The sequence below is a fragment of the Ruegeria sp. CL5 genome (assembly GCF_056536485.1).
Window position 1 is genome coordinate 57,181 of sequence record NZ_JBQFPS010000011.1, and the last position, 57,671, is coordinate 114,851.

The 57,671-nt window shown below is 54.8% G+C and carries 53 protein-coding genes, 1 tRNA gene and 1 riboswitch (1 of these 55 running past the window's edge); of the genes, 34 read left to right on the forward strand and 20 right to left on the reverse strand.

The window, feature by feature from the left end; translation table 11 throughout:
- The 6 genes in view from ACR0IU_RS17330 to ACR0IU_RS17355 are tightly spaced (at most 58 nt apart) and all read left to right on the forward strand, a layout consistent with a single transcriptional unit that may run on beyond the window.
- Positions 1 to 455 carry the 3' portion of a DeoR/GlpR family DNA-binding transcription regulator gene (locus tag ACR0IU_RS17330; RefSeq protein WP_319545622.1) on the forward strand. It extends 373 nt beyond the left edge of the window, so only the last 455 of its 828 coding nucleotides appear in the window; its start codon lies off the left edge, out of view; it ends in the stop codon at positions 453 to 455.
- Between the two features lie 40 nt (positions 456 to 495).
- Positions 496 to 1,470 (forward strand): phosphate/phosphite/phosphonate ABC transporter substrate-binding protein, encoded by a 975-nt coding sequence (gene phnD, locus ACR0IU_RS17335; protein WP_170471462.1) that lies wholly within the window; start codon positions 496 to 498, stop codon positions 1,468 to 1,470.
- A gap of 58 nt (positions 1,471 to 1,528) precedes the next feature.
- On the forward strand, positions 1,529 to 2,323 hold the full coding sequence (gene phnC, locus ACR0IU_RS17340) for a phosphonate ABC transporter ATP-binding protein (RefSeq protein ID WP_170774565.1): 795 nt from the start codon (positions 1,529 to 1,531) through the stop codon (positions 2,321 to 2,323).
- Positions 2,320 to 3,135, forward strand: a complete 816-nt coding sequence (gene phnE, locus ACR0IU_RS17345; protein WP_480717118.1) for a phosphonate ABC transporter, permease protein PhnE — start codon at positions 2,320 to 2,322, stop codon at positions 3,133 to 3,135. The genes phnC and phnE (ACR0IU_RS17345) overlap by 4 nt, the downstream gene beginning before the upstream one ends.
- Positions 3,135 to 3,950 (forward strand): phosphonate ABC transporter, permease protein PhnE, encoded by an 816-nt coding sequence (phnE, locus tag ACR0IU_RS17350; protein ID WP_010438311.1) that lies wholly within the window; start codon positions 3,135 to 3,137, stop codon positions 3,948 to 3,950. Before phnE (ACR0IU_RS17345) ends, phnE (ACR0IU_RS17350) begins: the two co-directional genes overlap by 1 nt.
- Positions 3,947 to 4,852 (forward strand): TIGR01459 family HAD-type hydrolase, encoded by a 906-nt coding sequence (locus ACR0IU_RS17355; protein ID WP_480717119.1) that lies wholly within the window; start codon positions 3,947 to 3,949, stop codon positions 4,850 to 4,852. Before phnE (ACR0IU_RS17350) ends, ACR0IU_RS17355 begins: the two co-directional genes overlap by 4 nt.
- Before the next feature lie 168 nt (positions 4,853 to 5,020).
- Here the strand turns inward: ACR0IU_RS17355 and ACR0IU_RS17360 are convergent, their stop codons facing one another.
- The 4 genes from ACR0IU_RS17360 to ACR0IU_RS17375 form a co-directional block, all read right to left on the reverse strand.
- Positions 5,021 to 6,706 (reverse strand): tryptophan halogenase family protein, encoded by a 1,686-nt coding sequence (locus ACR0IU_RS17360; RefSeq protein ID WP_170471469.1) that lies wholly within the window; start codon positions 6,704 to 6,706, stop codon positions 5,021 to 5,023.
- 654 nt (positions 6,707 to 7,360) lie between these two features.
- On the reverse strand, positions 7,361 to 8,386 hold the full coding sequence (locus tag ACR0IU_RS17365) for an adenylate/guanylate cyclase domain-containing protein (RefSeq protein ID WP_480457037.1): 1,026 nt from the start codon (positions 8,384 to 8,386) through the stop codon (positions 7,361 to 7,363).
- Positions 8,379 to 8,720: an Hpt domain-containing protein gene (locus ACR0IU_RS17370; protein WP_480717120.1), complete on the reverse strand. Its 342-nt coding sequence runs from the start codon at positions 8,718 to 8,720 to the stop codon at positions 8,379 to 8,381. The genes ACR0IU_RS17365 and ACR0IU_RS17370 overlap by 8 nt, the downstream gene beginning before the upstream one ends.
- A gap of 3 nt (positions 8,721 to 8,723) precedes the next feature.
- Positions 8,724 to 15,713, reverse strand: a complete 6,990-nt coding sequence (locus tag ACR0IU_RS17375; protein WP_480717121.1) for a GAF domain-containing protein — start codon at positions 15,711 to 15,713, stop codon at positions 8,724 to 8,726.
- A 638-nt stretch (positions 15,714 to 16,351) separates the two neighbouring features.
- Here ACR0IU_RS17375 and ACR0IU_RS17380 point away from each other — a divergent pair.
- Entirely contained in the window at positions 16,352 to 16,654 is a 303-nt protein-coding gene (locus tag ACR0IU_RS17380; protein ID WP_480717122.1) for a M48 family metalloprotease, read from the forward strand.
- Between the two features lie 643 nt (positions 16,655 to 17,297).
- Here ACR0IU_RS17380 and ACR0IU_RS17385 read toward each other — a convergent pair.
- The 4 genes from ACR0IU_RS17385 to ACR0IU_RS17400 are packed head-to-tail and all read right to left on the reverse strand — an operon-like array spanning position 17,298 to position 22,415.
- Positions 17,298 to 18,242 (reverse strand): substrate-binding domain-containing protein, encoded by a 945-nt coding sequence (locus ACR0IU_RS17385; protein WP_480717123.1) that lies wholly within the window; start codon positions 18,240 to 18,242, stop codon positions 17,298 to 17,300.
- Positions 18,243 to 18,289: 47 nt separating this feature from the next.
- Complete coding sequence (locus ACR0IU_RS17390) at positions 18,290 to 19,297, reverse strand: ABC transporter permease (protein ID WP_170423121.1); 1,008 nt, start codon at positions 19,295 to 19,297, stop codon at positions 18,290 to 18,292.
- Positions 19,294 to 20,820, reverse strand: coding sequence for a sugar ABC transporter ATP-binding protein (locus ACR0IU_RS17395; RefSeq protein ID WP_480717124.1), 1,527 nt, complete (start codon positions 20,818 to 20,820; stop codon positions 19,294 to 19,296). Before ACR0IU_RS17395 ends, ACR0IU_RS17390 begins: the two co-directional genes overlap by 4 nt.
- 41 nt (positions 20,821 to 20,861) lie before the next feature.
- On the reverse strand, positions 20,862 to 22,415 hold the full coding sequence (locus ACR0IU_RS17400; RefSeq protein WP_480717125.1) for a UxaA family hydrolase: 1,554 nt from the start codon (positions 22,413 to 22,415) through the stop codon (positions 20,862 to 20,864).
- 84 nt (positions 22,416 to 22,499) lie between these two features.
- Here ACR0IU_RS17400 and ACR0IU_RS17405 point away from each other — a divergent pair, with 84 nt between their 5' ends.
- The 11 genes from ACR0IU_RS17405 to ACR0IU_RS17455 all read left to right on the forward strand — a co-directional run bounded on the left by ACR0IU_RS17405 (position 22,500) and on the right by ACR0IU_RS17455 (position 32,819).
- Positions 22,500 to 23,237, forward strand: a complete 738-nt coding sequence (locus tag ACR0IU_RS17405) for a GntR family transcriptional regulator (protein WP_480717126.1) — start codon at positions 22,500 to 22,502, stop codon at positions 23,235 to 23,237.
- Positions 23,234 to 24,286 carry an aldo/keto reductase gene (locus tag ACR0IU_RS17410; RefSeq protein WP_480717127.1) on the forward strand — a complete coding sequence of 351 codons (1,053 nt, stop codon included), beginning with the start codon at positions 23,234 to 23,236 and terminating at the stop codon, positions 24,284 to 24,286. Before ACR0IU_RS17405 ends, ACR0IU_RS17410 begins: the two co-directional genes overlap by 4 nt.
- A complete protein-coding gene (locus ACR0IU_RS17415) occupies positions 24,276 to 24,704 on the forward strand; it encodes an RbsD/FucU family protein (RefSeq protein ID WP_480717128.1) in 429 nt (142 codons plus the stop codon). Before ACR0IU_RS17410 ends, ACR0IU_RS17415 begins: the two co-directional genes overlap by 11 nt.
- The gene (locus ACR0IU_RS17420) at positions 24,701 to 25,531 is read left to right on the forward strand and encodes an amidohydrolase family protein (protein WP_480717129.1); all 831 of its coding nucleotides are present in this window, start codon (positions 24,701 to 24,703) and stop codon (positions 25,529 to 25,531) included. The genes ACR0IU_RS17415 and ACR0IU_RS17420 overlap by 4 nt, the downstream gene beginning before the upstream one ends.
- Position 25,532: 1 nt before the next feature.
- Entirely contained in the window at positions 25,533 to 26,645 is a 1,113-nt protein-coding gene (locus ACR0IU_RS17425; protein WP_480717130.1) for a fumarylacetoacetate hydrolase family protein, read from the forward strand.
- A gap of 12 nt (positions 26,646 to 26,657) precedes the next feature.
- On the forward strand, positions 26,658 to 28,160 hold the full coding sequence (locus ACR0IU_RS17430; RefSeq protein WP_480717131.1) for an aldehyde dehydrogenase (NADP(+)): 1,503 nt from the start codon (positions 26,658 to 26,660) through the stop codon (positions 28,158 to 28,160).
- Between the two features lie 8 nt (positions 28,161 to 28,168).
- Positions 28,169 to 28,924 (forward strand): SDR family oxidoreductase, encoded by a 756-nt coding sequence (locus ACR0IU_RS17435; protein WP_480717132.1) that lies wholly within the window; start codon positions 28,169 to 28,171, stop codon positions 28,922 to 28,924.
- Between the two features lie 17 nt (positions 28,925 to 28,941).
- Complete coding sequence (locus ACR0IU_RS17440) at positions 28,942 to 29,784, forward strand: fumarylacetoacetate hydrolase family protein (RefSeq protein ID WP_480717133.1); 843 nt, start codon at positions 28,942 to 28,944, stop codon at positions 29,782 to 29,784.
- Positions 29,785 to 30,877: 1,093 nt separating this feature from the next.
- Positions 30,878 to 31,810 carry a LuxR C-terminal-related transcriptional regulator gene (locus ACR0IU_RS17445; RefSeq protein WP_480717134.1) on the forward strand — a complete coding sequence of 311 codons (933 nt, stop codon included), beginning with the start codon at positions 30,878 to 30,880 and terminating at the stop codon, positions 31,808 to 31,810.
- 491 nt (positions 31,811 to 32,301) lie between these two features.
- On the forward strand, positions 32,302 to 32,577 hold the full coding sequence (locus ACR0IU_RS17450; RefSeq protein ID WP_480717135.1) for a hypothetical protein: 276 nt from the start codon (positions 32,302 to 32,304) through the stop codon (positions 32,575 to 32,577).
- Positions 32,578 to 32,588: 11 nt separating this feature from the next.
- Entirely contained in the window at positions 32,589 to 32,819 is a 231-nt protein-coding gene (locus ACR0IU_RS17455) for a hypothetical protein (protein WP_480717136.1), read from the forward strand.
- A 12-nt stretch (positions 32,820 to 32,831) separates the two neighbouring features.
- Here ACR0IU_RS17455 and ACR0IU_RS17460 read toward each other — a convergent pair whose 3' ends face one another.
- From ACR0IU_RS17460 to ACR0IU_RS17475, 4 genes are all read right to left on the reverse strand, one after another.
- The gene (locus tag ACR0IU_RS17460) at positions 32,832 to 33,170 is read right to left on the reverse strand and encodes a hypothetical protein (RefSeq protein ID WP_480717137.1); all 339 of its coding nucleotides are present in this window, start codon (positions 33,168 to 33,170) and stop codon (positions 32,832 to 32,834) included.
- On the reverse strand, positions 33,170 to 33,862 hold the full coding sequence (locus ACR0IU_RS17465) for an SOS response-associated peptidase (RefSeq protein ID WP_480717138.1): 693 nt from the start codon (positions 33,860 to 33,862) through the stop codon (positions 33,170 to 33,172). Before ACR0IU_RS17465 ends, ACR0IU_RS17460 begins: the two co-directional genes overlap by 1 nt.
- 148 nt (positions 33,863 to 34,010) lie before the next feature.
- A complete protein-coding gene (locus ACR0IU_RS17470) occupies positions 34,011 to 34,679 on the reverse strand; it encodes a hypothetical protein (RefSeq protein ID WP_480717139.1) in 669 nt (222 codons plus the stop codon).
- 3 nt (positions 34,680 to 34,682) lie between these two features.
- Entirely contained in the window at positions 34,683 to 36,083 is a 1,401-nt protein-coding gene (locus ACR0IU_RS17475; RefSeq protein WP_480717140.1) for a selenium-binding protein SBP56-related protein, read from the reverse strand.
- A gap of 554 nt (positions 36,084 to 36,637) precedes the next feature.
- Between ACR0IU_RS17475 and ACR0IU_RS17480 the strand changes: the two genes are divergently transcribed.
- Both ACR0IU_RS17480 and ACR0IU_RS17485 read left to right on the forward strand, forming a co-directional pair.
- Positions 36,638 to 37,267 (forward strand): hypothetical protein, encoded by a 630-nt coding sequence (locus ACR0IU_RS17480; protein WP_480717141.1) that lies wholly within the window; start codon positions 36,638 to 36,640, stop codon positions 37,265 to 37,267.
- Positions 37,268 to 37,956: 689 nt separating this feature from the next.
- Positions 37,957 to 38,622, forward strand: a complete 666-nt coding sequence (locus ACR0IU_RS17485) for a hypothetical protein (RefSeq protein ID WP_480717142.1) — start codon at positions 37,957 to 37,959, stop codon at positions 38,620 to 38,622.
- A gap of 41 nt (positions 38,623 to 38,663) precedes the next feature.
- On the opposite strand, the gene ACR0IU_RS17490 is transcribed toward ACR0IU_RS17485, so the two are convergent.
- Both ACR0IU_RS17490 and ACR0IU_RS17495 read right to left on the reverse strand, forming a co-directional pair.
- Complete coding sequence (locus ACR0IU_RS17490; protein ID WP_480717143.1) at positions 38,664 to 39,035, reverse strand: VOC family protein; 372 nt, start codon at positions 39,033 to 39,035, stop codon at positions 38,664 to 38,666.
- Between the two features lie 46 nt (positions 39,036 to 39,081).
- Positions 39,082 to 39,333 (reverse strand): helix-turn-helix domain-containing protein, encoded by a 252-nt coding sequence (locus ACR0IU_RS17495; protein ID WP_480717144.1) that lies wholly within the window; start codon positions 39,331 to 39,333, stop codon positions 39,082 to 39,084.
- Positions 39,334 to 39,389: 56 nt separating this feature from the next.
- Here ACR0IU_RS17495 and ACR0IU_RS17500 point away from each other — a divergent pair, with 56 nt between their 5' ends.
- Positions 39,390 to 39,653, forward strand: coding sequence for a hypothetical protein (locus ACR0IU_RS17500; protein ID WP_480717145.1), 264 nt, complete (start codon positions 39,390 to 39,392; stop codon positions 39,651 to 39,653).
- Positions 39,650 to 40,174 (forward strand): hypothetical protein, encoded by a 525-nt coding sequence (locus ACR0IU_RS17505; protein ID WP_480717146.1) that lies wholly within the window; start codon positions 39,650 to 39,652, stop codon positions 40,172 to 40,174. Before ACR0IU_RS17500 ends, ACR0IU_RS17505 begins: the two co-directional genes overlap by 4 nt.
- 171 nt (positions 40,175 to 40,345) lie before the next feature.
- Here the strand turns inward: ACR0IU_RS17505 and ACR0IU_RS17510 are convergent.
- Positions 40,346 to 40,421 (reverse strand) — tRNA-Lys (locus ACR0IU_RS17510).
- Between the two features lie 211 nt (positions 40,422 to 40,632).
- On the opposite strand from ACR0IU_RS17510, the gene dapF reads away from it, so the two are divergent.
- From dapF to ACR0IU_RS17540, 6 genes are all read left to right on the forward strand, one after another.
- On the forward strand, positions 40,633 to 41,475 hold the full coding sequence (dapF, locus tag ACR0IU_RS17515; protein WP_170780196.1) for a diaminopimelate epimerase: 843 nt from the start codon (positions 40,633 to 40,635) through the stop codon (positions 41,473 to 41,475).
- Entirely contained in the window at positions 41,472 to 42,743 is a 1,272-nt protein-coding gene (gene mtaB / locus ACR0IU_RS17520) for a tRNA (N(6)-L-threonylcarbamoyladenosine(37)-C(2))-methylthiotransferase MtaB (RefSeq protein ID WP_480717147.1), read from the forward strand. Before dapF ends, mtaB begins: the two co-directional genes overlap by 4 nt.
- A 512-nt stretch (positions 42,744 to 43,255) precedes the next feature.
- Complete coding sequence (locus ACR0IU_RS17525) at positions 43,256 to 44,449, forward strand: YcaO-like family protein (RefSeq protein WP_480717148.1); 1,194 nt, start codon at positions 43,256 to 43,258, stop codon at positions 44,447 to 44,449.
- The gene (locus ACR0IU_RS17530; protein ID WP_480717149.1) at positions 44,446 to 45,762 is read left to right on the forward strand and encodes a TfuA-like protein; all 1,317 of its coding nucleotides are present in this window, start codon (positions 44,446 to 44,448) and stop codon (positions 45,760 to 45,762) included. The genes ACR0IU_RS17525 and ACR0IU_RS17530 overlap by 4 nt, the downstream gene beginning before the upstream one ends.
- A gap of 12 nt (positions 45,763 to 45,774) precedes the next feature.
- Entirely contained in the window at positions 45,775 to 47,085 is a 1,311-nt protein-coding gene (locus tag ACR0IU_RS17535; RefSeq protein WP_480717150.1) for a gluzincin family metallopeptidase, read from the forward strand.
- A gap of 137 nt (positions 47,086 to 47,222) precedes the next feature.
- Entirely contained in the window at positions 47,223 to 48,152 is a 930-nt protein-coding gene (locus ACR0IU_RS17540; protein WP_480717151.1) for a hypothetical protein, read from the forward strand.
- A 560-nt stretch (positions 48,153 to 48,712) separates the two neighbouring features.
- Here ACR0IU_RS17540 and ACR0IU_RS17545 read toward each other — a convergent pair.
- Genes ACR0IU_RS17545 through petA form a run of 3 tightly spaced genes read right to left on the reverse strand, consistent with a single transcriptional unit; the run spans position 48,713 to position 51,449 of the window.
- Complete coding sequence (locus tag ACR0IU_RS17545) at positions 48,713 to 49,501, reverse strand: cytochrome c1 (RefSeq protein WP_480717152.1); 789 nt, start codon at positions 49,499 to 49,501, stop codon at positions 48,713 to 48,715.
- A gap of 17 nt (positions 49,502 to 49,518) precedes the next feature.
- Positions 49,519 to 50,850, reverse strand: a complete 1,332-nt coding sequence (petB, locus tag ACR0IU_RS17550; RefSeq protein WP_010443143.1) for a cytochrome b — start codon at positions 50,848 to 50,850, stop codon at positions 49,519 to 49,521.
- A 14-nt stretch (positions 50,851 to 50,864) separates the two neighbouring features.
- Complete coding sequence (petA, locus tag ACR0IU_RS17555; RefSeq protein WP_010443142.1) at positions 50,865 to 51,449, reverse strand: ubiquinol-cytochrome c reductase iron-sulfur subunit; 585 nt, start codon at positions 51,447 to 51,449, stop codon at positions 50,865 to 50,867.
- A gap of 487 nt (positions 51,450 to 51,936) precedes the next feature.
- Here petA and ACR0IU_RS17560 point away from each other — a divergent pair, with 487 nt between their 5' ends.
- On the forward strand, positions 51,937 to 52,383 hold the full coding sequence (locus tag ACR0IU_RS17560; protein WP_480717153.1) for a c-type cytochrome: 447 nt from the start codon (positions 51,937 to 51,939) through the stop codon (positions 52,381 to 52,383).
- A 12-nt stretch (positions 52,384 to 52,395) separates the two neighbouring features.
- Here the strand turns inward: ACR0IU_RS17560 and ACR0IU_RS17565 are convergent, their stop codons facing one another.
- Complete coding sequence (locus ACR0IU_RS17565; protein ID WP_480717154.1) at positions 52,396 to 53,016, reverse strand: FMN-binding negative transcriptional regulator; 621 nt, start codon at positions 53,014 to 53,016, stop codon at positions 52,396 to 52,398.
- Between the two features lie 55 nt (positions 53,017 to 53,071).
- A riboswitch (FMN riboswitch) is annotated at positions 53,072 to 53,218 on the forward strand.
- Between the two features lie 74 nt (positions 53,219 to 53,292).
- Between ACR0IU_RS17565 and ACR0IU_RS17570 the strand changes: the two genes are divergently transcribed.
- The 5 genes from ACR0IU_RS17570 to cobO all read left to right on the forward strand — a co-directional run bounded on the left by ACR0IU_RS17570 (position 53,293) and on the right by cobO (position 57,216).
- Positions 53,293 to 53,733 (forward strand): 6,7-dimethyl-8-ribityllumazine synthase, encoded by a 441-nt coding sequence (locus tag ACR0IU_RS17570; protein ID WP_480717155.1) that lies wholly within the window; start codon positions 53,293 to 53,295, stop codon positions 53,731 to 53,733.
- 90 nt (positions 53,734 to 53,823) lie between these two features.
- Positions 53,824 to 54,924, forward strand: coding sequence for a chorismate synthase (gene aroC, locus ACR0IU_RS17575; protein ID WP_480717156.1), 1,101 nt, complete (start codon positions 53,824 to 53,826; stop codon positions 54,922 to 54,924).
- Complete coding sequence (locus ACR0IU_RS17580; RefSeq protein WP_480717157.1) at positions 54,908 to 55,570, forward strand: HD domain-containing protein; 663 nt, start codon at positions 54,908 to 54,910, stop codon at positions 55,568 to 55,570. The genes aroC and ACR0IU_RS17580 overlap by 17 nt, the downstream gene beginning before the upstream one ends.
- 52 nt (positions 55,571 to 55,622) lie before the next feature.
- On the forward strand, positions 55,623 to 56,558 hold the full coding sequence (locus ACR0IU_RS17585; protein ID WP_170471380.1) for a DMT family transporter: 936 nt from the start codon (positions 55,623 to 55,625) through the stop codon (positions 56,556 to 56,558).
- A 58-nt stretch (positions 56,559 to 56,616) separates the two neighbouring features.
- Positions 56,617 to 57,216 (forward strand): cob(I)yrinic acid a,c-diamide adenosyltransferase, encoded by a 600-nt coding sequence (gene cobO, locus ACR0IU_RS17590; protein ID WP_010443135.1) that lies wholly within the window; start codon positions 56,617 to 56,619, stop codon positions 57,214 to 57,216.
- Here cobO and ACR0IU_RS17595 read toward each other — a convergent pair.
- A complete protein-coding gene (locus ACR0IU_RS17595) occupies positions 57,213 to 57,422 on the reverse strand; it encodes a hypothetical protein (protein ID WP_010443134.1) in 210 nt (69 codons plus the stop codon). The genes cobO and ACR0IU_RS17595 overlap by 4 nt on opposite strands.
- Between the last annotated feature and the right edge of the window lie 249 nt (positions 57,423 to 57,671).

Here is a 57,671-nt window from a genome sequence, read left to right on the forward strand (position 1 = left end):
GCGCGCTTTCTTATCAGGGAACTGAGTGCACGGTGATAACAAACTCAATCCCCGTAGCGATGACACTCGGCCATTCGCCCACCCAGGTTCTCTTGTGCCCAGGCGAGTATCTTGCCGAGGAATCGGCCATTATCGGCACTGATACGCTCGAATACCTGTCCCGTTTCAATGTCGATCAATGTATGATCGGGGCATCCGGAATTTCGGCCGAGGGCCCGTCTGAGACCGTGCAGGGGTTTGCTGCGGTCAAACAAAAGATGTTGGCGCGATCAGCTAAACGGCATTTGCTGATTGGTTCAGAAAAATTCGGGCGCAAAGGCCTGTCGCAGGTAGGTGATCTTGATGGGCTGGATTCCATCATCACCGACACAAAGCCGAAAGGTGATTTGCTGGGCTCTATCAATGCAGCTGGCGTTGCCATTCTTATCGGAGAATCCATTTCAAAGAACGACTAACTGTGGACAGTGACGGCCACGCATAACTGGGAGGAATAATATGAATATTGACGTCAAATTACTGATCGGAGCATCAGCATTTGCACTTTTGTCGTTGGGCGGGGCTGCGTCGGCTCAGGATTGTCCGCGCGGTGATCTGGATGAACGGTTCTGCGATGCCGACGGTGATCTGATCGCGGACATCCCCACCGATCCTTCCGAACAGATCGATCCCGACACATTGATCTTCGCCTACACTCCGGTCGAGGACCCAGCCGTTTACAAAACCGCGTGGTCGGACTTTCTTGACCATTTGAAAGCTGAAACCGGTAAAGATGTTGTCTTTTTCCCGGTTCAGAACAACGCCGCCCAGATCGAGGCGATGCGGTCTGGACGCCTGCATATCGCGGGTTTCAACACTGGTTCGAACCCGCTGGCGGTGAACTGCGCCGGGTTCCGTCCTTTCACGATCATGGCCTCAAAAGATGGTAACTTCGGGTATGAAATGGAGATCATTACCTATCCAGGCTCTGGCATCGAAAAGGTCGAGGACATCAAGGGCAAGCAACTGGCCTTTACTTCACCCACTTCGAACTCGGGTTTCAAGGCACCGTCGGCTATTCTGAAAAGCGACTTTGATCTGTTGCCCGAACGTGATTTCGAACCAGTCTATTCCGGCAAACATGACAACTCGATCCTCGGTGTGGCCAACAAGGACTATCTGGCTGCTTCGATCGCAAACTCGGTCAAATCGCGGATGATCTCGCGAGATGTGATCAACGAAGACGACGTCATCACGATCTACAAGTCGCAGACTTTCCCGACGACCGGCTTTGGCACCGTGTACAACCTGACTCCGGAATTGCAGGAGAAAATCCGCAACGCTTTCTTCAGTTTCGAATGGGACGGCACGACACTTGAGGCTGAGTTCTCAAAATCGAACGAAGGCCAGTTCCTCGAAATGACCTATCAGGAATTCTGGGACGTGATCCGCAAGATTGATGCGGCAAACGGCGTTTCCTACGCCTGCCAATAATCCGATACTATAATGACGGGCCCCTCCGGGCCCGTCTCAACCCTTACAGGGGTGTTAAATGCTGCGGCTTCAAGAGCTTACTAAAACTTATAAAACCGGAGATAAGGCCCTAAAGGCAATCAATCTTGAGGTGCCCAAGGGACAGGTGCTTGCTTTGATCGGGCCATCCGGTGCAGGCAAATCCACGATGATCCGCTGCATCAACCGACTGGTTGAGCCGACAAGTGGCGCTGTCATGCTAGATGATACCGACCTGACCAAACTTGGCTCAGGCGGGTTGCGCAAGGCGCGACGCGAAATGGGTATGATCTTTCAAGAATATGCGCTCGTTGAACGCCTGACGGTTATGGAAAACGTCCTGTCAGGGCGGTTGGGATATGTCGGCTTTTGGCGCAGCTTCCTGCGGCGATACCCTCAATCTGATGTCGATGAAGCCTTTCGTCTGTTGGATCGGGTCGGACTGCTGCATATGGCAGACAAACGTGCGGATGAACTGTCGGGCGGTCAGCGCCAGAGGGTCGGCATCTGCCGCGCTCTGATTCAGAACCCCAAACTTTTGCTGGTGGACGAGCCTACTGCCTCGCTGGACCCCAAAACCAGCCGTCAGATCATGCGGTTGATTACTGAACTTTGTCAGGAACGCGGTTTGGCGGCGATCATCAATATTCACGACGTGGCGCTTGCGCAGATGTTCGTGCCGCGTGTCGTGGGCCTTCGGTTTGGCGAGATCGTATATGACGGCCTCCCCACCGGTCTTACCCCCGACAAACTAACTGAAATCTACGGTGAAGAAGACTGGGAAGCCACGATTGAAAAAGTGGACGAAGACGAAGAGATCGAGGCCGCAGAATGAGCCACACCGAACTTGATGACGTTCTTGGCAAGGGATGGCGCAAACCACCGTTTGTCAAGAACGCGATGCTCCGCTGGACTCTAATAGTAGGTTTTGTCGCCTACCTGATAGCCGCCTATCTGACCATCGAGGTCGACTGGGGACGGGTTTATGAAGGGCTGGATCGCGGCTGGGCCTTTGTGCTCGCCTTCACCAGCCCCGATTTTATATCACGCTGGAGCGATATCTGGAGCGGACTGCTGGAAAGCATTGTCATGACCGTTGCGGCGTCTGTCGTGGGCATCCTGATTTCGATCCCGATCGGGCTGGGTGCTGCACGCAACATCGCCCCTTTGCCCGTCTACGTCATCTGCCGCGGCATTGTCGCCATCAGCCGTGCCTTGCAAGAGATCATTGTAGCGATCCTGTTGGTTGCGATCTTTGGCTTTGGTCCGCTGGCAGGTTTCCTAACGCTCTCATTTGCTACCATCGGGTTTCTTTCGAAACTTTTGGCTGAAGATATCGAAGCCATGGACAAAGTGCAGGCTGAAGCCATCAAAGCCTCGGGCGCACGCTGGATGCAGTGGATCAATTACGGCGTGCAGCCGCAGGTCATGCCGCGACTGGTTGGTCTTTCAATGTACCGGATCGATATCAATTTCCGCGAAAGCGCCATCTTGGGGCTTGTGGGTGCGGGTGGCATCGGAGCGACGCTGAACACAGCATTCGATCGTTATGAGTACGACACCGCAGCCGCCATACTGATCCTGATAATCGGGATTGTCATGGCGCTCGAATACCTCTCGGGTATCATTCGCGCGAGGGTACAGTAATGCCGGTTCTGGAACAGGAAGGTACGCAGATCTGGCGCAGGCGAACGACCGGTCAAAGCCTTGTTCGCTGGTTCGGCTGGCTTTTGGGGGTCGCGGTTTTTGTCTATTGCTGGCAGATCATCTCGGCGTCGACGACATGGTTCTTTGTCTGGGACGCACCGCGCATTGCAAATGATATCTGGACCCGTGCGACGCCACCAAAATGGGACTACATCACGCAATTGGGGCGCCCGATCTGGGACACGCTGAATATTGCCACGCTCGGTACAATCATCGCCTTGTTTCTTGCCGTACCAGTCGCTTTTCTGGCGGCGCGCAATACCACGCCCTCGGCCGTTTTCATCCGGCCTGTTGCGCTGCTGATCATCGTTTCAACCCGTTCGATCAACTCGTTGATCTGGGCCCTTTTGCTGATCGCAATCATCGGTCCGGGGGTTTTTGCAGGCGTTATCGCCATCGCGATCCGGTCGATCGGGTTTTGCGCCAAGCTGCTTTATGAAGCCATCGAAGAAATCGACCACACTCAGGTCGAGGCCATAACGGCCACCGGCGCATCGCGTTGGCAGATCATGGCTTATGGCATCGTCCCACAAATTCTGCCCGCCTTTGCAGGCATCGCCGTTTTTCGCTGGGACATCAACATCCGGGAATCCACGGTTCTTGGCCTGGTCGGTGCGGGGGGTATCGGACTGCAACTATCGGCTTCGCTCAATGTCCTGGCATGGCCGCAGGTCAGCCTGATCCTGATTGTCATCCTGATTGCCGTGATGATCAGCGAATGGGTCTCTGCTAAAGTGCGGGGGGCGATCATTTGAGCCAAATCTCGATTGAAGAGGCGTTCGATGCGTACGAAGCTGCGCGGCATCGTCTGCCCTCTGCTGCCGCTAATGGCCAGTCCTTTCGTCGGGTGGAAACACTTGAAGATGTAGCCGATGAGTTTGACGTCTTCCTTTTGGATGCGTTCGGAGTTCTTAACATTGGTGAAACCGCTATCCCCGGTACGCCTGAACGGGTCGCAAATCTAAAGGCCATAGGAAAGCGCGTTCTTGTGGTTTCGAATGCTGCCGGGTTCCCTCATGCGGCATTGATCGAGAAATACACTCGGCTTGGCTATGATTTTGCTTCGCAGGATGTCATCACCAGCCGCGCAACGCTGCTTGCAAATCTTGATTTGCAACGCGAGCTGTACTGGGGGTTGATGGCAACACCAAGCACGGGCCTTCGCGATCTGGAAGGTTTGAACCTGACCTATCTGGAAGAAGATCCAACACCCTATGATGCGGTCGACGGATTTTTGATGATTGGGTCTGCGGCCTGGACCGAAGCGCGGCAGGCTTTGTTGGAGTCTGCTCTGTCAAAGCGGCAGCGACCTGTATTGGTCGGCAACCCGGATATTGTTGCCCCCCGGGAAAGTGGCTTTTCAATTGAACCTGGCCTGTTCGCACATCGTCTCGCCGACCGAACTGGTGTGGTCCCTGAATTCTTCGGAAAGCCGTTCGGCAACATTTTCGATCTGGCATTCAAACGGCTGGGATCCATCGACAAATCCCGCGTTCTTATGGTCGGCGACAGCTTGCATACAGATATTTTAGGCGCAAACGCAGCAGGGATCGCGTCGGCTTTGGTCTCAGGTTACGGTTTCTTTGCTGGACACGATATTGAAACAGCAATCGACAAGGCCGGTATCGTTCCGGACATCATCGTAAGCCGTCCTTGAAACTGGCCGAAACCCCATCGAATGCTATCCAGAGGATCACCAAGACATACCAAACCAAGAACTGGTCAGAGGCCTATTCGCTAAAAATAGAACCTGACCAGCAATTGGTGGGCTATGCGTGCCGCTACAACGTATTGGAAGACGCTCTACTGCGTTTTCAATACTGCCCTAGAATAGCTGCAAGTCCTTCGCGCCACTTTGAATTTCGGCGAAGTTCGGCATGTTCTGCACAACCACAGGAGCCGGAGCGGTGCCCGGCATCGCGACTGTTGGTTTCGCAACAGCCGCTTTACCAAAGGCGGGTTTCTCCAGCTCTCCTCGAATATCGCGTAGCAGCGTTTTGTGATCTGGCATTGATTTGAGGATTTGCGCGAGGTCCATTTTCGCACCTTTCCACCACTGGAACCAAATCGGTTTCTTCAACGGCCTAATGCGATCGCGTATGCCCGTGCCATAGCCGGTATCATAGACCTGCTTGCCCAAAAGGACGGTCTGATAAACGCGGAAGTTGAACAGCGTTGCAAACTCGATATCGTGTTCCATCGGCAGACGGTGCTGCCACAGTTCTAGGTTCTCAGCCAACCGATCCGGGATTTTCATCTCGGTGCGGGCGTCGATCCAGTATTGATCATCGGTGCGGTTGCCCAATCGGTAGTGCAGACAGATGAAATCTAGAACTTCGTCGTAGAGCTTGTTCATCTGACGGTTATACCGATTGCGCAGCGCTGGCTCGATATCGCGTGTCGGCAAATGCTCAGCGAACCAGCGTATTGCATGATCGATCATATGGATTGCGGTACTTTCAAGCGGTTCTATGAAGCCACCGGACAGACCGATCGCAAGACAGTTCTTGACCCACGCATTGCGTACGCGACCGACGCGCATCGGGATCACGCGGGGTGTCAGACCCTTGCCGCTATCACCCAGCCACTCCAGATATTCATCCGCCGCTTGATCATCGGTACGATGCGCCGATGAATACACATAGCCCGTGCCCACGCGATTGTAGAGTGGCACCCGCCACGTCCAACCTGCACCAAGCGCCGTCGACCGCGTGACGCTTTCGATCTTCTCCGGATCGGGATGTTCGATTTGCAATGCCATGGCGCGATCGTTGGGCAGGTATTCGGAATAATCCATAAATGGCTCGCCCAGCGCCTGATTGATGATCAACCCGCGGAAGCCGGTGCAATCAATGACCATCTCGATGTCATGGCGGCCCTTGCGCTCTAACATCAAATGACTGACGTTACCGTGTTCATCCAGCTCGACCGATTGAACTTCGTCCTGAATATGTTCAACGCCACGCTTGGTGCAGACTTTGGTCAACATACCCGCAAATTTCACGGCATCCAGATGATAGGCATAGCCAAACCGCTGCTCGAATTCGGGCGCACCTAAGGGCCGCGCCCCTTTGCACAGGCGAGCAAGATCATCATGCGGTGAGATCGATTGCGTAAAATCCCTATCGCCATTGCCAAATCGTAGGAAATACTCGGCTGCTTCCAACCCTTCCAGCAATTGACCATGCGCAAACGGGTTTACATAATCAATACGATTGCCCTTTGCGTCGTTGTTCCAGTTACAGAACTTCACACCCAGCTTGAATGACGCGTTGGTTTCGCGGAAAAAATCCCTCTCGGCAATACCCGCCTGGCGGAGCGTGACCGGCATACGCGGTACAGTCGCTTCCCCAACGCCCACGGTTGAGATATTGGGGCTCTCGATCAGGCAAATACGCGGACGATCCTTAGGCGCCGAAGTGCGTGAAAACACCATGTCCAAGATCAGCGCGGTCATCCAACCGGCTGTACCACCCCCAACGATGGTGATTTTGCGCAAACGATTATTCATGTTTATTTGTCCCTGTTGGCTCGGGGGATTTTGTAGCTGTTGCCCCTTGTTTTATCGGAGCTTGCGGCGCAGCTTTCCCTTTTTTGCTAGAGGAAACTATAGCAGCATTCCTGCATTCAGCTATAGCTTATGGTGCCAGACACTACAGTTGTTCCCGATAGACTATATGAAATCCCGCGCACTTGTTTGCGCTGCCCATAACAAACATCAAAGATGTTCCGCGATTAGTTGATCGCCAGGTTCTAATACCGCTCTTTCAATGCGCCCCTAATGAACAGATCCAGATCCCGGTTAATCGCAAGCATTCAGTTTCAGATGTTGCCGAAAAACCCTTCGCTCACACCAGGTGACATACATCCGGTAGAATGAATCATCTGCCGTATGGCGCTCAACCGATCATTGGTGAATTATGCATCTCTCTAAAACAATCATTAATTCGAGAATAGTGTGGCTGAAACCGCGCAGAAATGATCCGACATCGAAGCGCCATAATAGCCAGCAGCATGGTCAACTTTGCGCAGAAATCCGACTTTGCGAAGCCAAACAATACCTGGCCTCAATCACTGGCCAAAATTTGGAGATCATTTGGCGAAATGCAAAAACAAGGGCGTACCTGCACCCGTCATAGGAATGCCTACAGCATTGCACTATTGATCATAGCGCATGGATATCGAACGGATCGGAGAAACCCTTGATCATTGTTCTACCAAATGTCTCCAACACATTTGCCCCTTCCAGCAGATCGAAGGTTTCTTGATCAATCAATATACGGCTTCCGGTTTTCTGCGTTTCTGCCTCGAGGCGAGCAGCAAGGTTTACGGTCGATCCTATGCAAGTATACGTCGCTCGATTGTCCGTACCGGCATAGCCGGCGACGACTTCGCCAGTCGCAATTCCGATGCCGATTTTCAGGTCACTTTTCGCTTCTGAGCGCCTTTCGAGATTTAACATCTCGATCATGTTGTGCATTTCATGCCCTGCCGCCACTGCACTTTGCGCAGTATTAGGCAGTGGTTGCGGAACTCCAAAAAGAGCCATCAAACCGTCACCCAGCATCAGGCTGACAATTCCGCCATTGCTGGTAACAGCCTCGAACATCAACGTGTAGAACGTATTGAGCAGGTCAATTGTTTCCTCTGGTGCGAGATTTTCAGACAAGGTCGTGAAACCGCGAATGTCACAGAAGAGGACCGAAGCATTGGCACGCTTGCCACCTATCGCAAAGCCAGACTCTTGCAGGTCTTGTGCAACCTCCGTTGTTGCAAAGCGCTCTAGCAGACGTTTCTGCTCGTCCCTAAGTCTTTTCTTTTCAAGACCGCTGGCGACGCGTGCACCGAGTAGTGTCTTATTGACCGGTTTTGGCAGGTAGTCTTCCGCACCCAATTCGATACAGCGCACGACATTGTCGAGCCCCTCAACAGATGACGTCACGATCACCGGCAGATCACGCAGGTCGGTGTCTGATTTGATGGCTTCGAGAACCTGAAAGCCGTCCATTTCAGGCATTTCGATATCCAGCAGAAGCAAATCAAACGGCTGGTTAGACAACATCTCCATTGCGACCCGGCCGTTTTCCGCGACCGATGCCTGGTGACCCAAAAGCTCTACGCTGCGCGACAAAAGCAAGCGGTTCACCTTGTTGTCATCGACGATGAGCAAATGACCCGGGGCGTCAGACATCAATCAGGCTCCGTAAAGCAGCTGCAGCAATGGTAAGGTCGGTTTCCAGCGCCGTCGCGTCTGTAAGGTCCCCGGCTTCAGGCAGCTCTCCGAGTTCGATTTTCCTGGCTCGTTCGGCGAGAGCAATCGCCCCAAAGGTATTGGCATTCGACTTAATGGAGTGCGCAGCACGGCGGTATCGGTCGGCATCAGCCGCGCCCGCAGCCGCTTTCAATTCGTCAATCATGCCAGGCGCTTCGTCGAGAAAGGTGTTCACAAGCTCGGCTGCAAAATCTTCGCCTGTAGCGTCTTTAAGCTCCATGAAGATTTCATGATCAATCGGGCTGTCTGTCATGGATCACCTTCTTATTCTGGGGGAATTTAACAGGGCTTCAATTAGGACCGATACGCGGATCGGTTTAGTGATGTAGTCGTCCATCCCTGCTTTCAGGCACATCTCACGGTCGCCCTGCATGGCGTTCGCGGTCATCGCGACTATGCGAGGACGACTGCCATCCGGATGCGCTTTATTGATACGACGAGATGCTTCAAGCCCGTCCATCTCGGGCATTTGCACATCCATGAAAACGACATCATATGTTTGCCGGTTGACGCTTTCGACCGCTTCAACACCATTGCTGGCCAAATCAGCGCGATAGCCCATCTGTTCCAGCAGTCGCAGCGCAAGTTTCTGGTTCACCAAATTATCCTCAGCCAGCAAAATCCGCAGTGGATGTCGTGTGGCCATATCCGGATCTGTTTGTGGTTTGCCCTGAGGTTTGGACTGCTCTACGCGCACCTTTTCAGTCGCGAACAGTGTGACCAGGGTGTCGAACAGGTGGGATTGGCGCAGAGGTTTGGCAAGGTTGGCGGCGAAGAGCCCATCCTCAAGGTCTATATCGCGAGGGCCAAGTGAACTGAAAAGGATGAGTGGCAAGCCCGGTTTCTTGGCGCGAACCCTTTTTGCGAGCTCTTCTCCATCCATGTCAGGCATATGCATGTCGAGAATGGCCAAATCGAACTCGACGCCTTCTTCAAGTATGCTCAGCGCCTCTGACGGAGATCCATACGTCGTTGTCTGCGTGCCCCATTTCTCGGTTTGCAGAGAAAGGATTTTACGATTGGTGGCATTGTCATCCACCATCAAAATTCGCTTGCCTTCGAGTTCAGGCTGAACACCAACAAGATTGCGAGAAGACGATTTAACTGGCTTTGCAGGTTTGGCCTGGATCTTGAAAACAAAGGTGGAACCGCTCCCCTCGCCATCGCTTTCAGCCCACATGGTCCCGCCCATGAGTTCTGCTAGGCGTTTCGAGATCGCAAGACCCAGACCAGTACCGCCATATTTTCTGGTCGTTGAACTATCTGCCTGACTGAAAGACTGAAATAATCGGCTCATGCCCTTTTGGGATAGGCCGATTCCAGTGTCTCGGACTTTGAACGTTAGTTCGAGCGATCCCTGTACCTTGGCGGATTGTTCAACAGACAGAACCACTTCGCCGCTTTCGGTGAACTTCACTGCGTTAGAAAGCAGGTTCAGCAGAATTTGCCGCAATCTGGTCAGATCCGCGCTAATTGCCAGTGGTAGCGCGTCATCGAACTCATAGGCTAAATCCAGTTGTTTCTCGGCGGCTTTGCCGCTGACTAAGTCGAGAGCGTTTTCTATGCATTCGCGCAGGTCGAACGGATGGTTTTCGATATCCATCTGCCCGGCTTCAATTTTCGAGAAGTCGAGGATCTCGTTGATGATACCCAACAGCGCGTCACCACTATCGCGGATGGTGTTTGCATAGTCGCTTTGCTCTGCATCCAATTCTGTGTCCATCAACAGGCCGCTCATCCCGATCACCGCGTTCATGGGCGTGCGTATTTCATGTGACATGGTGGCCAGGAATGCGCTTTTTGCTTCGTTGGCAGTTTCAGCAGCCTCGCGCGCTTCTTCAGCTTCGCGGAAAAGGCGTACGTTCTCGATCGCAATAACAGATTGATCGGCAAAGGACTCGGCCATTGCAATATCGTCATCCGAGAAGGGTGTTTTGGATTTTCTGATGAAATAGAGGCCGCCCAGACATTTGCCTCCGCGCATCAATGGCACGCCAAGGAAAGCTTCAAACCCGCTTTCTTCGTGAAGCTTCTTTGCCAACCGCGGCAAGTCACCCGACGACAAATCATGCACATGCATGGTTTTTCCAGACAGCAATACCGACGACAGAAAATTGTCTTGCGTATCCAGCGGGTGCCGAGTTCTTCCGAAATCACGTATCAGCCCTTTGGGCGAGGCCAAAGCCACTTGCCACCAGAAACTCTCATCCGACAACGCCGCACCGGCCATGTCGCACGAAACGAGCCGCGTCGCGGAATCTACGATCACCTCAAAAACAGGCGTTGTATCCGTGGGCGATTGGCTGATCACCCGCAATACATCAGCACTCGCAGTCTGCCGGGCCAAGGAAGACTGAGTTTCATTGAACAGGCGTACATTTTCCAGCGCGATTATGGCCTGAGCGGCAAATGACTCGGCAATGGACACTTCGTCTTTGGTAAAAACCTTGGACGTCTTTCGAATAAAGACCAAGTTGCCGAAACAGTCTTTTCCACGCATCAAGGGCACCATCAAAAACGATTTAAAGCCCTTCTCGCGAAATATCTTCTTGTCGCGCCGCGGCAGTTCATCGTAGCACCAGTTTGGCATGTGTAGCGTCTTGCCGCTTTTGATTGGCCAGGACGGCAGGTTGTCTTCGGGGTCAATCGGAAGCCGATCCGTCCACTCGACTTTTTCCACACCTTCTGGCGTTGCGACAGCAACCTGCCAAATTTCGGTTTTGTTTGCTTGAATAGCAATTGCCAAGTCGCAATCTATCAGCGTGGTTGCCAGACCAACAATCTTCTCGAACACGGGTTTGGTATCGGTTGGGGATTCAGATATTACCCGCAGCACATCTGCACTGGCGGTTTGGCGGGCAAGCGCGGTTTGCGTGTCATTGAAAAGCTGCGAGTTCTGAATAGCGATGATCGCCTGTGACGCAAATGTCTCCATCTGCTTAATTTGCTTCTCGTCGAAAGCCGCAGTTATTCGGCTGCCCATGCTGATGACACCGATTGTGACACCATCGCGGATCAGTGGCACGGAAAGGACGGATCGATAGCCCTCGAGATTGGATTTGAGCAGCGGATCGTAATTGGGGTCAGCTTGCGTATCTTCAACATAGTCGGCCCGTCCATGCAGAAGCGCACGTGCCGTGGCCGATGTTTCCCCGGGCTCAAAAGGATGCGCCTTTAAAAAATCCGCGAATTTGCCCGACAAATTGTGCCCGGCAAAATAATGGTACTTCCCATCTTCGGGTGCCTTAAGCGCAACGAAGGCATCCTGCAGGCGACAAATGCGAGACGAAACGGCCAGCAACGCCTCCAGTACAGGCTCCAATGCATCAGGAGATCGGGAAATAACTTCGAGCACCTCGCTTGTGGCTTTCTGGTACGCTAAGGATTCCTCAACTTCCTCAGTTCGGGCTGTCACCTCGTCGAAAAGGTGCGCATTTCCAAGCGCAATTACCGCTTGCGAAGCGAACGTTTCAACCAAAGCTATCTGCTTGTCCGAGAACGCCCCAACTTTCGAATGAGCAAGTGAAATCACGCCGAGCGTGACCCCATCCTTTACCAGTGGGACTCCTAAAGCCGAACGAAATCCGGCACCCAGTGCTTCTTCTTTCCAAGCATAGTCCGGGTCGTACTCAAAATCTTCAATGTACACCGTTTTGCCTGTCAGCGCGGCGCGTCCCGTGGTCGTGCCCTTGTCTGGAACAAGCACCTGACGGGTTATGACGTCGTAATGAGCTGCGGCGGAATTATGGGTCGCAGCAATGTCGTATACTCCGGTTTCTTCATTCAGTAGTGCGACGTAAGACGCCTCGGGTTTGCAGATGCGAACCGCCACTTGCAAAATAGCTTTGAGTACGGGATCGAGTTCATTTGGCGAGCGCGAGATCACTCCCAGCACTTCAGACGTGGCTGTTTGATAGTCGAGCGCTTCTTCAACTTCTGCTGTACGGGCCTGCACTTCTTTGAACAACCGGGTGTTGTTGATGGCGATCACAGCCTGGGAGGCGAATGTCTCTAACAGGTTGACCTGTTTTTCGCTAAACGCCCCGGGCTTCCGGTGCGCCATGACGATAACACCAACGGTCACGCCTTCGCTGACTAAGGGGACGCCGAGGGTGGTTAGGTAATCACCGATCTCCGCCGCCACCTTCCATGTGTAAGATGGATCCTTACTTGTATCTTTTATGTAAACAGTCTTGCCGTGAAGGGCCGTGCGGCCGATGCACGAGCCTTCCTCTGGGGCAATTGGGTTGTCTGACAAATAGTCAAGAAACGCATCACTCACGTTGTGGGACATGGCCACACGGTACAACCCATCGTCAGCATCCCGCATTGCAAAGAATGCATATTCTGGGTCGCAGATGCGTGAGGAAACTTCCAGGATTGCATCTAGCACTCGTGGAAGATCGTTAGGCGAACGAGAGATGACATCTAAAACCTCTGACGTGGCAGTCTGGTATTCTAGTGACTGCACGACCTCGGCAGTGCGTTCCTCCACTTCCCGGAACAGGTTGGCATTTGTAATGGCGATAATCGCTTGGTCGGCGAAGGTTTCTAACAACTGAATCTGCTTGGTGGAAAATCCCGAAACCTCGGTTGACCCGACCGAAATTACACCCACAACCTCGCCATTTTTGACCAACGGGACCCCGAGCACGGACCGATATTCCCCGACGCCGCTATCCTCCATCCAAGTATAAGACGTCTCGGTTTCGACATCTTCGATATAGATGGTGCGTTTCGACAGTATGGCACGCCCGCTGACACCGCTTTCATCAGGCGAAATAGGATGCGCTTTGACATATTCCGCAAAGGTCGTGTCCTGCGTAAATATCGCAAGAACATGAAAAAGCTGATCGTCGGGGTTCAACATTGCAACATAGGCATCCTGCAATTCGCAGATGCGCGACGCTTCATTGAGGATAGCATCGAGAACAGGCGCCAACTCATTTGGTGACGCCGAAATAACCCGCAGCACTTCGGATGTAGAGGTCTGATATTCCAAAGCCTGCATAACTTCCGCTGTGCGATCCTGAACTTCGCGAAACTGTCGGACGTTTTCCATTGCGATAACGGCTTGAGCCGCGAAGGTTTGGACCAGTGCCACGTCGTCGTCTGAGAATGGCGCAACTTCACGACGATAGAGCACGATCACCCCTAGACCGGTGCCGTCCTTCATCAACGGAACTGCCAGAACCGAGCGGGCTCCTTCAATCTCAACCATCTGAACCCGTTTCGGGTCACGATCCCTGAGGTAAAGGGGATCGTCCGCGATATCGTCCTGGCGAATGACCTCGCCATCAATCATTGGTTTGATCGCAATTAATTCAGTGCGTGTAAGTGGCTCCAAAAAATTTTTGAGCGCTTCGTCAAAATCGATTCTCGCACCAATATTGGCCGGGATCGTTGCGATCCCGCGTTCGTGATCAGCGATACACAAGAAGGCGAGTGGCGCTTTGCACAGACGGCTGGAGTTTTCGAGAATGCTCTGGAATACAGGTCTTTCGTCGTCGCGGCTACGGCTTATGACTTCGAGGATTTCTCGCGATGCTTTTTCGCGCTCAAGTCGTTCCTGAACCTCTCGAAATTGGCGCGTATTTTCTATCGCTATGACTGCGTGTTTGGCGAACTCTTCAATGAATTGCACGTCGGGATCAGAAAACGGGCGGACTTCGCGGCGGCTGACTGCGATCGCACCAATCGCCTGTTCCCCCTGCATCAATGGCACAACAACCCGTGACCTGATGCCTTCGACCTCGACCATTGTAACAGCAGTAGGATCACCCGAGCGGTAGAACTCAGTGTCGGCGATGTCCTCGACGCGTACAACCTTGCAATTTCGTATCGCCGCCGCCGCCGTGACTGAACCATCAAGAGGCCACTCTTCTCCCAATTCGACGTCGGTTCTATCGTGCCCCCATGCACCGGCCAATTGAATATGGGTTCCTGCAGCGTTGACCAAAACCAGTGCCGCCTGATCCGCGTCACAGATTTCCGTGGCCTGCTGCAGCACCGCTTCAAAGACGCGTGCATCGTTGTCCCGGCTTTTGCTGATGACGCTCAGTACCTCCTGCGTCGCCGTTTGGCGTTCTAACTGGGTGTGCAGCTCTTTCATTTGACGGGTGTTATCTATTGCGATCACAGCCTGCGCCGCAAAGCCCTCGACCAAAGAGATTTCATCATCAGTAAATGACCGCACTTCACGCCGGTAAATCCCAATGACACCGACGGGGTCACCATTTGCCGACATCAAAGGAACCGTTAGAAACGAACGGACACCTTCCTCATCAACCAGTTGCCGGCGCCAAGGATCCCCGTTGATGTAGTGGTCTGTCTCGCGCAAATCGACGTTGTGAATAACGCGCGCTTCCCGCACGGACTCGGCAATTTGTAAATTTGACTCCAAAGACCAGCGATCCACGCCGACCTTGTACGTAGCCAATTGATCACCAAAATGGGCCGCGTATTCCAAATGAGTTCCTGCCTCATTTAGCAGGCTCAACGTGGCTACATCTGTTTCGCAAAGCCGGGCCGTGTTTTCCAGGATCGTCTGAAAGACTGGCGCTTCATCTTCCCGAGATCGACTGATCGTCTCCAGCACATCGCGCGTTGCCCCTTCACGAGCCAGACGGACCTGCAACTTGCTAAACTGGCGAACATTTTCAATTGCAATGACCGCCTGCGCGGCGAAAGTTTCAACCAGCTGGACCTGATCGTCGGAGTACGGTCGCACCTCATCCCGTGCCAGCATCAGGCATCCGATTGCACTGCCACCCACTTTCAAAGGAACAAACAGATTGCTTCTGCACCCATGCGTGTCGACAATGAGTTTAAAGCGCTCATCGCCCGATTTGTGGAAATCGGTGTCGCCCATGTCGACAACACGCCTGGTCTTACCGCTGAGTATAGTGTCCGTCACGATGGAGTTGCCTGGCTCCATCGTGTATTTGCCGTCGAGCCACAGCTGCTGAATATCCGGGTGCAGATTGACGCTGGCAATCAGTTGCTGACGCGCATCCCCTTCTTGCCCGAGAACCAGACCAGCAAAAATGGCATCGCAGAGATCTTTTGCCAGCGTTAGAATCAAGTCGCATACTGGTTGGATGTCATCCTTGGTCTCAGAAATCGCCTGCATAACCCGCGCAGTAGCTTCGAACCGCGCCTGCTGATCATCCGCGCTGAGCCCCCTGCTTTGCGAGGATGACGACGCTGAATCAGCCGTCTCTCTTAATACCTTTTTTCCACCCACCTGCGTTCGAACCCCCACGCAAACTAATGAAACACACTAGACCGGAGTTTAGAGGGCATACGATAGAAGTCACAGAGTTTCTTTGTGGGCAGTACCCGCGACTGAGCAACCTCATCTGACTGGTCCAATTTGGCGGCTGGTGCATCATTTTTGCTCCACTGAGGTTGCTATGGCAAAATGAGCGAATGATACCAATTGGTATTATAATTTAATGCCCGAACGGAAATTGCAGTCCTTCGACTCAGGGCCATTTGCGTTGCCCACCATTTTGCCCGCATCGCAATCGGGTGCGGCTACAGCCAACCTTCTCTGTTATTGAATATCAATTTTCACAGGCTCTGAAATTCGTGTATGGGTGTTGGTTTATCGACGCCTAAGGGCTCTATTTAGGATCTCAAAAAAGGTAGAAAGGCGTAGGTATGAAGCGGGTTGCCTCGGTATTGGCTGCATTTTTGCTGGCGGGATGCGTTTCAACCACGCCTCCGCCATCGGCACCCATCCCAAATCCCGGTCGCACGAGTGCTCCGGCCAGTTCACAACAGGCACAAGTTAGATTTCGGCAGGTTGCCTCTCGAATTGTGCCCGTTGCTGAGCACGAATGTCGCCGCCAAATTCGGGGAGTGAATTGCGATTTTTTGATGCGAATTGATCCAAACAAAAAAACACCCTCAAACGCATATCAGAGTTTAAGCAAATCAGGACGCCCTGTTATCACAATGACCCAAGCGCTGACACGGAATGTGAACAATACCGATGAGCTAGCATTTGTTATGGCGCATGAAGCCGCTCACCACATTCAAGTGCAAATGGCGCGACAGGCCCAAAATGCTGCGGCTGGTGCGGTGCTTTTGGCGGTTCTGGCAACAATTGCAGGGGCTGGGCCGAATGACATTGCCGTAGCACAAGATCTCGGAGCCTTTGCGGGTGGTCGCGGCTATTAAAAGAACTTTGAATTGGAAGCTGATCGACTAGGCACGGTAATAGCCTACAAAGCCGGCTATGATCCACTCAAAGGCGGGTTGTACTTTGCGCGATTTCCTGATCCTGGTGATCGTTTTCTAGGGACGCATCCTCCTAACGCACAACGATATTATGCGGTGCAGGATACAATGGCTCAGATCGGTCGTTAACCAATTTGATGTCACGTCTTCGCACGGCCGCAAAGGCTAATCACGGCTAAAGAGAGTTTCGAACTCGAGTTAATAAGACGCTCTGTAGATCGCCCCCGCTGCCACTAGCCGTTATGCGGCAATAGCCGTGATGCGCTCGCGCACAAGCGAATCCTTCTTGGTCAGATCGCAGTAGCTTGCGATCTTTCAAATCGAGTATATGCTCGTATTCGGCATGGCACTGGTCAATTCGCGATCACTTCATTGTCGATTCCACATTTCGCGCCCGTTTTTAACGACAACCGACGCGAATTTGTAATTGATGTGCCAATAAGGACGGCAGCTCAGTCGCAAGCCAGCGTTGCGACCCAAATGCCGTTGCCCCGCACGCCTTGGTATCAATTTACCTGACAATCTGCAGATGAAACCATCCGGTCCGCCAAATAGGCAGGCCGGACAGTTTGAGTGGTTGTACTTAGTCGTACAGAACGGCCGAGATCTTCGGGTCGTCAATGTTCGAGGCATCGTAGTAGTAGAAGCCTGTATCGATCAGACCTGGAACCTCTTCCCCGTTCAAAGCCGCAACCGCTGCTTTCACCGTCTCATAACCGATGCCCACAGGGTTTTGCGTGATCGCGCCCGCCATCAGACCGCTCTTGATTGCGTCTTTCTGAGCTTTGCCGCTGTCATAGCCAATGATGACCAGACCTTCGGTGCCCAGCTCTTGAACGCCATTTACAACACCGATGGCCGAGCCCTCGTTGGTGCCGAAAATGCCATTCAGATCAGGGTTTGCAGTCAAGATCGCCTTGGTGACCTCGGTCGACTTCAGGTGGTCACCCTGGCCGTACTGAACCGTGACAACTTCGATATCCGGGTACTTCTCGGCCATGCGATTGACGAAGCCATCACGGCGGTCGATGCCAGTGCGGCTGGTTTGGTCATGCGCGACAACTGCGACTTTGCCTTTGCCACCAATTTTCTCTGCCATTTTGTCGGCTGCGAGCCCGGCTGCTGCCAAGTTATCCGTTGTCGCGGTTGAAAGCGGAATGTCACTGTCAACGCCGCTGTCGAAAGCGATAATCGGAATGCCATTTTCATTGGCCTGCTTCAATAGCGGAATTGCAGCTTGGCTATCCAGAGCGGCAAAACCAATGGCTTTGGGATTGTTGGCCAGAGCGGCAGCCAGCATGTCGATCTGACGGTCCACCATTGTCTCATTATCCGGACCTTCAAATGTGATGGTGACATCAAATTCGTCAGCCGCCTGCTCCGCACCCGACTTAACGGCCTGCCAGAACTGATGCTGAAAGCCTTTGGATACCAGCGGGATGTAGATCTCTTCGGCTGCCGCCATCGAGGCGGGTCCTGCCAGGGTGGCTGCACTCAGCGCACCCAGAATGAAACGACGTGTTAACATGTTTTCTCCTCCAGTTGGTTGTTTTGGTCTTTGATTTAGTTGCTTGATCATCCCGATTTCTTGCGCCGTGCCATATCGGCATAGACAGCCAGAATAATGATCGCTCCGGTCACAACGGTCTGCCATTCCTGCGCGACGGACAGCACGCGTAGGCCATTAGTCAGGACCGCCATGATCAACGCTCCGATCAGTGTGCCGAGGATGGTGCCGCGCCCACCGGACAAGGAGGTGCCGCCGATCACCACGGCGGCGATCGCCTCCAGCTCGTAACCCAGTCCCAATGCCGGTTGTGCGGAATTCAAGCGCGAGGCGATGAGGATTCCGGCGATGCCGCAGATCGCTCCGGCAAGAGCGTAAATGCGCATCTTCCACATGTCGGTGTTCACACCTGACAGACGCACTGCTTCCTCATTTGAGCCAAGAGCAAAAGTGTAACGGCCCAGAACTGTGCGCCCCAGGATGTACGATGCTGCAATGGCAACCAGGAACAGGATCAGCACACCGTTGGGGATGGGCAGCGATGGGAAAACCTCTCCAATCAGTGACCCGCGCGAAATCAGGTCAAAGCCCGGCGTATCGTTGAAGTAGATCGGCCGCGTCCCTGAGATCACCAGCGACAGGCCTTTGAGGATCAACATCATGCCAAGCGTCGCAATGAACGGTGGGATTTTCATCTTGGCGACGAAAGTGCCTGAGCAAAGCCCGCAGAATGCCCCAGCCGCAATGGCTGCAGCGACGCCCAATAGTAGTGGCATGCCGAGATATGTCAGTACCACGCCAGCGATCACTGCGCAGAAAGTCATCAGCGTGCCGACCGACAGGTCGATCCCACCGGTAATAATGACCAGCGTAGCCGCGACGGCCAGAACGCCATTCACCGATGTCGCCTGCAGAATGGCAATCATGTTCGATGTCTGCATGAAATTCGGCGACGCAATGGAAAATCCGATCAGCAGGACGATCAAACTGGCGAAGGCCAACAGCTTTTGATACGCGCCGCTGTCCGCAAGACCCGAGAGTGGCTTTTTCTTTTCGATGTCGGTTGCTGTGGTCATTGGACTGTCCCTGTTACCTGCATCGTCGCCGCACGTTGCGTGGCCAGATGCATGATGTCTTCCTGAGTGGTGTCTTTTCCGCCGGGCAGAATGCCGGTCATTCGCCCTTCGCACATCACGGCGATGCGATGGCTGAGGCGCATGATTTCGGGCAGTTCGGAAGAGATCACGATGATCGTCTTGCCCTGCCCCGCCAGTTCTTCCAACAGCTTGTAGATCTCGGATTTTGCGCCGACGTCGATGCCGCGGGTGGGCTCATCGAAAATCAGAATATCGCAGTCACGCAGCAGCCATTTGGCGATAACAACCTTCTGTTGGTTGCCGCCTGATAGCAGGCGAACCTCCTGCACATCCGATGGTGTTCGAATGCCCAATAGCTGGATGTAGCTTTTTGCGGTGTCGCTGATTTCACCATCATGCAGAACTCCGCCTGCACCGGTGAACAGGTCCATCGAGGCAAGCGCGATATTGTCGCGCACGTTCATACCAGTAGCGAGGCCGAAATGCTTTCGGTCCTCGGACAGGTATCCAATCCCCGCTTTTACAGCGTCGGTGGGTGATTTGATCGACACCACCTGACCATGTACCCGGATTTCTCCGCTATCCTTAGAATCGGCCCCGAAGATAGCCCGTGCAACCTCGGTTCGACCGGCGCCCATCAGACCGGCAAAGCCCAGAATTTCACCCTTTTGGACCCCGAAGCTGACGTCCTGAATTTTGTTGCTCCGGCTCAACCCGGTAACCTGCAGAGACATTTCGGCATCACCTAGATCAGGGACGTCCAGCGGTTCTTCTTCGACCTCCCGCCCAACCATCATGGCGATGATCTGGCTGATCGGGGTTTCGGCGGCCCCTACCGTTCCGACATATTCCCCATCGCGCATGACCGTCACGCGATCCGAGATCTGCTTGAGTTCGTCCATCTTGTGGCTGATGTAAACGATGCCCACGCCCTCGGCCTTGAGGCGGCGGATGATCACGAACAACTCGGCAATCTCGGCGTCATTCAGGGCCGCCGTAGGCTCGTCCATGATCAACACCTTGGACCGAAAGGACAGTGCCTTGGCGATCTCGACCATTTGCTGTTTCGCAATGGTCAAGCTGCCAACCAACGCCTTGGGATCAAGGCTAAGGTTCATCGAAGCAAAGATTTCGGCGGTCTGCGCATTCAGCACCGCCTCGTCCAAACGGCCAAAGCTCTTACGCGGTTCACGCCCGATAAAGATGTTTTGGGCGACGGTCAGGTCGTTCATCAGGCTCAGTTCCTGATGGATGATCCCAATGCCCAGATCCTGCGCTTCGCGCGGGGTTGTCGGACCGACTTCACGCCCTTCGATCTTAAGCGTCCCGCCATCGCGCTGATAGATACCCGACAGGATCTTCATCAGCGTGCTTTTTCCGGCCCCGTTCTCACCCATCAGTGCGTGAACTTCGCCCGGTTCAAGATCGAACTGTACGGATTTCAGCGCGTGCACGCCGGGAAAGAACTTATCAATCCCCGCCATTTCGACCAATTTATTCATTTTCCCTCCCATGTGCCCCTCTCCCTTGGGCCCGACGTGGGTTACATCACCGCGCCGATTTGCCAGGGGACGAATTCAACGCCCCCAAAGCCAAGTTCCTCGCTTTTGGTCTTTTCTCCCGAGGCGACGCGGATGAGCATTTCAAACAGCTCTTCGCCTTTTGCCTCGATGCTGACCCCGTCGGTCACGATGTCACCGCAGTTCAGGTCCATGTCGTCGGCCATGCGGGCATACATCTCGGAATTGGTGGCCAACTTGATGCAGGGTGTCGGCTGATATCCGGACACCGATCCGCGCCCGGTTGTGAACACGATCAGATTCGCGCCCGAGGCCACTTGGCCGGTGACCGAACACGGATCAAATCCGGGGCTGTCCATGAAGACAAACCCGCGCTTATCGACCATCTCGCCGAATTTGTAGACGTCGCGCAGAGGGGCTGTGCCCCCTTTGGCGACTGCCCCCAGCGATTTTTCCAGAATGGTCGTGAGCCCACCGCGCTTGTTGCCGGGGCTTGGGTTGTTGTCCATCTCACCGCCGTTGCGGACGGTATAGTCCTCCCACCAGTGAATGCGTTCGATCAGCTTTTCGCCAACTTCGACCGTTTCTGCCCGCCGGGTCAGCAAGTGTTCAGCGCCGTAGATTTCCGAGGTTTCCGACAGGATCGTCGTGCCCCCGTGGCGCACCAGCAGATCCGAAGCAAACCCCAGCGCGGGGTTCGCGGTGATCCCCGAATACCCATCCGAGCCGCCGCATTGCATGCCGACCGTAATGGCACTGATCGGAGCGAGCGCGCGTTCGGCCTGATTGGCCAGCTCGGCGATGCCGCGCAGCTCTTCCAACCCTCGTTCGATGGTACGCCGGGTTCCGCCCTCGTTCTGAATGGTCATATAACGCAGGGCACCGTCAGCGCGGATTGGCCGTCCGCCAACCAGGTCTGCGACCTGCATGACCTCGCACCCCAGACCAATCAGCAGGATACCCCCGAAATTCGGATGCTGGGCGTACCCGGACAGGGTTCGGAACAGGGTGGCATAACCCTCATCCTTGCCAGACATTCCGCAGCCGGTCCCGTGCACAATCGGCACCACACCGTCCACATTTGGGAAGCTGTCCAGCAGCCCGAATTTTTCTGCCGCCTCAGCGATAAAACGAGCCACGGACCCCGAACAATTAACGGTGGTTAGAATTCCGATGTAGTTTCGGGTACCCACCTTGCCGTCGGTACGATGGTATCCATCGAATGTCCGCTCTTCAGTAAGAGTGGGTAGTGGCGCGTTCGCGCTGGCATGTGCGTAGTCCTGCTGATGCGCACCCATGCCAAGGTTGTGCACGTGGATATGTTCGCCCGGCGCGATATCGCATTTGGCCTGCCCAATGATCTGGCCATAGCGAACAACGTTTTCGCCAGTATTGATTGGTGACACCGCAATTTTGTGACCGCGGGAAACAGGTGCAGCCAAGGGCGCCGGAACATGCACCGGTTGTTCGCCCGCCTGCAGGTCGCGCAAAGCGATGACGATATTGTCCCGCGGATTAAGCTTCACGACGTCGCGCGTCTCCTCTTCCAAAACATCTATGCCGCCGTGTGCTTGCATCTCTTCCCCGCTTGCTTGGCCAATGTTGCTAAATCCAAAATTGTCACTTGTCAACTAACATGTTAGAATGCTAAATTGCCAAGCATGAGCAAACACCAAGATATTGATGCCGCGCTGCTGCCTGAGATCACGACTATCGAAGGGCCGCTGGCTCAACGGGTTCACCACTCATTAAAGCAGGCGATTCTCTCGCTTGATTTCCCACCCGGAGCGAATCTCCGGAAAGCTCCCGTATGCGAACGATTGGGCGTATCTCGTGCGCCTGTTGCCGACGCCATCGCGCGCCTGGCCTCTGAAGGGCTGGTGGATGTAGTGCCGCAATCCGGCACCCGCGTGTCTTACTTTTCGATGGACGAAATCCGCGAAGGTGCTTTCCTGCGCGAGGCGCTTGAGCTTGCAACTGTTGCGAAGGTTGCGCGCGATCTGACCGACGATCAGCGCAAGCGATTGAGCCGCAACATGCGCCTGCAGGAACTGTTGATCGTGGATGAGGACATCCCCGGCTTTTATCAGGCAGACGAAGAATTCCACGGTCTGCTGATGGAGTTTACCGGCTTCCGCCGCCTCGCGGATGTCGCCCAGACCGTTTCATTGCAAGTCAGCCGCGCCCGAATGCTGTTGCTGCCCACCCCTGGCCGGATCGCTGAAACACTGGCAGAGCACAGAGCTATTTTCGAGGCAATCAGCAATCACGATGAACAGGCTGCGCAGGACGCTATGCGTACCCACCTTGGGCAGTTGATGCCACGCATACAGCGGCTGGAACAGCAAAACCCCGATTTGTTCAACCTCACCCCACAGCTGAATAGCGAGGCAGGATGACCGTTTCCCAGACAGAATTACTAAACAACCGGACCACACGGCCCGTTCCCCTGACCCGCATGGGATTCGGTGGAGCGCCGCTGGGGAACCTGTATCGCAAAGTCTCGGACGAGGACGCGCAGGCTGCATTGCAAGCCGCCTATGACGCAGGCATCCGGTTTTTTGACACCGCGCCGCAATACGGGCTTGGTCGGTCAGAGCACCGGTTCGGACAGGCGATAGGCCGGTTTGGCCGCGAGAACATTCAACTTTCGACCAAGATCGGTCGCCTTTTACTGGATTGCGAACCGCATGAGGTGACACCTGAAGCCTTTGTCGATGTCCCGCAGAAAAGGATCGTCTTCGACTACACCTATGACGGGGTCATGCGGTCTTACGAGGCCAGCCGCGACAGGATCGGTGTAGCCAACTCAGACATTCTTCTGGTCCATGATGTCTGTGTCTTCAGTCAAGGCAGTCAGGAAGTGTCTGATGCCAAGGTGCGCGAGCTTTTTGATGGCGGGGGGTACAAAGCGCTAACCGAACTGCGCGATGCCGGAGAAATCGCTGCAATTGGGGCGGGCGTAAACGAATGGCAGGTATGTGAAAAGCTGCTTGGGCTGGGGGATTTCGACGGATTCCTGCTGGCCGGGCGCTATACGCTTCTGGAGCAGGAAGCGCTCGACAGTTTCCTGCCACTTTGTGAGCAGCGCGATGTCGGGATCATTCTGGGCGGGCCGTACAATTCCGGCATCCTCGCCACCGGAGCCGTGCCCGGCGCCAAGTATAATTATGCAGACGCACCTGAAGATATTCTGGACCGGGTCCGCAAGATCGAAGCCGTTTGCGCTGCTCACAACACTCCGCTGATTGCAGCGGCGCTGCAATTTGTTCTGGGTCATCCTTGCGTCAAAACGGTCATACCTGGCGCTGTCAACGCATCCGAAGTCCAATCCAATATCGCATTGATGGAACATGCGATTCCTATGGACCTATGGTCGGATCTGCGATCCGAAGGCCTGATCCGACCCGACGCGCCTCTGCCAAGCGAGGCCTACGATGCTGCGTAACATCGACCCGATCCTGTCGCCGGAGCTTCTGTATACCCTCAGGGCCATGGGCCACGGGGATGAAATCGTCATCGCAGACGCGAATTTCCCGGGTTCCAGCAGCGGGCCGGACTGCATCCGGGCGGGCGGGTCTTCGGCCAGTGAAGTGTTGCGAGCTGTATTGTCGGTGATGCCGTTGGATACATTCGTTTCTGATCCGGCGTTGACCATGCAGGTTGTCGGCGACGCGGAGGCAGTTCCTGACGCAGTCGCGGACTTTCAGCGTATCATCGAAACGACCGCCGACAACCCTGCCAAAGTGCAGGGATTGGAACGGTTTGCATTCTACGACCGTGCGGCCAACGCTTTTGCCATTGTTCAGACGGGCGAACGCAGGCTTTATGGCAACATCATCCTGAAAAAGGGTGTGATCGGATGAAAATCGACGCGCATCAGCATTTCTGGGCTTTAGCGCGCGGCGACTATGGCTGGTTGACGCCTGAACTTGGCGCGATCTATCGGGATTTCACGCCAGAAGATCTAATGCCCCTGCTAAAGGCTGCCGAGATTGATGGCACGGTCCTTGTCCAGGCGGCGCCCACCGTTGCTGAGACCGAATACATGCTCGCTCTGGCCGACCAGATTGCATTCATCAATGGTGTTGTCGGCTGGGTTGATTTTGAAGCCGATGATGTTGGCGCGCAGATTGCCGCTTTGGCCGCCCATCCGGCACTGGTCGGTCTCCGTCCGATGATACAAGACATTGCTGACCCATCGTGGATGCTCGGCGACATGCTGTCTCCGGCTTTCGAGGCAGTTCGACGGCACAACCTGACATTCGATGCATTGACCTTGCCCCAACATCTGCGCCCGCTCAGGCAACTTCTTCAGCGTTACCCCGATATGCGTGTGGTCATCGACCACGGATCGAAACCATTTATCAAAGACGCGATCTTGGACGGCTGGTCCGAAGACATGTTGACATTGGCCCGAGAGACCAGTGCGTGGTGCAAGCTGTCCGGTCTTGTGACGGAAGCCGCTGCAGACTGGACGATCGAAGACCTGTGCCCCTATGTGGATCACCTGCTGAACACTTTCGGCCCGTCGCGTTTGATCTGGGGCAGCGATTGGCCGGTTTGCACTTTGGCCAGCAGCTACGAACGCTGGTGTGAAACCACCGACACTCTGCTGAACCAGCTGAGTAACGCAGAACGCAAGGCAATTATGGGTGGTAACGCCGCCCGCGCCTATAACCTCAGGGATTGAAATGACCATACCTACATTGGAAGCAAACGGGCTGTGGCTCGGACGTCTTGAGCGTGCTGAGGTCGGACCCAGCGTGGTCACACTGCGCAGTGGGCGGGTTGTCGATATTACATCAAAAGCGGCACCAACCGTCCGGGATATTCTAGAGCGCGACGATGCCACGGATTATGTGCGCAACGCTCAAGGTGAAGATATCGGGGCTTTGGATGCCGACCACCTGTGGCTCGCGCCGTGTGATCTGCAAGCGGTTAAGGCCTGTGGCGTTACATTTGCAGGCTCCATGGTCGAGCGCGTGATCGAGGAACAGGCCGCAGGCGATCCTGCCAAAGCCGACGCGATCCGGGCGCGCATCGGAGATCGGATCGGAGGCAGCCTCTCGAACATCGTACCGGGATCGAACGCCGCCGCAGATGTCAAAGAAGCGCTGATAGCAGAAGGTCTCTGGAGCCAGTATCTGGAAGTCGGGATCGGCCCCGATGCCGAGGTATTTTCAAAGGCGCAGGTCCTGTCATCTGTCGGCTTCGGTGCAGATATCGGGCTGCACCCGATTTCGACCTGGAACAACCCCGAGCCCGAAGTTGTTCTGGTCGTGACATCACAAGGTCAGATCAAGGGTGCGACACTAGGGAACGATGTCAACCTACGCGACGTTGAAGGGCGCTCAGCCCTGTTGCTGAGCAAAGCCAAGGACAACAACGCCTCCTGCGCGATTGGACCGATGATCCGGTTGTTCGATAATGGGTTCACTCTGGACGATGTACGCCAAGCCGAACTGACGCTGACCATCACCGGACCGGATGGGTTCGTCCTGAACGGCAGCTCATCCATGTCGCAGATCAGCCGCGATCCTGCCGATCTTGTTAAACAGACAATCGGGCGCCACCACCAATATCCTGACGGGCTGATGCTGTTTCTTGGCACGCTCTTCGCCCCGACCCAAGATCGGGATAGGTCGGGTGGCGGGTTTACGCACAAGCTTGGTGACGTTGTCACCATCGCCAATGCACAACTTGGGGCACTTACAAACACAGTGCGCCTGTCGACGGAATGCCCTGAATGGACGTTTGGGGCGTCACACCTGATGCGAAACCTCGCCCATCGCGGCTTGTTGTAAGAGAGAATGAACATGTTGACTGGAAAACATCTGATCGCAGGCGAATGGCTTAGCGCAGACACGACTTTTGCGTCGGAACCCGCGCACGGACCAAGCCACGACTTTTCTGTCGGGACAGCAGCATTAGTCGACAGCGCAGTGGAAGCAGCCGAGGAAGCGTTTGCAACTTTCGGGTGGTCTTCTCGCACCGAGCGTGCCACGCTGCTGCGTAAAATCGCGGAAGAGATTGACGCGCGCGGGGATGACACCACCGAGATTGGCACTCAGGAAACCGGCTTGCCCGAGGCGCGCCTACAGGGGGAACGTGGCCGTACGGTCGGCCAGCTGCGCCTCTTTGCCGATCACATCGAAGCGGGTGATTATCTGGACATGCGCCATGACCCGGCCATGCCGGATCGCGCACCCCTGCCCCGCCCCGACCTGCGCATGATCCAGCGCCCGCTAGGTCCTGTTGCGGTGTTCGGCGCGTCGAATTTCCCACTGGCTTTCTCGGTTGCCGGGGGCGATACCGCGGCGGCACTGGCCGCGGGATGTCCCGTCGTCGTCAAAGGCCATTCGGCCCATCCCGGCACGGGCGAGATCGTGGCGCAGGCCATCAATGCCGCCATCAAGGCGACTGGAACTCATCCCGGAGTTTTTTCACTGGTCCAGGGCGGCAAACGGGACGTGGGCACGCGTCTGGTGCAACATCCGCTGATCCGGGCAGTAGGTTTCACTGGCAGCCTTGGAGGTGGACGCGCATTGTTCGATTTATGCGCGCAGCGGGATGAGCCCATTCCGTTCTTTGGCGAACTGGGCTCGGTCAATCCAATGTTTATCTTGCCTCAAGCAGCAGCCGCGCGAGGGGCCGAGATCGGCACAGGTTGGGCGGCTTCGCTGACGATGGGCGCGGGCCAGTTTTGCACTAATCCCGGCATTGCCGTGATCATTGATGGGCCCGATGCCGAAGCGTTTCAGGCAGCATCCGAGACCGGCCTATCCGCCGTAGCCGAACAGACAATGCTGACCGATGGAATTGCGACCGCGTATCGCGACGGCGTTTCGCGCGTCGCCGCGGGAACTGGTGTTTCCAAGATCATGGGCACCAATTGCGAGACGCGCGATGCCGCGCCTTACCTGTTCGCAGTTTCCGGCGATGACTGGCTGGCCGATCACAAGCTGCAGGAAGAGGTTTTCGGACCGTTGGGTATTATCGTTCGCGTGAAAGACGCCTCACAAATGCAACAGATCGCGCGCGCCTTCGAAGGGCAGCTAACCTGTACCCTGCATCTGGACGCAGGCGACAAACCAGAGGCTCAGGCGCTGCTTCCGCTGCTTGAACGAAAGGCGGGGCGCCTACTGGCCAACAGTTTCCCGACCGGCGTTGAAGTGTGCGACAGCATGGTTCACGGCGGTCCCTACCCCGCCTCAACCAACTTTGGCGCAACATCCGTGGGCACATTGTCGATCCGCCGTTTCTTGCGGCCGGTTTGCTATCAGGACATTCCATCCGACCTTTTGCCCGAGAAACTGTGAGGCAACCAATGACGACATTCGAACCATCCAACCGGCTTGCGGGCAAAACCGCTCTGATCACAGCTGCCGGGCAAGGCATTGGCCGAGCAACCGCTGAATTGTTTGTAGCCGAAGGCGCACGCGTGATCGCCAGCGACATCAACGATGCTTCGCTTGCAGAATTAGGCGGTATCGCGGGTATCGAGCCGCTCAAGCTGGACGTAACAGACAATGAGGCTGTGACCGCCGCTGTGGTCGACCTGCCGAAACTGGACGTTCTGTTTAACTGTGCGGGCTATGTTGCGGGAGGCTCAATCCTTGAGTGCAGCGAAAACGACTGGGACTTCAGTTTCGACCTCAACGTCAAAGCCATGTTCAGACTGATCCGCCTGACCCTTCCGGGAATGCTGGAAGCAGGTGGTGGATCAATCATCAACATGTCGTCGGTCGCATCATCCATGAAGGGCGTGCCGAACCGATTTGCATATTGCGCATCAAAGGCAGCGGTCATTGGCCTGACCAAATCCGTCGCGGCCGATTTCGTAACACGAGGCATCCGATGCAACGCAATTTGTCCCGGCACAGTCGACAGCCCCAGTCTGCATGAGAGGCTGCACGCCACAGGAGGCTACGATCAGGCAATGACCGATTTCATTGCCCGTCAGCCGATGGGCCGAATTGGCACCGCGGAAGAGATCGCAGAACTGGCTCTGTATTTGGCCAGTGATGCCAGTAAATACACGTCGGGTCAGCCCTTTGCCATAGATGGTGGCTGGACGATCTGAACAGGAAGGACTTTACAATGAAACTTCTACGTTATGGCCCCGAAGGCGCTGAGAAACCTGGTATATTGGCCTCTGACGGCTCGGTTCGAGATCTTTCCGGTGTGGTCGAAGACATATCGGGCAATACTCTTGGCGACGCAGTTCTTGAAAAATTGCGAGCACTCGATGTGGACAGCCTGCCAGCGGTGGATGGCGATACACGCATCGGTCCCTGCGTTGGCAATGTCGGCAAATTCATCTGCATAGGTCTGAACTATGCCGATCACGCGGCGGAAAGCGGAATGGAACTTCCTGCTGAACCAGTGATTTTCTTCAAAGCCACCTCTGCCATCATCGGTCCCAACGATACGGTCGAAATCCCGCGTGGTTCGATCAAAACCGACTGGGAGGTGGAGCTGGGGGCCGTCATAGGCAAAGAGGCCAAATACGTATCTGAGGCCGAAGCCATGGAACATGTCGCCGGGTACTGCGTTGTAAACGACCTGTCAGAACGTGATTTTCAACTTCATCGCTCGGGCCAATGGGTCAAAGGAAAGTCCGCAGACACATTCGGCCCGATCGGCCCGTGGCTGGTGACAAGAGACAAAGTGCCCGACCCGCAAAATCTGCCAATGTATCTTGAGGTGAACGGGCACCGGTATCAGGATGGGTCAACCAAAACGATGCATTTTGACGTTGCAACGGTGATATCACACCTGTCGCAGTTCATGTCTCTCCAACCCGGAGACGTAATCTCAACAGGAACACCCCCTGGCGTCGGAATGGCGCAAGAGCCGCAGGTCTACCTGAAACCCGGCGATACAATGGAGCTCGGCATTGAGGGGCTGGGCGTACAGCGTCAGGATGTCGTTGCTGGATAGTTGAGCCTCTCGCATCTGCGGCGAAGTTCCGCTTCCCGCCCAAATCAAGACCAAAGGTCTTCCTTGGGCTGACAGCAGCCATTATCCCCAGACAGCTAAAAGCACAGGAATACCTAATCTCTGACTGACCCAACGAAATCACTCAGCACGCTTTTCGGAACAGTATGTACCTACTATACTTTTAAGGAACATGCCGAAGTGGATTAGTGTTTGGTTTATTTAAAAAAAGTGGTGAGCCGTGCAGGATTCGAACCTGCGACCCACTGATTAAAAGTCTTATTATCTCTTTTTCAATAGCGTTATGGGCAGTTCGATTGAGCAGCTTATTACCTTTAATAATTGGAGTATTTACGTGCTGTGGTTTCTACAAGGCTCTTCCCAACTCCCCGCATTTTGCTTACCCTATGCTTACCCAAGTCATCTGGATGCAATATGCCCAACGCCAGACTAACAAAATCAAGTGTCGATCGCATTTCAGCATCAAACCGGGACACGATCTATTGGGACGACGGTTTGGCTGCGTTATAGTTCAAAGTTGTCGCATAACAGTCGTTTCTCGATACTCCATCGATCAACTCATGCATAGCGAGAAAAAGTCTGCTTTGGGCTCAAAGCAGTCTTTCGCTGCTTAGTGCATCAATGACCGCTGTGCGGACATAGCGGACACTGGTTCGGGGCAAGCAATGTCCGCTTTCAAAGTGTTTTTGCCCAAAGTGGGCGCTTGTCGTCCGCGCGGGTGACAAAGCTGCACTCTTACCAATGCTAGTTGACTCCAAGGATCATTAACTTGGAGCAAGACAATGGCGAATTGGGCAAACATCTCACGTAATGCCAAAGCCCACGGTGACTTTGCGGGGCGTAGCAAAGAGGAACAAGACGTGTACTTCGAGTTCTTTGCCGGACCGGAGCCGAGCAAACTTAAGTCAATTTTCGAAATTGTCAGAAGTGTCTTCGACAAGGTAGAAGGAACCCGCACTCCAGATGGTTTGCGTTGGCCCATTGCTGGAGTAGCATCTTCCAAATCAACTACGAGCTAGTGCGTATGCCTCGGTCCACGATCACAAAACTTGACGTCCATGATGCTATCCGGAGCGTGCTTGAAACCGACATAGAAAGCTATCTGGCGCGGGATCGTGAAGCTTGGTTGACGTGTTGGGTCGATGACACTCGTTTTCGAAGCGTTATGGAATGCGGAACCATGCAAATTGCGCGTTCGTTCGATGAATTTCGTCGGAATGTGTTTGATGCGATGGACGCCGAACCCGATCCAGTCCAAGCAGACGTACGGTTCGACTGCCTTGAAATACAGATTAGCGATAACCTCGCTTGGGCAACCTATGAAGAGATTGTCAAAAGCACGTCTAATCCGCGAGCAACACCAAGTCATTCACACAATTTTCGCCTCTTAGAACACAAAAACGGAGAATGGCGAATTGTATTTCATGGCTGTTGGGCTGAACCGCTCCGAGATACTGAGGACCCGGTACTAGAAGTCGCTGTGGACGGTTGCGTGCTTTGGATGAATAAAGCCGCTGAGGCGGAACTGAAGATTTTCGAAGGCCTTGCCCTCAGTAATGGTAAACTCCGTGCCTCGAAGCCGTCGTGGAATGCGAAACTGTACGACGCTATTTCTGGCGCTCACAAGCTAACCGCGTTCGGAAGTTACAATCTTGCCAAAAATGCTGGCGGAGGTGAGGTCAAGTATCCCGTCGTCTTGGGCGAAAACGACGACGGCGGCTTGATGCTTTGTTGGGTCAAAGTTGCGGACGCGCGCGTGTACATTCTATTTGGACCGGGCAGCGATCTCTCTGAACAGATCGACATTGTTCAGGCGATATTTTCGCTCTCTAATACGCAGACTGATATTGTCAGATTGATTGCTAAAGGGATGGAAATCTCAGAAGCTGCAGAAGCTTTGGGCGTCACAAAGAACACTGCACGTACGCACCTTAGACGCGTGTATGAAAAAGTCGGCGTTAACAGCCAGATCGAGCTGTTGCGGTTGGTAATGAGCTTTTCAATCTGAAGGTTTAGGCTGTCATCGCCAGACAGTCATTCGCTGGATTCGGAACAACGGACTTGCGGCCGATACAAGCAGAAAACCGTGGTTGATCGAAGGACATGTGCTCAAAGAGTTCCTGGGGCACAAGCAAAGCAAGGCGCGGTGCAAGCTGGCACTGCATCACTGCTACTGCCTCAGTTGTAGAGGTCCGCGTGAACCCGACGGCAAGATTGCGGATTACGTTCAGGAAACGGCTTCCAGCGGCCGCCTAACAGCCCTCTGTCCGACGTGTGGTGCGGTTATGAACAAGATCATTCGCCGTTCAGATCTGGAGGCCGTTCAGGCCAAACTGGAGGTCACACTTCAACAAGCCTCCCCAAGATTAGTGTCCTGTACCGAACCCCATTCAAAAGTCACCTTGAAAATGGAGCCCGAGACCCATGTCAAAACACACCTCGGATACTCCCCGACATCCAACGCGCGCTGACTGAGATGGCACAGGAAGGGGGCGGGTAATGACTGCACTGGCTCATAGCCCCTCGCCACAAATCCCTGCGAAAGAGATTGCCCGCCTTCACAGTGCCGGTTTCGACCTGTTGCCACTGGGCGGCGGGCCAGACGCGAAAGCCCCACTGTGTAGCCTTGTCGAAGGTAAAAACCTGAGTGCAACCGTTATTGCCGCAGGACATGCTTTGGATTGCCCGAAGTACAGTGGTGGCCGCTATAAGCACCTGGAAACCGTAGCGGCTAAATCACGGATCAAACGGGCCAGTTACTGTTTAAAATCATGAGGAGTAGTTGAATGGGTGGCCTTTTAGTCGCCGTTGTGGCTGGATGTTTCGCCAAGAGTTGGCGGCAGGCCTTGGTCTATGGTGGATTGGCCGGGGCTTTGATTGTCGGCGCAGTTCTATTTTCAGGTGCTGGTGATGCAGTCACCGCAGGTGCAGTGTTGGCCAGGATCGTGATATCAATAATCCTTTCTTTGCTTACTTATGCGATGGGAAAATACGCTAAGATGCCGACAAAACAGTAAGGGGCAGCGAAGCTACAAACACCCTTCTGATTTTGTTTTAGCCATGAACTTGAAAGAACCGTTGCCGCACAGGTCAAATTCACCCTGAGCCAGTTCCAGACCGAATGACTCTATGAACGGTGCAATAAGTTGCTCGTCCAGCAGATAGAACGACATCGCGTCCCGAGCGCCGCGAGACAGCACATTATCAGCGTTCCAGCCCCAGCGACCTCGCCCAGCATGAGTATCTAGCCAATTGTGGATCTCATGAAGCCGATATCCGAACCCTTCTTCAGGAACTTGAACCCGCACTCTGATTGGAAAATACTTTTCGTCCGATGCTTTCTTCGGGGATCTGCTGCGTGTGGCCATTACGCCTCGATAACGTCGATTAACTCGGGCCCGTCATCGTCGCGACCAATCGGGGCGACCTTGTGGAAGCGCATCCGTCCATCCCATTCGGCTCCAAGTTCCTGCGCGCCGTCGTGGTCAATCTCGCCCGTCATCCACGGCATCAGGTTTTCATTCGTCAGAATAACCGGCGACCTAGCATGGATGTGTTCGATTTGATGCAACGCAGGTCGGGTGAGAATTGTGCAGGTATTCAGACCAGATGAGAGGCGCGAATAGAGGCCTGCGAAATACATGCACGGATCATTGGTATCCGTTTTGATAACCCAAGGCTGCTTGGCCCCCTTAGGGCCTGTCCATTCATAGTAGAAACTGGCCGGGATAATGCACCTGCTGCTTTTCCAGGCGACTCGGAATGAGCCCAGTTTATATGCCGTCTCAATCTTCGCATTGAAGGTGGTCGGTTTCCACTGCTTCACGTCTTCCTTGAACCAGTGTGGCACAAGCCACCAGCGCGCCGTAGAGCTTATCAATCGGTCGTCACGGATGAACGCCATGTCCAACATTTGAGTGGGCTTGACGTTCCAGCTCATTAACAGGTCTTGGGCGTTTGGATCGCGCTCGGTTGGGATAGGAACGCCGTTCACGATCCAGTTCTGCAGGGCGTAAAGCTCCGCCCATGTCATATCAGGTCTGCCGAGTCGTCCGCACATTAAGCAAGCTTAGCAAAACAGGGGGAACGTTTGGTGAGCTTTTTGATGTTTGGCGATGAGACTAACGGCAGTTGTGCGGACAAAGCGGACATTCGCCTCTATGCGAACCAAACAATGGCTCGGCGGCCTATTCGGCCCTGCGCTTATGTTAGCCAGCAGCATGAACGAACAGCAGCGAAATTGACCCAACAAGGATCAAGCTTAGCGCCCAAACTACGTCCAGGTTGAACCAACCTTTTGAGAGAAATCGCAGACCCAGCCAATGATATACTCCGAACGCAAGCAAGCCGCCTGAGATTGTCATGGCCAGGGTGTGGGCTAAGGCGACGCCAACAGCGATTTTGGCGTTTCCGGTCATCAGATCAGCCGCCGCTGCATGGCCAGCGTCAGTGGCTATCGTGCGGCAGATACCAAGATAGATTGGGACCAACATCAACCCCGCACCGTGCGCCATCGCTGCTAAAAACGACCAGAGCGCAAGCCGCGAAGGAGGTACCCGCGCAAGGATCCGCGGATGACGCCGGTTGAAAAACAGATACACGCCCAGTCCGATCACGAGACAGGCCGCGAAGATTTGAATCTCACGCTGCCATTCGGCCAGAAACAGCAGGGCGACAAAGGGAAACAGAATAGCACCCATCGCCACCAGATGCCCGGCTGCCAGCGCGATTAACGCCCTGAAAAGGCTATTGCGTTTTTTGTCCATCAGCGCCGCAGACACTGCCAAAGGCCAACCCATACCCGGATTGACCCCGTGATAAATGCCCGAGGCGACAACAGCCCACCACAGGGCTGTCGCCGTGTTTAATCCTTCCACGCGCTAGACAGACGGGTAGCAGAAGCTATCTGTTGAGCAGTCTCCGCCTTCCAAGCGGATCTGGTGGCTACGATAGCCTTCAGGGAACTCAACATAGAAATCCTTGTCCAGCTCCAGGCCACCGTTTTCCCCAACATTGGCCATGACCATTTGTCCGCCCTCATCATCAGGATAGAACTGATCATCCCACGTTGAATACAACGAGTTGGTCCAGTAAACCCGTTTGCCGTCCCGGCTGATCTCAACCATCTGGGGGCCATAGGCAAAATTCTTGCCGTTCGGATGTTTCGTCCCTCGCGCGATCCCCCCAAGCTCGACCTTGCCGGTCAGCTTGGGGTTCATCGGGTCAGAAACATCATACTGATGCATTTCACCCTGCCCCCAACAGGCGACGTAGAGGTACTTGTCGTCCAGGCTCAGGTCGATGTCGGTGACCAATGGGGGGACGGCCTCAAATCCCTGCAACAGGGGTGGAAGGTTCTCGGCCTTCTCAGGTCGCGGATCAATCGTGATCGTCTTTTTAGCCTCGAACGTTCCGTCATCCTTCTGCCACCATGTGAAAATTGCGCCCTGCAGGTTTGTGGTGTCCACGACGACGCCGCAAAAACCATAATCCTTTGCCGGATCATGAGCGGGCCGGATTTCCAAAGCCATCTGGTGGTTCGCACCCAGATCAATGGTTTGGACGTTGCGGCGTTCGCGCAGGTTCCAGAAATGGATCTTGTGACCGTATTTGTTGGACAGCAAATCCTCGGCCACGATCCCGTTTTCAAACTGTGGCGGCAGTCCCCATTCCGAGCTTACCATGTAGTCCCGCGGAAGGTTCCACCAGAAATCATAGTGCTTGTCCTGTTCACCTCGATCCATCTCGTAGCGGCCAAGGATATCAAAGGTTTCGCAGTCCATGATGAAAATGCCCGGAGGGCCATCCGTGCCGTCTTTGCCGCCGCCGCCGAGCGTTGAAACATAAATCCCTTCGGGACCGCAGTGGATTGTGTGCGGGCGGGAATAGCCCGTTTTGGCGAACACCTCTTCGGGTTCGATGATCTTGTGAATCTTGGCCTTCAGCGGTTCCTTTACGTCGATCACGTAGATGCGAGAGGACCGGATGCCAGGCACAATCAGATACCTGCGCTCTAGAAAGGCATGCCCGGTCAGGGGCGAAAGCGCAGAAGAGCACGCGTTCCAGCCAAAGTGGTGAAACTCATCACCCTTGTTGGGCATAATAAGCTGATGGACAATCTGACTGTAGGTCTTCGATTTCGGGTCAACGTCCACAACGGCCAGGCCATCCGGCTGTGAGCCGTCGGGACTGAGCATCAATGTGAAAGCGAGCGTTTCCGCCGGTGCCTCCATAGCAAGCTTCGGTGTGGCGTGAAAAGTCGGGTCAGGTCTCAGGTTCATAGCTGGCTCCTCCCAGGCCGCGGACGCCAGACTTAAATCAAGTTTTGTCTGGTATCGCCCAGAACTGAGAATGGCACATATTCAAGATTCGCGAAAACGGACCAAACTCTGGCACTCGAATCTATCCTTTTGAGTCGAATCTTCTAATGGCTGAAATGGGCTCAGAGCCGACATCCGACTAAACCGGAGTGATGACTTAGAATTCGTCACCTTCTGACAGTTAGTCTGCCGCCCCCCCATATATAGCGGGCTGAATATGACGGGGATTTTTTGCTATATTGCGCAGGCTTCCCGGTTCGGGAGTAGGGGAAGAACCCACCGTCTCACAAATGATTGAGAGCGAAGGTGGTGAGGGGCTGGATGAGGGGGTCTTGGCCAGCCCCTCTCTTTTACGTACGCTCATTTTATTACTCCCTTAAAGCCTCTTGGCTCCCCAATAAACCCAAATGCCCTTCCTATCAGATGCGGCATACATCTCTTGCGTGACATCAGTAATGCGCGACTTTAAGTCGGTAAGTCTCTCACCGTCCTCCCGCACGACTTTTCGAGTTTCCATGCCCGATACCGAGACAAGCGCGGAGCGAGCCAAGCCCCGCGTATCAGCAGATTATGCCCGCCGCGCAGAGAAAGCAGCAGTTGCGCACCCTGACGAAGTTGCACAGGGCTATGCCAGCGGCAAGATTGACGCCCTGCAGAACCGCAGAGACACACCAGGCGCTGTTGATACCCTATTCGGTCCACGCCGCCAGCAAGACGCCATGCAAGCCGCTCTGGGGCCGGAAGGCGCTGCTACGGTTCAAAAGCAGATTGCTAACGAACGCACCTTTGCTGGAACGCACAGGGCGCTTACTGGCAATTCGACAACGGTCCGTCAGCTTATCGAACACGGCATACTGTCAGGTGTTGGTGGTGGTGCAGGGTATGCAACAACGGGCGACCTGCAAGGCGCTGGCATGGGCGCAGCGGGGCTTCTGGCTGCGCGCCACGGTGGGAGCGCTATTCTTAGAAAAGCGACCGCTGGCCGTGAGGCACGCGTTGCTCCGGTCATTGCAGAGCTACTGACCAACGGGGCTTTACCTGCTCAAATCAGGGCTGCTGTTGAAGTGGCGTCAGAGCCATTCAAAGGGATACTGGCAAGGGCATTGATATTAAATGCCACAGGCCCTCAATTGAGTGCTGAATAAAGTATCCAGGTCCCGTACAACGCGGGGCCTATTATTCCCCCGAGCGCGCCGAGCCCAACAAAGGCGTATCCAAGCCAAGAAAGCTGAGTATCTGTATCGGTCACTACGCCGCGCAGCGCCCAAGAAAAGGCCGCAAATATCGAGGCAGACGCTACAACCACGCAATAGAGTTGGAAAATAGACAGGTCAGCAACAGTCATGCCAACAACATGGACCCCGACACACAGCCTGTAAAGCCCAGAGGGGTAGTTAGATTTTATTGGGGTTTGAATATCAATAGCTTAACCCGGCTGTGAGTGCCAAAAAACAGGAGTGCAAGAAATGCCAGGACCAGAGCCCGGAGCGGTTTGGATAGAAGAATCTGACTGCGCGTTCAGTGCTATGTTTGAATGCTATTTCTGGACCGGGAATACCGGAAACCGGATGAAGCGGGCAGCCGCAATGTTGCGCCGATACAAGCAAGGCACATGGGTTTGCCGGTGGTGCGGTGATGAGCTTCCCGAATATCGCAGGACGGATGCGCAGTATTGTGCTGAAGGCTGTAGGAAACGGGCAGCGCGAGAACGGCGGACGCTCAAACCCGAAACTATTGCCTTCAAAACAAAATAGCATTCGATTTGTGAGATAGCTTACAGAAGATATTTTGCCTTTGAGCCAAGTTGTTCTTATTCAGGAGCTTTGGAGGTCATATGAAATTCATACTTTTTTTGTTAACGGCGGCGATTTTCGTCACGCCTCGCTCGTTGCTCGCTGAAGATGTTTGTGAGGGCTTTCTAGAACAACCTTCAGAAACCTCACTTAAGCTCCACAAGACTGTGCAGATGGGTTATGACTGCCTAAAGATTTCAATTACAGAATTCCAAAACGCCACGGCAGCACTCGAAGCGGAGCGGAAAGAGCTTGAAGCGCAAAGGGAGGAGCTAAGAGCGCATATTGACGACCGTTTTTCGACCGTTTTGGCCCTGACGCCGGAGAGGGTTACATTTAAAGTTAGCAAAAACCAACGCGGCTCAACCGTGAAGATTCCAGAAAGCGATATCATACGCCTGTGCAGTGACGACGATGGGTGTGATGTTCGGATCGGGATGTACAATTGGGATGGGACTGAACGCGTAGCATCACGGCAGTTCTTGCTGCACTACAATCCATCCAGTGGAAACTGGAGGGCTTCATTGGGTGACACGAGTGGATCGAACTCGGATAATGTCGCTCAAAACGTCAACGTTTCGTGGGCCTGCATCCTTACAGATGGTGATTACAGCAACTTCACCAACCAAGGCGACGGGAATCGTGATTTCGGGCTTTTATCCTGGACTGCATTTAACGCTGATTGCAGACTCACAATCATTGACTAAAAGCGAAGCTCGCCATTGGCAGACGAAAGGTCTTAAGTCTGTCAGTTGGTTTCGAAGTCAACATGAATGTGGTTGCCGTCAATGTCACGTAGATTGACCTGAACAATTGGTATCCCCGGTACCGGATCAACGGTGTGGGTAATGCCCATTCTTTTCAACTTGCCAACAAAAGCGTCGAAGCCATCACCTTTGAAGGCAAAGTGTTCCAGAGATGGGTTCGCTCCAACCCTAGGTTCTTCACCTACTCCGACCAAATGCACAACCGCTGTGTCACCGAGATACAGCCAAGCCCCAGGGAACTTGAAATCCGGTCGTTTCCCTGGATGCAGGCCCAATACTTGTCCATACCACTCAACCATATCTTCAAGGTTTGTGGTGCGTACGTTTACGTGGTCAAATGCAACTAATGTCATGACGGGATTCTATCAGCTCGCATCGTCAAAAGACACCTAGATCAGCTTAGCCAACTAGGACCACCCCAACCCCATTGGCCGTATCACCTTCATCCAGAAACTGGATGCCTTGGTTCTCCAACGCCGTGCGGATGGCTTCAATCGTCTCTACTCTGCCGCCCAGTTCTCCGGTTGAGGCCTCTAGCCGTTTGATTGTCGGGATCGATACACCTGATTTGTTAGCCAAATCGATTTGCGACCATTGCAACAAGGCTCTCGCGGCTTTGACCTGCTCTATTGATACTTTTAGTATTGACACCTATATACCCCTGTGCTGATACTTTTAGTATTAATACTAAATCGGAGGAAACAGCAATGACTGAACAACGCGTTTGCGCGAACGGAGAAAGTTTGTCTGGGCCAATCTTCGACGCTCCTACATCGCCCGACACCTACGACAAGGCACTCAAGATATTGGCGTTATCCAGGATGGGAGTTGCCGCCTCCGACACTGCAATGAACATCGACTTGTCAATGAGGGGATACGGAGAACTGCTAGAAGTGATTGGGCAACTGGCCTCCGACATCCTTGACATGCAACCCGGCTTTGAACCGCCCAATCCAGGAGAAGTGCAATGAGCAAAGCAAGTGAGCATCTAGACCGCAATCACCATCGGCGTCGCGTCAATGAACTAACAACCGTCGAACATCGCATCCATGGTTTTTGCCATTGGTTTGACCGTGAGGTGCCTGAATTGGCTTATGACGACGCTGGCGAGCTGCTGCTAGACGATGGCATAGTAGATTGGTGCATGGTTCAGGGAGCAAGCATAGACTGGATCGTCTGCGGTGAATCATTGGTTTGGCGAACATTTGCGCCGGACAAAAACTGCGTGGATAGTCTTGGGCGTTCCGCTGTCTACCAAGCGGCAAAATCGGGAAGAACAAAGACTTATCTTGGAAGTAGGTCCGCCACAGTCGGCGAGTTGCGAGGATATCGGAATAAAAACGGCCACGGAGTAAAGGTATTTCACGCGCCGGATGAGGGTATCCATCACGCGCATATCACCTATGACCGAAATCCAAACTCGGTCTTTACCAAAAACGATAAAAGTGAACTAAAATACAAACTGAAAGAACTGTTTGTCGTTGACAGGTGAGCCTAGCCGTTCAGTGCAAGCCTTTTCCCGTCAGAAAAAGTTGGAGAGAAAACGTCCAAAGCTCATAAATCTGTCCCCCATATGTCCCCCAGAATACAAAGCAGGTATTATCGCACGCATGTCCATCTAACGCCATGATGACGCAAGTCGTTGGTTTGTCATAAGAAAAAGTGGTGAGCCGTGCAGGATTCGAACCTGCGACCCACTGATTAAAAGTCAGTTGCTCTACCAACTGAGCTAACGGCCCACTCTTTTGTTGGATCTCGATGATCCGTGGCGCTCTGTAAGGTATTTACCCAACCGGGTTCAAGACCTTAATTTGCACCTCGGCACGCTTTTGTCTGATGTCAGTCCAGCGCCCCGATAGGCGGCCTAATTAGGCAGGTGGCGCTGGGGGGTCAACCCCTATTTTGTGGAATCTTTAGGACAGGCTGGATTCATTTTGTCGCCGGGGTTATATGCCCGCAATGCAAACCCTAAACGATACCGGATTGCCCATTATGAAGATGCACGGGCTGGGCAATGACTTTGTCGTTGTGGATGCGCGCGCGCATACGATTCCGATCACACCCAAGATGGCCAGGGGAATTGGGCATCGGCAGTTTGGCGTGGGTTTCGACCAGCTCGCGGTGATCGAAAGCGGAAATGCAGATGCGCATCTGGTGTTCTACAACGCCGATGGGTCGACCTCGGCAGCCTGTGGAAACGCAACGCGATGTATTGCCAGATTCTTGCTGGATGAAACCGGCAGATCGGATCTGACTCTCACGACAGAACGCGGCATTCTGCAGGCACGGGACGCAGGAAATGGCCTGACATCGGTCAACATGGGCCAACCTCAGCTTCTTTGGAATGAGATTCCCCTGACCGAAGAAATGGACACGCTTGAACTCCCTATCGAAGGGGGACCAACAGCAACCGGAATGGGTAATCCGCATTGCACTTTCTTTGTCGACGATGCGGAGGCGATCCCTCTCGAAGATTTCGGTGCGCGTTATGAACACCATCCGCTCTATCCTGAACGTACCAACGTGCAGGTAGCGCAGATCACAGGGCCAGACAAAATCCGCATGCGCGTCTGGGAGCGCGGTGTTGGGATCACCTTGGCTTCGGGGTCATCATCCTGTGCCACTGCCGTCGCAGCGGCCAGGCGTGGACTTACCGGGCGCCAGGTACAAGTTGATCTTGACGGTGGGACTATATGGATCGACTGGCGCGATGATGGCGTCTGGATGACGGGGCCAACAGTCCACGTTTTTTCGGGTACGCTCACGCCGGAATTTCTGAGGTCTCTGGAATGAACCCGCCCAAGTTCAGTACTCTGGGTTGCCGCCTGAACGCCTACGAGACCGAGGCGATGAAAGAGCTGTCACAGCAGGCGGGCCTTAGCGATGCGGTGATCGTAAACACTTGTGCGGTGACAGCTGAGGCTGTGCGCAAAGCGCGGCAGGAAATTCGCAAGCTGCGGCGGGAAAATCCCGACGCTCGCCTGATTGTCACCGGCTGTGCCGCGCAGACTGAGCCCGAGACATTCGCGCGCATGGATGAGGTCGACGCGGTAATCGGAAACACCGAAAAGATGCGGCCCGAAACCTGGAAAGGAATGGCTGCTGATTTCATCGGTCAGACCGAAGCCGTGCAGGTAGATGACATCATGTCTGTTACCGAAACGGCGGGCCATCTGATCGACGGTTTTGGCACCCGCTCACGCGCCTACGTACAGGTCCAGAACGGGTGCGACCATCGGTGTACTTTCTGCATCATCCCCTATGGCCGCGGAAACTCTCGCAGCGTCCCTGCAGGCGTCGTGGTGGACCAGATCAAGCGGCTGGTCGATAGGGGCTATAACGAAGTTGTCCTGACCGGAGTTGACCTGACCTCATGGGGCGCGGACCTGCCTGCGCAACCCAAGCTTGGTGATCTGGTCATGCGCATCCTGAAACTGGTGCCGGACCTTCACCGCCTGCGGATCAGCTCGATCGACTCGATCGAGGTGGACGAGAATCTGATGCAGGCCATCGCGACCGAACCGCGCCTGATGCCCCACCTGCATCTGTCGCTACAGCATGGTGATGATCTGATCCTGAAGCGCATGAAACGTCGCCACCTGCGCGATGATGCCATCCGCTTTACGGAAGAGGCTCGTAAGTTGCGCCCGGATATGACATTTGGGGCCGATATCATCGCAGGCTTCCCGACAGAGTCCGAAGACCATTTCGAGAATTCTCTAAAATTGGTCAACGACTGCGACCTGACCTGGCTGCATGTGTTTCCATATTCAAAACGCGAAGGAACTCCCGCTGCTCGCATCCCACAGCAGGTGAACGGAAACGTAATTAAGGAACGGGCCGCCCGCTTACGTGCTGCCGGGGATGCCAAGGTTGCTAAGCATCTTTCAGAACAGGTTGGAAGGTATCACAACATACTGATGGAAAACCCTAATATGGGTCGGACCGAACAGTTTACTGAAGTCACTTTTTCCCAGCCTCAAATTGAAGGGCAGATCGTGCGCGGGGTGATCACAGGCACATCAGGTATGCAGTTGCAGGCCCAACCCAGTAAAAGATAGGCGGCCCAGAATTCCTGCTCAACCGTCTCAAAGGTTATTTATACTTAGCTTGCCGACCCTCGTTTATTTGCGCACTACGCTTGAAGATGTCGCCCGTAATGCCACTTCTGTAGGGAGTCTGTTACTCTCAAGAATTCATCACCCTCTTAAATATGGATTTGCCATCTCTCTGCCCTCCGAATTTGCAATTAATGAAGTCCCGTTCGCCAAGAGCACAGCTATGGCCATATGGGGATTCGACCGGAAATCGGTGAGCTGCTTGGTAGTCGATTCGTCAAATAAATTGGATCCATCAGGACAAAGAAGGCTGACAACGGCACCTGGGCGAATGGATCCTCCCAATTAACGGTCGGACATAGTCGCGTTACCTGATCTGCCTTACGTTTGATACGTAGGGGCGGTTCACTCAGGCAGTGGTGTTGACCCATTCGCAATCATCCCGCATCCTGACTCCGACTTGATCCGCCTGGCGGGTTTGGTTGGTTAATCAAATATTTACCAAGGTCAATTTAATGCTCGGAGATTCGCAGAAGACTTATGTGCTGGATACCCACCGGCTGCGCGATCCAGAAGAAACCCTTGCCATCGTCAAACCGTTTCTCAAAGAGATGGGCATTACACGGATCGCAAATCTGACCGGACTGGATCGGATCGGGTTGCCGACCGTGATGGTGACGCGGCCCAATTCGCGCTCGGTTGCGGTGTCGTTGGGCAAGGGATTGTCGTTGAGTGCGGCGCAGGCCTCGGGGGTGATGGAGGCGATCGAGTCGTGGCATGCGGAACGGATCGAGCTGCCGCTGCGGCTGTGCAGCCACACCGATCTGGCGCAGGAAAACGTGGTCAATGTGGACCGCCTGCCTCGCGTGACCGGTGGGCAGTTTGACCCTCACGGTGCGATGCTGTGGGTGCAGGGGCAGGACCTGAACGCGGATGCTGCTTGCTGGGTGCCCTATGAGATGGTGGATACGGATTACACGACCTCTATGGCCAACGGACAGCGCGCGTTTCCGCGTACGACAAATGGTCTGGCATCGGGCAACGATGCCGCTGAGGCTAGCTGCCACGCGATCTGCGAACTGATCGAGCGCGATGCCACGACGCTGTGGCATCATCGGGGTCCAACACCCCGCGTCGATCCTCATACGGTCGATGATCCGCGCTGCCGTCAGGCCATTAGCTTGATCGCAGAGGCGGGGCTGGAGCTGGGGATCTGGGACACGACATCGGATATCGGCATCGCCAGTTTTCGCTGTGTGATCTGCGAGACCGGCGAGGCAAACGGCCATATCGGGATCGGGGATGGCTGTCACCCCGACCGCGCCATCGCGCTACTACGCGCGCTGACCGAGGCGGCGCAAACACGGCTGACCTATATCTCAGGCGCGCGGGACGATCTGGACCCTGAGGAGTTCACGGATGAGGCGCGCCTGTGGCGCGGACGGTATGTTCGCGAGCTGATCGAAGGCGCAAAGCCGACAGAGCGTTTTACGGATTGCCCCTCGCACGTAACCGGGTCTTTCACAGAAGACCTCGATCTACTTTTGTCCCGGTTGTCTGAGGCCGGGATCGGCCAAGTGGTAACGGTTGATCTGTCCCGACCCGGGATCGACATCGCGGTCATCCGCGCGGTCATTCCGGGGCTGGAAGCCCCGCATGACGATCCTGACTTCATCGCCGGTCCGCGGGCTCGGGCGATATCGGCATGACCGTCGTTGTTTTTGTTGGGCCCACGCTGCGACCCGAGGCCGTGCAGAAACAACTGGACGCCACCATCCTGCCCCCGGTTCAGCAAGGCGATGTGTATCGTGCGGTGCGCGACAGGCCGCAAGCAATTGGCATTATCGACGGGTATTTCGACGGGGTGCCTTCGGTCTGGCACAAGGAAATCCTGTGGGCGCTGGAACAGGGCATTCCGGTATTCGGCAGCGCCAGCATGGGTGCGTTGCGGTCGGCGGAACTGGCTGATTTCGGGATGATCGGCGTCGGACGGGTGTTCGAGGATTACCTGAGCGGCGCCATTGCAGATGACGATGAGGTCGCGGTGCTGCACGGCCCCGCCGAGCTTGGCTTCATACCGTTGAGTGAGCCTATGGTCTCGATCCGGGCCACGCTGTCCGCAGCGGTGAAGGCCGAAGTGGTGTCGGAGGATGAGGCACAGATATTGCTAGGTGCAGCCAAGGCACTGCACTATCGCGACCGGGTTTGGGACAAGGTGATTTCGGCTGCAAAGACCAACACAGACTCGGCGACGTTTCGGAACTGGTTGCCCGGCGGCCAGGTGGATGCCAAAGGCGACGATGCACGCGAGATGCTGGCGCAGATGGCGCGGTACCTGGAAGCAGGTTCCGACGCGCCGGAATCGACACGCGTCGAACGAACTCTGGTCTGGCGTGAACTGCAGACTCGTATGGATTCCGAGACCGCTCCGCATGATCCGGATGCGCAGGCACTGGTGGATGAGCTGCGGCTGGACCCCGCCCTTTATGTCCAACTACGCGACCGCGCCGCGCTGCACCTATTGGCGCGCGACGAAGCATATCGGATAAATCACCTGCCCGATCGGGATACCCTGCGAAAACAGATGACTTTACACCGTCGCGCGGCCCGCCTGCCCCGCCACTCCGATCTGATGGAATGGTTGCAGGACAACGATCTGACGCTTGCTCAATACGAGGCGTTGCTGGCGGACTGTTCCTACAAAGATACGGCCATCACAGCGCGCGCGGATGAGCTCGACGTTGCCCTGCTAGCCCAACTGCGCCACGATGGTCGCTATGGCGCGCTGCGAGATCGGGCGCGACGCAAGGCCAGCCGGATGGCGGGGCTGGATCGGGTGAATGGTTCTGCAAACAGAATGCAATCGCTGCTCTGGTATTTTGAAACGCGGCTTGACCAGGCGGTGCCAGATGATCTTGAATCCCATGCAATCGCGCTTGGTCTTGACGGGCGTGAGGCGTTTCTTGACCTGATTGAAGCTGAATACATGTTTTGCCACGCCGAAGGTGAACCGGGACAATAACGGGAGGGGACAATGACGATCTGGCCCGACTACTCGGACAACGAAACTCCGGGCACACGGTTCTTGCTTTATCCGCAATCGCCCTTCTTAGAGCCGAATTCGAAACCTGAACTAGTCGAGATCTCTGCCCCGCAGGGTACGATCGGACCGGGCCCCTCGGGGCCGCGAATGTATGCGATGTACCCGGTCGACAAGACGACCCCCTATGGCGCGATGATTGAAGGCGAAGAAGGGCCCGAGATGTATCTGCCCGCCTGGGATGGCTATATCCTGCCGCCGCCTGAGCCCGACGAGTTCGGAAATTTTATCCATATCGATCCCGATGATCCGGCCTTTGAAGCTGCCCATCTGTTTGGCGCAGCACATTTTACGATGGATGTGTGGGAGGGCTATTTCGGTCGGCCTATCCCCTGGCATTTCGAGCGTGATTTTGAACGGTTGGAACTTTCCCTGCTGCCCAGCCTTGATAACGCGCATATCGGCTGGGGATTTCTGGAGACCGGCGGCACTCGAGAACATGGCGAGGAATACCGCCCCTATAGCCTTAATTTTGACGTCGTAGCGCATGAGATCGGCCATGCCATCATCTACAGCGTCATCGGCATGCCGTCAGAAGAGGACGCAACTGGCGAGTATTATGGATTCCATGAATCAGCAGCAGATATGGTGGCACTGCTTGCATCACTGCATTTCGGTTCAGTCGTAGATGAACTGCTGAAGAACACGCGCGGGAACCTGTATACCTATAACCGGCTCAGCCGATTTGCAGAGCTGTCCCAAAACTCGCAAATCCGCATCGCCGCTAATGACCGGACTTTGTCCGAGTTCTCACATGGCTGGTCCAGTGAACACGCGCTGTCGGAACCGCTGACCGGGGCGATGTTCGACATTCTGGTCGATATCTACCACGAGCGGCTGGTTGCACATGATGTGATCGACCCCGAGATGGAGGAGCTTTCGGATGAGCTGGAAGGCTCTGACGAATACAACGCGATCATGCAGGATTTATTCGACGAGCATTACGCCGCTGAACCGGAAGGATTCCGCGTGGCGCTGATAGAAGCGCGGGATTTGCTGGGCACCTATCTTGCCGACGCTTTGGAAATGCTGGATGCTGATATGTTGAGCTACTTCGGGGTTGAGCGCGCGTTGGTTTTTGTTGACCAAGAGATCACAGGAGGGGCATTCCGCCAGATCATCGAAGGCAATTTCCGCATGCGCGACATCGGATTGACACGCCCTGGCCCGCGTCTGACTAAGCCGGATGGGTCTAGCCATGCCGCATCGGTTCGAACACTAGCGCCCGAACCAAAAGAACCTTAAAGTCTTTGTTTTTACCTCGGTTTTATGTCAGGTTACGGGCACGGGGTGATAATTCGACAAACGAAGCGCAGACCAATGCGCAAACCGGGACGGACGTGGCAGAAAGCTCCGTCAGCCCCCGATAGGGAGAAAGTGATATGTCTGAGTCGTTACTCAGTTTTTCCGAGGTATTATTGTTTGGGCGAGAGTTAAGCGATCTTAAACTGCGGCAGAAATCGGTCCGGCTGGCAATTGAGGTGGCGACGAATTTTGATTTTTCAGATGAGATCACAAAGATTGATGGTGTGGCTGTCCGCGAAGATGATCGGATTCTTGTGCAGGTTGGAGACAGCGCTAACAACAAATCCGGGATTTACAAGATCATCAAGGACCAGAACGACGGCGGCAAGCTGAAACTGGACAAACGTAAGAAAATCTCTTTTGAATCATTTGTCTACGTTCGTCGGGGACGCGTTTTCAAACACACATTCTGGCAGCAGACAGCGAACAGCCACAGCAAGCAGTTGTTTGTTGAACAAGACGACCGCAGAAAGGGTCGCGGCGTCAACAACTTCATCGGGGACCAGTTCGGAGGCGATGCCCGGCTGGCCCGAATATATGGCTTCGCATACGACGGCACTTACTACGAAATGCCGGAACCGACGATCTTTCTGGTCCATGGCGCAGGCGACAGCGCCACCGGTGGAAACCTGCCCTATGGGTTCAAGCTACAAACCAGCAATGACGCCGACGCCCAGGACACCACGCAACAGGCGGCACGTGCCCCGATGAGCCCCTCGGTATCAGGTGTTGCGGCCGCGGACTACCAGATGGCGAATGACATCCGTGTCTGGAACTATGATCAGGCCGACTACACCATCCGCATGGATATTGCCGCAGGTCAGATCGAGGAAGTTCTGCTGGACGTCTATTTCGAATACGACGCGCCAATGATGGCCGGAGCCAAGGTATCGGGTGCCAAGGTGAGCGGGGCCAAGGTTTCTGGCGCCAAGGTCAGCGGAGCCAAAGTGTCGGGTGCTAAAGTTTCAGGTGCCAAAGTCAGCGGCGCAAAAGCCCGCGGGGAATAGGGCTGACCGCATGGGTTGTACAAGGCAAAGACCCAACTCAATGCAAATATGTTGCTGATCACACGTGTGATCAGCAAAACCCTCTTTGCAATGTGTGATCGGTTTCATTTCCTTTAAGAATTTGTCAACTGGATTATGGGGATCTGCCGTCGCTTTGTTCGGAGCACTCGCTAGTATTGAAGACCGGCTCGCTGTACGCGGAGCTATTGCAAATTGGGAAATCGGCCGGAATTTGGTGAACGGAGCGGTGACCATTTCACTAATTGCATCAGACTTGGCCAGCAAAGAGTGGCTGACAAATGGCATCCGAATGAATAATCGACGATGGGACACTATGGCTCTGGCGGACATAGTTGCGACTGAGAACGTCCTCGATGTTCTCACCCCTGCTTCAGCATAATATCAAAATAGCTCGACGCTTGGTTTGCCATTCATATGCTTCTTCGGAATTTCTGTATTCGCTATCTGGGAACTCGTGGCCTGAATTCCAGTGGGCATCAAAGAAGAAACCCCGCAACCGAAAGGTGCGGGGGTCCTTGAATAGACAATCCGGTTGGATATTAGTCCTTGCGGATCTTCCCCTTGTGGGGTGCCCACAGTCGCTTGTTCACCAGATAAAGCAGCACAGACAGAATCGTCAGGAACAGAACACCAACGAACCCGGCATTCTTGCGGTCCATCATCTTTGGCTCAGCGGTCCACATCAGGAAGGCCGCAACGTCTTCCGACATGGCTTCGACCGTTGCTGGATGACCATCTGCGAATTCGACCTGATCCTCGGCCAATGGCGGTGCCATCGAGATCCAGCCACCCGGGAAGGCCTTGTTCTCATAAAGAACCGTGCCCGCCTCTTCTTTCTCTTCGCCTGTATAGCCGTCAAGCAATGATGCAATATATTCCGCACCACCCATGCCTTTGACCAGTTGGTTAATCCCCAGGCCGTATGGGCCATGGAATCCGGCACGGGCCTTCGCCATCAAGCTCAGGTCCGGTGCGCCAACGCCAGTATTGGCCGGGAAGTGGTCGGTCGGGATTGCCGGGCGGAAATCGTCCAGCTCGGGATCGAACACTTCGAAATTATCGGCCGCATAGGTGATGACCTGTTCTTCCGAGTATCCCAGATCCTCAAGCGTCCGCAGCGGTATGTATTGCAGACCATGGCAGGCCGCGCAGACCTCAGTATAGATCTGCAGACCGCGCTGAAGCTGGTTCTGATCCCAGGTTCCAAACGGTCCCTCGAACGAGAAGTCGAAGTCTTCGATGTGCTGCTCACCACCACCTGCCGCAAAGGTCGAGGCGGGCGCAAGGGCCAGAGCGAACGCGGCACCGATTGCAAGTTTCTTGAACATGTTTCCGGTCCCTCTTCTTACTCGGCCGGCGTGGCGTCGGCGTCAGCCTTGCCATAATGCGCGTTGAAGTCTTCTTCGATGGTTTCCGGCTGTGCCAGAGGTTTCTCGATCACGCCAAGGATCGGCAGGATCACGAAGAAATATGCGAACCAGTAGGCGGACGCGATCAGCGAGAAGGTCGCATAGGGCTCTTCCGCGGGCATCGCCCCCAGCCACATCAGGGCAAAGAAGTCGATGACCAGCAGGTAGAACCACCATTTGAACATCGGGCGGTATTTGCCCGAACGCACTGTCGATGTGTCCAGCCAAGGTGCCAGAGCCATTGCCAGGATCGCACCGAACATCGCCAGAACACCAAAGAACTTGGCATCGATGATGCCGCCGGTGATGAAGCTGGCAAACTGAACGACCCAGACCTCGCCGGTGAAGGCACGCAGGATCGCGTAGAACGGCAGGAAGTACCATTCAGGAACGATGTGCGCAGGTGTGACCAGCGGGTTGGCCTCGATGTAGTTATCCGGGTGGCCCAGATAGTTCGGCATGTAGCCAACGATGGCCCAGAACACGACAAGAATAACCGCCAGAGCGAACAGGTCCTTGATCACGAAATAGGGCCAGAACGGCAGCGTGTCTTTCTCGGCCTCGGCTTTCGAACCACGGCGCACTTCAACACCCGTAGGGTTGTTGTTGCCAGTGGTGTGGAAGGCCCAGATATGCACGATGACCAGCGCTGCGATAACGAAAGGCAGCAGGTAGTGCAGCGAGAAGAAACGGTTCAGAGTGGCGTTGTCCACCGCAGGTCCGCCCAGCAGCCAGGTCTGAATCGCGTCACCCACAAACGGGATCGCGCCAAACAGGCCAGTGATCACAGTCGCACCCCAGAAGGACATCTGACCCCAGGGCAGAACGTAGCCCATGAAGGCAGTGCCCATCATCATCAGGTAGATCAGCATACCGATGATCCACGTGATCTCACGCGGTGCTTTGTACGAGCCGTAAAATAGGCCGCGGAAGATGTGAATGTAGACCGCAACAAAGAACAGCGACGCGCCATTCATGTGCAGATACCGCAGCATATAGCCGCCATTCACGTTGCGCATGATGTGTTCGATGCTGGCAAAGGCCAGATCGACATGCGGGGTATAGTGCATCACCAGAACGATACCGGTGACGATTTGCAGCGCCAGACAGAACGTCAGAACGATACCCCAAATCCACATCCAGTTCAGGTTCTTTGGGGTCGGGATCATCAGGGTATCATACAGCAGGCCGACAATCGGCAGGCGGCTGTTCAGCCACTTTTCGCCGCTTGTCTTCGGCTCGTAATGATCGTGGGGAATTCCGGACATAAGTTGGGTCTCCCTTAGCCGAGTTTGATTGTGCTGTTGTCCACCCATTCAGCGGGCGGGACAGGCAGGTTCTCGGGCGCGGGGCCCTTGCGGATACGGCCGGCCAGATCGTAGTGCGAACCGTGGCAGGGGCAGAACCAGCCGCCGAAATCACCGGCATCGCCCAGCGGCACACATCCAAGGTGAGTACAGACGCCCATCTGAACGATCCATGCACCCGGCGCTTCGCCTTCGGGCGACGGCATGACGCGGTTGGCGTCAGTTGCCGGTGCATCGGCTGCAATATTGAAGTTACGCGCCAGCGGATCAGGCAGAGCATCCACGCCTTCGGCGTCCTGCTCTTTGGCTTCCTGGATCTCGGCACCAGTTCGGTGGCGGATGAAAACAGGTTTGCCCAACCATTTCACGGTCAGCTGCGTGCCCGTCTCAACCCCGCTGACGTCAACACGGATCGAGGACAGCGCCTGAACGTCTGCCGAGGGATTCATTTGATTTACCAGGGGCCAAACGGCAGCCCCCGTCGCAACGACACCTGCGCCGCCAGCGACGTAGTACAGAAAATCTCTGCGGGTGCCTTCGTGGTCTTCAGCGTGGGACACGAGGTTATCTCCGAATTGTCTGGCGCCCGCGAACGGGCATATAGCTCGCGCACCGCATGAACTGCGGCGTCTTAAAGGGGGTATCTATCGGGGAGAATAGAGTTCGTCCAGCGCTCTTAAACGCGCAATACGCCGCATCTAAGCAATCATGTCACGGTGAAAGGGTAAAATTTCAATATCAAATGCAGATTTTAGTCTTCTGGGCAGCCACTAGGCCCGGTGGACATGTGGTGTGATTCGGGGTTGGCCTGCGGAGTGGCGCATCCGGGTTTATCCACCTTCACTCCCTTTCAAGATCGTCGAAATGACACTGAATTTGCCAGAGTTTTGCCACGATATTTTACAAATTAACGCGAACATGATGAGATTAAATTATCAATTTAAAATAGATATTTCAAAGATATAGCAGAACATCGAATTCCGATTGCACTCATCGCGGGAATACGTGAAAGGCCGAAGGAAATCACCAAGCAGCCGGAGAATTCCAATGCCAAAGATTGCAGCAACCGCGGTTCTATTTACGATTCTGAGTACAGCACAAGCTATTGCAGCCGGAGACCCCGCAAAAGGCAAACAACTCTATAACCGATGCTCATCCTGCCACGCGATCATCAAGGATGGCGATGTTTTGGTCAAAGGCGGCATCACGGGGCCGAATCTCTATGGCGTAGTTGGTCGCGTGGCCGGAACCGAAAGCGATTATCTGAACGGAAGCGAGCGTTTGCCCATTGGCATGTTTACCGATGACATGATCCGTGCCGGGCAAGAAGGGCTGGTATGGACCGAAGAAAACATCGTCGCCTATTCACAAGACCCGATCAACTTCATCAAAGAATATCTGAATGATGAAACCGCCCGCCCGAATATGAGCGTGAAGCTGAAGAAAGGAGCGGATCACATAGCTGCCTATCTCGCCACCTTCACTACTCAGTAAACTAGGTGATTTTTAAATTTTGGCCTCGCGCATAAGCGAGGCCAATGACCCGACCTCAGCCCCAATCCCAGCAGATTGGACGTGATCAGCGGCGCGTTGGCGCGCAACGTCGGGCTTATTCTGGTTAAGTTTCCAAGTGCCATCAATGTCCGAGACCGTAAGTCGGCATGGCACGATCATCCGCATCATCCGATCCAGCGCTTCTGGTGCCATCTTCGACGCCAGCCATGGAGGCTTAGGCAACAGGCGATTCTCGAAATCAGCAGCCTGTCGATCCAGCAGGCCTCGCAACTCTTCCACGGGGCGCATCTCAAGCACGCCGGTCAGATGCACCGCAACATAGTTCCAGGTCGGGACCTGATCATCGACACCGTACCAATCAGGCGAGATATATCCATCAGGCCCAGAAACGGCGATACGCACAGATTGTGGCTGCTTCAATGCACGCACGATCGGGTTTGACCGCACCAGATGCAGATCCGCCCATCCGGCATCTTCGCTCAGCAAGAAAGGAACGTGGCTCAGTAATGGCGCTTCCGGTGTCGAGACTGCTAGAACGCCAAAGGCGCGCTCCCGGGCAAAATCGATATGACGCGCACGCGCCTCGTTGCGAAAGGCAGGGTTAGGATGCATTTGGGTCCTCCGTCCAATTTCTCTTGCAGAACCAGTATCGAATTGGCAAGGTCCACCTCGTTCTCAGGGCGGGGCGAAATTCCCCACCGGCGGTATGCGGGCATGACCCGTAAGCCCGCGAGCGGCCCCAACCTTCGGGGTGTCAGCAGATCTGGTGAGAGGCCAGAGCCGACGGTTACAGTCCGGATGAAAGAGAACGTGTAGAACGCACCGTTGAAACGGTGCGTCTGCTCGTGATCGCCTTGGGTGAAGTGTCTGTTTGCTAAGGAGATCATGATGACACACACCCGCTATGCTTTCGTCAAAGCCAATTGGCATTCTGATATCGTGGATCGCGCCCTTGATGGGTTCTTGCAACTCATCCCCGCCGAACAGGTCGATATATTTGACGTCCCCGGCGCGTTTGAAATGCCCTTGATTGCGCGCGATCTGGCTCAAACCGGTCAATACGCGGCCATAGCCTGTGCAGCCTTCGTGGTGGATGGGGGCATCTACCGGCACGATTTTGTTGCTCAGGCCGTGGTTGATGGTTTGATGCGCGCCGGTATGGATACCGGTGTCCCAGTGCTGTCGGTCTCGCTGACGCCGCATCAATATCAGGAAACCGATCATCACAACGCCATCTACCGCGAGCACTTTGTGCAAAAAGGGCGCGAAGCCGCACAGGCGGCCTTAAAGGTCACCGAGACCCGCACGCACATCGCTGCTGCGGCCTGACAGCAAGCGGTCGGGGTCACCCTCGACCGCAAATCCGCTTGAGGCCAAGCCCCGCGCCCGCTAATCACGTTCCGCAAAGGAGCATGCCCCATGTCGATGAACAGCTTTGGACACCTCTTCCGAGTCACCACCTGGGGTGAAAGTCACGGCCCTGCATTGGGGGCCACCGTCGACGGCTGCCCACCGGGTGTGCAAATCGATGAGACTATGATCCAGCACTGGTTGGACAAACGCAAACCGGGGCAGAACAAGTTTACGACCCAGCGACGAGAGCCCGATCAGGTCAAAATCCTGTCCGGTGTTTTCGAAGGCCAGACCACCGGCACGCCTGTACAATTGATGATCGAGAACACTGATCAGCGTTCGAAAGACTACGGCGACATCATGGACAAGTTCCGCCCCGGTCACGCCGATATCACTTACTGGCAGAAATACGGTATTCGCGATTATCGCGGTGGCGGCCGAAGCTCGGCTCGGGAAACGGCATCGCGCGTCGCCGCTGGAGGATTAGCGCGCGAGGCGATCAAGCAGATTGCCCCGAATTTGCAAATCACCGGTTATATGACGCAGATCGGCCCGCACAAAATCGATCGTGGAAATTTCGACTGGTCGCAGATCGAACAAAACCCGTTCTGGACGCCGGACGCTAAATCTGCCGAGGATTGGGCGGTCTATCTCGATGATCTGCGCAAGTCCGGAAACTCGGTCGGCGCAGTGGTCGAGGTCGTGGCACGTGGTGTCCCCGCGGGGCTGGGCGCACCAATATACGCAAAGTTAGACACTGATCTTGCTGCCGCGATGATGTCGATCAACGCGGTAAAAGGCGTCGAGATTGGCGAGGGTATGGCGGCTGCAGAACTGACCGGCGAAGCCAACGCTGATGAAATTTTTATGGGTCAGAACGGCCCGCAATACAGCTCGAACCATGCAGGCGGCATTTTGGGCGGCATTTCCACCGGACAGGACGTCGTCGTGCGGTTTGCGGTCAAGCCGACCTCGTCGATCCTGACCACTCGCAAAACCATCAACAAATCTGGTGAAGAGACCGATATCATTACCAAAGGACGCCACGATCCCTGCGTCGGCATCCGCGCCGTACCAGTGGGAGAAGCGATGATGGCCTGTGTAATCCTCGATCACCTGCTTCTGCATCGCGGCCAGATCGGCGAGAACCGTGGACGGATTGGCTGATCATCGCGCGGCGCTTCGGGCGGTCGTCACGCAGCGAATGCTGACCGATCCGGCGCATGATCTGGCGCATCTGGATCGGGTTTGGTTAATCGCTCAGGCTATTGCTGACCAGCGCACCAACCAGCGTGTATTGCTTGCCGCCTGTTATCTGCATGATCTGGTCAATCTGCCCAAGGACGATCCCAACCGGCATCTGGCGTCGCAACAATCGGCCACTGAATCAGAGCCTATTCTTGCCGAACTTGACTTTACGGCGTCGGAAATTTGCGCCACGCAACATGCCATTGCTGCGCACAGCTACTCCGCCAACATCCCTCCTGAATCGCCCGAGGCATGTATCCTGCGGGACGCGGATCGACTGGACGCACTTGGCGCGATCGGGATTGCCCGCACCTTCGCCGTGTCGGGAGCATTGGGGCGGGCGTTGTATGATATCGCCGATCCCTTCGCCGAAGACCGCGACTTGGATGACCAGAGATATGCAATTGACCATTGGAAGACCAAGCTGCTGAATCTGCCAGATGAAATGGTGACTGATGGCGGACGGGATTTAGCGCACAAGCGGGTTACTCAAATGCTCGGGTTTCTTGAGATACTCTCGGAAGAAATCGGCCACCCAATCCCAATCAACTGGAAATCTGTCTGATTGGTACAATCCCATCGTTGATCTTTTGCGCGCGAAAGCGCAGGTTCGCGCCATGGCGAAATCCTTAACATCGCATCGTCCGGCATTAGCCGTGGCGCTGAAACTCAGTGCGCTGGTGCTGTTCACAGTAATGTCCGCCTTGGTCAAGGCGCTGTCGGATGATTTCCCTCCGGGCGAAATGGTGTTTTTCCGCTCGCTCTTCGCCATTCCGGTCATCATTGCTTGGTTGTCATGGCGCGGAGAGCTGACGCAAGGTTTCATCGTAAAGAAGCCCATGGGCCATTTCTGGCGCGGTGTATTGGGCACGTCGGCCATGGGGTTGACCTTTACCGGACTTAGCCTACTGCCTTTGCCCGAGGTCACGGCCATCGGCTATGCCACCCCTATCTTCACGCTGATCCTGGCCGCAATCATGTTGGGCGAACGGATACGAATGATCCGCATCGGCGCTGTTGCGCTTGGCCTTGTCGGCGTTCTGATCATGATCTGGCCGCGCCTGGGCTCGGGTACCGCTGAAACCGCCGCAATGATCGGCGCACTCTGTGTATTGGCGGCTACCGTCGCGCGCGCTTTTGTTCAGATACACATTCGGCAACTTGTGCAGGTGGATCATCCAGCTGCGATTGTGTTCTACTTTTCGCTCACGGCAACTTTGCTTTCAAGCCTATCGGTGTTTTGGGGCTGGGTTGTCCCAAGCTGGGAACAAGCCGCATTGCTGGTCACAATGGGCTTGATCGGCGGAGTGGCGCAGATTCTCGTGACATCCTCGTACAAATTCGGCCAAGCCTCGATGTTGGCGCCTTACGATTATACGACGATGCTGTTTGCCATCATCATCGGTTATATCTGGTTTGATGAGCTTCCTACCTTGGTGATGCTGGGTGGTGCGGCGCTGGTGATTGCAGGCAACGTTGTGGTTATCCTGCGCGAACGCCAACTTGGACTCGATCGGACCAAGGCGCGATCTGTAACCGACCCCAAAGCGTGACTTTACCTTTTGCAAACTTCCCCTAGGTTGGGGCGCGACATTCCCATGAGGTTTCCCGATGAGCGACGCACAAAACCACAAAGAAAAGATGCAAGAAGTGCAGGCGAAGCACCGCAAAAAAGTCTCGGAAGCGGTTGATCCCGGTCGGGGATTGGTGCTGATCAACACCGGCAAGGGCAAGGGCAAGTCTTCGGCCGCATTTGGTGTAGTAATTCGCGCCTTGGGTTGGGGTCAGAAAGTGGCCGTGGTTCAGTTCATCAAAGGCAAATGGAAGACGGGTGAGCGCAGGTTCTTTGAAGAGCGTGATCTGGTCACCTGGCATACAATGGGTGAAGGCTTCACCTGGGATACGCAAGACCGAGAACGTGACATTGCTGCCGCGACGGCAGCCTTTGGCAAGGCGTGTGATCTGATGAAAAGCGGCGACTATGATCTTGTTGTTTTGGACGAGATCAATATTGCGCTGCGCTATGAATACCTTTCAGTAGAGACTGTTATTGACGGTCTTAAGGCCCGTTCGGACAAAACCAGCGTATTCCTGACAGGCCGGGATGCACCCCAAGCTTTGCGCGAATATGCGGATCTGGTGACCGAGATGACCGAAGAGAAGCATCCGTTTCAGGCCGGTATCAAAGCCCAGCGGGGTGTGGATTTCTAAACCCGCACTTCCCCTTCATTCAGCGCGCGCAGTGATGCGCGCCTGACAGGCTCAGGTGTCACGACGGGGTGTTCCTCGAGCTTGCGACAACGTTCGGCATCACAGGTCTTGTGATCAAGATAAGCGGCGACATCTGAGGTCAGCGCATCGCAATCACATGACGCGCAACAGGGATCGCCCATCAATTCTTCGAAACGTTCGCGCAATCGCAGCCTCTTTGTGGTCGTTTCCGGGGCGATGGCAGGCCTTCACATCTGCACCAACTGAGCCTACAGATCGCCCCAGAACCTGGAGCTTGATATCAAAATCTGGCGTTGCATTATATCTGATTGTTTTTATCGGAAATTTCAAGCCTTAAATTCGATTACATCACCGCCAGCTCAATTAGGGCAAATCGCCTTATTAGAGCCAAAAAAGGAAGAGGGCCACGCAGAAATCCGCACAGCCCATCAATG

Bases quoted from the DNA above. Each gene is read 5' to 3' on its own strand.
- ACR0IU_RS17475 (WP_480717140.1), bottom strand. From the start codon at position 36,083: ATGAACCTGAGACCTGACCCGACTTTTCACGCCACACCGAAGCTTGCT.
- ACR0IU_RS17385 (WP_480717123.1), bottom strand. From the start codon at position 18,242: ATGTTAACACGTCGTTTCATTCTGGGTGCGCTGAGTGCAGCCACCCTG.
- ACR0IU_RS17395 (WP_480717124.1), bottom strand. From the start codon at position 20,820: ATGAATAAATTGGTCGAAATGGCGGGGATTGATAAGTTCTTTCCCGGC.
- ACR0IU_RS17535 (WP_480717150.1), top strand. From the start codon at position 45,775: ATGACGATCTGGCCCGACTACTCGGACAACGAAACTCCGGGCACACGG.
- ACR0IU_RS17380 (WP_480717122.1), top strand. From the start codon at position 16,352: ATGCGAATTGATCCAAACAAAAAAACACCCTCAAACGCATATCAGAGT.
- ACR0IU_RS17585 (WP_170471380.1), top strand. From the start codon at position 55,623: ATGGCGAAATCCTTAACATCGCATCGTCCGGCATTAGCCGTGGCGCTG.
- ACR0IU_RS17400 (WP_480717125.1), bottom strand. From the start codon at position 22,415: ATGCAAGCACACGGCGGCATAGATGTTTTGGAAGAGGAGACGCGCGAC.
- ACR0IU_RS17410 (WP_480717127.1), top strand. From the start codon at position 23,234: ATGACCGTTTCCCAGACAGAATTACTAAACAACCGGACCACACGGCCC.
- ACR0IU_RS17415 (WP_480717128.1), top strand. From the start codon at position 24,276: ATGCTGCGTAACATCGACCCGATCCTGTCGCCGGAGCTTCTGTATACC.
- ACR0IU_RS17570 (WP_480717155.1), top strand. From the start codon at position 53,293: ATGACACACACCCGCTATGCTTTCGTCAAAGCCAATTGGCATTCTGAT.
- ACR0IU_RS17390 (WP_170423121.1), bottom strand. From the start codon at position 19,297: ATGACCACAGCAACCGACATCGAAAAGAAAAAGCCACTCTCGGGTCTT.
- ACR0IU_RS17490 (WP_480717143.1), bottom strand. From the start codon at position 39,035: ATGACATTAGTTGCATTTGACCACGTAAACGTACGCACCACAAACCTT.
- ACR0IU_RS17365 (WP_480457037.1), bottom strand. From the start codon at position 8,386: ATGTCTGACGCCCCGGGTCATTTGCTCATCGTCGATGACAACAAGGTG.
- cobO (WP_010443135.1), top strand. From the start codon at position 56,617: ATGAGCGACGCACAAAACCACAAAGAAAAGATGCAAGAAGTGCAGGCG.
- phnC (WP_170774565.1), top strand. From the start codon at position 1,529: ATGCTGCGGCTTCAAGAGCTTACTAAAACTTATAAAACCGGAGATAAG.
- ACR0IU_RS17440 (WP_480717133.1), top strand. From the start codon at position 28,942: ATGAAACTTCTACGTTATGGCCCCGAAGGCGCTGAGAAACCTGGTATA.
- ACR0IU_RS17405 (WP_480717126.1), top strand. From the start codon at position 22,500: ATGAGCAAACACCAAGATATTGATGCCGCGCTGCTGCCTGAGATCACG.
- phnE (WP_010438311.1), top strand. From the start codon at position 3,135: ATGCCGGTTCTGGAACAGGAAGGTACGCAGATCTGGCGCAGGCGAACG.
- ACR0IU_RS17530 (WP_480717149.1), top strand. From the start codon at position 44,446: ATGACCGTCGTTGTTTTTGTTGGGCCCACGCTGCGACCCGAGGCCGTG.
- ACR0IU_RS17360 (WP_170471469.1), bottom strand. From the start codon at position 6,706: ATGAATAATCGTTTGCGCAAAATCACCATCGTTGGGGGTGGTACAGCC.
- ACR0IU_RS17455 (WP_480717136.1), top strand. From the start codon at position 32,589: ATGGGTGGCCTTTTAGTCGCCGTTGTGGCTGGATGTTTCGCCAAGAGT.
- ACR0IU_RS17485 (WP_480717142.1), top strand. From the start codon at position 37,957: ATGAAATTCATACTTTTTTTGTTAACGGCGGCGATTTTCGTCACGCCT.
- ACR0IU_RS17465 (WP_480717138.1), bottom strand. From the start codon at position 33,862: ATGTGCGGACGACTCGGCAGACCTGATATGACATGGGCGGAGCTTTAC.
- mtaB (WP_480717147.1), top strand. From the start codon at position 41,472: ATGAACCCGCCCAAGTTCAGTACTCTGGGTTGCCGCCTGAACGCCTAC.
- aroC (WP_480717156.1), top strand. From the start codon at position 53,824: ATGTCGATGAACAGCTTTGGACACCTCTTCCGAGTCACCACCTGGGGT.
- ACR0IU_RS17500 (WP_480717145.1), top strand. From the start codon at position 39,390: ATGACTGAACAACGCGTTTGCGCGAACGGAGAAAGTTTGTCTGGGCCA.
- ACR0IU_RS17540 (WP_480717151.1), top strand. From the start codon at position 47,223: ATGTCTGAGTCGTTACTCAGTTTTTCCGAGGTATTATTGTTTGGGCGA.
- ACR0IU_RS17505 (WP_480717146.1), top strand. From the start codon at position 39,650: ATGAGCAAAGCAAGTGAGCATCTAGACCGCAATCACCATCGGCGTCGC.
- ACR0IU_RS17565 (WP_480717154.1), bottom strand. From the start codon at position 53,016: ATGCATCCTAACCCTGCCTTTCGCAACGAGGCGCGTGCGCGTCATATC.
- ACR0IU_RS17420 (WP_480717129.1), top strand. From the start codon at position 24,701: ATGAAAATCGACGCGCATCAGCATTTCTGGGCTTTAGCGCGCGGCGAC.
- ACR0IU_RS17560 (WP_480717153.1), top strand. From the start codon at position 51,937: ATGCCAAAGATTGCAGCAACCGCGGTTCTATTTACGATTCTGAGTACA.
- ACR0IU_RS17525 (WP_480717148.1), top strand. From the start codon at position 43,256: ATGCTCGGAGATTCGCAGAAGACTTATGTGCTGGATACCCACCGGCTG.
- phnD (WP_170471462.1), top strand. From the start codon at position 496: ATGAATATTGACGTCAAATTACTGATCGGAGCATCAGCATTTGCACTT.
- phnE (WP_480717118.1), top strand. From the start codon at position 2,320: ATGAGCCACACCGAACTTGATGACGTTCTTGGCAAGGGATGGCGCAAA.
- ACR0IU_RS17450 (WP_480717135.1), top strand. From the start codon at position 32,302: ATGACTGCACTGGCTCATAGCCCCTCGCCACAAATCCCTGCGAAAGAG.
- ACR0IU_RS17370 (WP_480717120.1), bottom strand. From the start codon at position 8,720: ATGACAGACAGCCCGATTGATCATGAAATCTTCATGGAGCTTAAAGAC.
- ACR0IU_RS17435 (WP_480717132.1), top strand. From the start codon at position 28,169: ATGACGACATTCGAACCATCCAACCGGCTTGCGGGCAAAACCGCTCTG.
- dapF (WP_170780196.1), top strand. From the start codon at position 40,633: ATGCCCGCAATGCAAACCCTAAACGATACCGGATTGCCCATTATGAAG.
- ACR0IU_RS17460 (WP_480717137.1), bottom strand. From the start codon at position 33,170: ATGGCCACACGCAGCAGATCCCCGAAGAAAGCATCGGACGAAAAGTAT.
- petB (WP_010443143.1), bottom strand. From the start codon at position 50,850: ATGTCCGGAATTCCCCACGATCATTACGAGCCGAAGACAAGCGGCGAA.
- ACR0IU_RS17425 (WP_480717130.1), top strand. From the start codon at position 25,533: ATGACCATACCTACATTGGAAGCAAACGGGCTGTGGCTCGGACGTCTT.
- ACR0IU_RS17545 (WP_480717152.1), bottom strand. From the start codon at position 49,501: ATGTTCAAGAAACTTGCAATCGGTGCCGCGTTCGCTCTGGCCCTTGCG.
- ACR0IU_RS17430 (WP_480717131.1), top strand. From the start codon at position 26,658: ATGTTGACTGGAAAACATCTGATCGCAGGCGAATGGCTTAGCGCAGAC.
- ACR0IU_RS17480 (WP_480717141.1), top strand. From the start codon at position 36,638: ATGCCCGATACCGAGACAAGCGCGGAGCGAGCCAAGCCCCGCGTATCA.